Genomic DNA, 56,383 nt, shown 5'->3' with positions numbered 1-56,383 from the left:
AATATTGGTACTGTTATTCAAGCTTACCTATATCGTACAGAAAAAGATATTGAGGATTTAAATGCTTATAAACCTAATTTACGTCTTGTAAAAGGAGCTTATAAAGAACCTGAAGAAGTGGCGTTCCCGGACAAGAAAGATGTAGATGACAATTATAAAAAGATTATTAAAATGCACTTATTAAATGGAAATTATACTGCAATCGCTTCACATGACGAAGCGATTATTGAATATACAAAAAAACTTGCTGAAGAACATAATATTCCAAGGGATCAATTTGAATTCCAAATGTTATATGGTATTCGTAATGAGCGTCAACTTGAGCTAGTAAAAGAAGGTTACAAAATGCGTGTTTACGTACCTTATGGAAACGATTGGTATGGATATTTCATGCGCCGTCTAGCAGAGCGTCCAGCAAACGTTGCGTTCGTATTAAAAGGTATGGTTAAAAAATAACCAAGGAGAAAATACTCCTTGGTTATTTTAATTGCTGAAATGCATAATGTGCCATTTTCTTCGTATCAGGATATAGTTGCGCGCGAGTAGAAGATAATACGACGTTAATGACGCGTTTACCGTCTTTTTCATCCACTGTTACGACTGTATATTTTCCGAGTGCTGATAGACCGCTTTTACTTCCAATCGCATATGGATCGTCATATAGTTCTTCTCGTCCGTAGTTTGCGATGTTTGGAGAGCGTTCTGAAGTATGTAGAGTTGTACGTGTTGAATTCATATATTCTAAAACAACTGGATACTTTAATGCTTCTTTCGTAATAATAGCAATGTCATATGGCGATACTTTATTTCCAAGTGCATCAGCACCACTTGCGTTCTTGAAAGTCGCATGCTTTGTACCGAGTTCCTTCGCTCTAGCATTCATCATTTTCACAAATTCATTTTTTGATCCTGCAATATGTTCTGCGATGGATTCAGCTATTGGATCTGCACTAATAATAAGCATCAGTTTTAATGCCTCATCACGTTTTAACTTTTCCCCAGCACGAAGTTTAATTTTCTTACTTTGACTTTCTGTTTTAATTGCGTTTTCTGTAACTGTAATTTCCTCATCCTCTTTTACATTCTCTAGTAAAAGAAGGGTTGTCATCATTTTGGCTATACTAGCCGGATAAGAGCGTTCGTCTTCGCGTTTTCCATACAAAACTTCACCTGTGTCTGCATCGATTGTAACTCCATATTGCCCAGTAATATTAGGTTGATCAGCTCTTACAGCTTGTTGCCTTTGTGCATAAGAGAAGAAAATCATCCCTGTAAATAGTGTGGCAATCATTACAATCATAACTATTGTTCGTTTCATTATAATTCCCTCATTTGTTACAAATAAATTGGGCAGAAAAAGCAGCCATTAATCATTATGCCACGTTCTCTGCCCAAAAATATAGCGTTATTTTTCGCCCATATTATGCTTTTTATATTGTTGGTTATTACCTTGGCGTCCTTTTTCAACACCGTGGTTATGCGGACCTGCGTTTCCAGTTACACTAGCTGCACTAATTCCAGCCTTTGAAGGGTTCTTCTTAAGTTTTGCCATATATATTCCTCCAGTTTCGTCAGATTATAAAAAGGGAAAGTGTATTTTAGTGAAGAAAATACATATATAGCATGGGCAAATAAAAGAAAAATATTTATTTCAGAAAATTTTATCAATAAATATATTGCGAAAATTTAAACAGTATCATATATTTATTAGTAGAGGCTCACTCATTGATTGCGACTTATGTCGAAAAATTGAATGAGCATTCATTCAAGAATAGGGGGAGAATTGGATGTTCCAAATTAAAAAGGCTGCTGTTCTAGGTTCAGGCGTAATGGGTTCGGGAATTGCGGCACACTTAGCTAATATTGGTATTCCGACATTATTGCTTGATATTGTACCACCTGCGCTTACGAAAGAAGAAGAAGCGAAGGGACTTACATTAGAACATAAAAGTGTGAGAAATCGTTTTAGTAATACGGCTGTGCAAAAACTATTAAAGCAAAAACCAGCTCCTCTGACAGTGAAAGGAAATTTAGCACTGATTGAAGCAGGTAACTTAGAAGATGACCTTGAGCGTCTAGCTGATGTAGATTGGATTATTGAAGTAGTAGTTGAAAACTTAGATATTAAAAAGAAACTATTTGAAAAAGTAGATGCGGTTCGTAAACCGGGTTCTATCGTAAGCTCGAATACGTCAGGTATTTCAGTTGAAAAAATGGCAGAAGGTCGTTCAGACGACTTCCAGAAACACTTCTTAGGCACACACTTTTTTAACCCACCACGATATTTAAAACTTCTAGAGGTAATACCGACGAAAGAAACAGATCCACAAGTATTAAGCTTCATGAAACTATTTGGCGAAGACGTTCTTGGAAAAGGCGTTGTTATCGCAAAAGATACACCAAACTTTATTGGAAACCGCATCGGTACGTACGGCTTACTTGTTACTCTTCAAGAGATGGTAAAACGCGGCTATAGCATTGGGGAAGTTGATTCTGTAACAGGCCCACTTATTGGTCGTCCGAAGAGCGCAACGTTCCGCACATTAGATGTTGTCGGTTTAGATACATTCGTACACGTTGCAAATAACGTATATGAAAATGTGCAAGAAGAAGAGCGTGATGTATTTAAAGTACCAGCTTTCATGCATGACATGCTGGAGAAAAAATGGCTTGGAAGTAAAACGGGTCAAGGCTTCTTCTTAAAACAAGGAAAAGAAATTTTAGAATTAAATCCTGAAACGATGGAATACGAAGCGCGTAAAAAATTAAAAGCTGCATCCGTAGAGTTAAGTAAACAAGAAAAAGGATTAGCGAATAAATTGAAAGCGCTTGTATACGCAAAAGACCGTGCAGGAGAGTTATTATGGAACATCATTACACCAACTCTTTTATACTCTGCAAAACTTCATAAAGAAATTGCTGACGATATCGTTGCAATTGACCAAGCGATGAAGTGGGGCTTTGGATGGGAGCAAGGGCCATTTGAAGTGTGGGATGCAATCGGCGTTGAAAAATCTGTTCAAAAGATGGAAGAAAACGGCGTAGTTGTTCCTACTTGGGTGAAAGAAATGTTAGAGAAAGGTTTCACTACTTTCTATAAACATGATAACGGCGATAGCTACTATTACGATAATGGCGAATATAAGCTAATCGAGCGTAATAAAAAAGCAATTTCTCTTAAGCAATTAAAAGCGAAAAATGGTGTATTAAAGAAAAATAGCGGAGCGAGCTTAATTGATTTAGGCGACGGCATCCTTTGCTTAGAGTTCCATTCGAAGAGCAATGCAATCGGTATGGATATTACGCAAATGATTAACTACGCTGTTGATGAAGTAGAAAAGAATTATAAAGGTCTTGTTATCGGTAACCAATCGAAGAACTTCTGCGTTGGTGCGAACCTAGCAATGATCTTAATGGAAGCACAAGACGACAACTACTTTGAAATTGAGTGGGTTGTGAAAAACTTCCAAGATGCAATGACGAAAATTAAGTACTCTTCTAAGCCAGTTGTAGCAGCACCATATGGTATGACGCTTGGCGGAGGTACAGAAGTTTGCTTACCAGCAGCGAGCATTCAAGCTTCTAGTGAAACGTATATGGGCTTAGTAGAAGTTGGTGTTGGCTTAATCCCTGGCGGAGGCGGTAATAAAGAGCTATACATTAAACACTTAAACAAAATGGCAAACGGTGTAGAGTTTGATCTGCAAAAAGTTGCAAATAAAGTGTTCGAAACAGTCGCAATGGCGAAAGTTTCAACTTCAGGACAAGAAGCAGTTTCTCATAACTTCTTAGGTGATAAAGATGGTATTAGTGTGAATGGTGATCACTTACTATACGATGCGAAACAGAAAGCACTTGCTTTATATGAAGCTGGTTATAAAGCGCCGATCCGCAAAAAGATACCAGTTGTTGGGGAAACAGGATATGCAACTCTTGCACTTGGTGCGGAAGCAATGCATTTATCTGGTTACATTTCAGAGTACGATCTTCACATTGCGAAGAAACTTGCATATGTCATTGCGGGCGGAAAAGTACCGTACGGAACAGAAGTTGATGAGCAATATTTATTAGATGTAGAACGTGAAGCATTTATTAGCTTAGTAAGTGAGATGAAATCACAAGCAAGAATGCAGCACATGCTTGTAAAAGGAAAGCCATTACGTAACTAATAACGAGGGGAGATATCGTTCATGAGAGAAGCTGTCATTGTTGCGGGAGCAAGAACACCAATTGGAAAAGCAAAGAGGGGTTCATTAAAAACAGTTCGTCCTGACGATCTAGGGGCGTTAGTAGTAAAGGAAACGTTAAAGCGTGCGAATTATGAAGGACCAATCGATGATTTAATTTTCGGTTGTGCGATGCCAGAAGCAGAGCAAGGTTTAAATATGGCTCGTAATATCGGTGGATTAGCAGGACTTTCTTACGATGTTCCAGCTATTACGATTAACCGTTACTGTTCTTCAGGTTTACAAAGTATCGCTTACGGAGCAGAGCGTATTATGCTTGGTCACTCTGAAGCTGTATTATCAGGCGGAGCAGAATCAATGAGTTTAGTTCCAATGATGGGACACGTTGTTCGTCCGAATAGTCGCCTTGTAGAAGCGGCTCCAGAATATTATATGGGTATGGGACATACAGCAGAGCAAGTTGCTGTGAAATATGGAATTTCTCGTGAAGAGCAAGATGCATTTGCAGTAAGAAGTCATCAACGTGCTGCAAAAGCATTAGCTGCAGGAAACTTTGCTAATGAAACAGTACCTGTAGATGTGACGTTACGCTCGGTTGGATCAAACAATAAACTGCAAGAAGAAACAATCACTTTCGCACAAGACGAAGGTGTAAGAGCAGAGACGACGCTAGACATTTTAGGGAAATTACGTCCAGCATTTAACGTTCGCGGTTCTGTAACAGCTGGTAACTCTTCACAAATGAGTGACGGTGCAGCATCTGTACTATTAATGGATCGCGAAAAAGCAGTGAGCGATGGCATGAAGCCACTTGCGAAATTCCGTTCATTTGCAGTAGCTGGCGTACCACCAGAAGTAATGGGAATCGGCCCAATCGCTGCAATTCCAAAAGCGCTAAAACTAGCTGGCTTAGAGCTATCTGATATTGGCTTATTTGAACTAAATGAAGCATTCGCTTCTCAATCAATTCAAGTTATTCGTGAACTTGGTTTAGATGAAGAAAAAGTAAACGTAAACGGTGGTGCAATCGCACTTGGACATCCACTTGGCTGTACAGGGGCAAAACTAACACTATCTCTTATTCACGAAATGAAACGCCGCAACGAACAATTCGGTATCGTAACAATGTGTATCGGCGGCGGAATGGGAGCAGCGGGAGTATTTGAATTACTATAAAAAGTGGAAGCGGCTCGTTCAGAATGTGAGGGGGATGGAGCTTCAGACGTAGAGGCGTTCTCTGCCTCGCAGGAAGAAGCGAAGCCACCGAACATTCTAGCCGCTGGAACTGGATTATAAAAAAGTGCAGGTGGCTCGTTTAGAACAGGAGGGCGTTGGAAGCCCTGACGAAGAGGCGCTTTTTGCCTCAAAGGAAGGGGGGAAACGACCGACTGTTTTAGCCACTGGAACTGGATTATAAAAAAAGTGGAAGCGGTTCGCTCAGAACGAGACGACGCTAAAGCAAAGAATGGAAGCAACAAAGGTTTATAAAAAAAGGGAGAGCCAGCTTCTTTCAAAAAGAGAGAAGCGGCTCATGAAAATATGAAGGAGGAAATTTTCATGGAAAAAACAGTAGGAAATGCGGTTAAAGGCGGTAGCTTTTTAGTAGATGAGATTACGATTGATCAAGTGTTTACGCCAGAAGATTTTTCATCTGAGCATAAAATGATTGCAAAAACGACAGAGGACTTTATCGTAAATGAAGTTCTTCCAGAGCTTGAATATTTAGAGCAACATGAATTTGATCGTTCAGTTCGTCTTTTAAAAGAAGCTGGGGAACTTGGTTTATTAGGCGCTGACGTACCAGAAGAGTACGGCGGAATTGGTCTTGATAAAGTAAGCTCAGCGTTAATCGCAGAGAAATTCTCTCGCGCTGGTGGCTTTGCAATTACTCACGGTGCTCACGTAGGTATCGGATCTTTACCAATCGTATTATTCGGTAACGAAGAGCAAAAGAAAAAGTATTTACCATTACTTGCAACTGGTGAAAAATTAGCTGCATACGCATTAACAGAGCCAGGTTCAGGATCTGACGCATTAGGTGCAAAAACAACTGCACGTTTAAATGCAGAAGGTACACATTACGTATTAAATGGTGAAAAACAGTGGATTACAAACTCTGCATTCGCTGACGTATTCGTTGTATATGCAAAAATCGATGGAGAGCACTTCTCAGCATTTATCGTAGAGAAAGACTACGCTGGCGTATCTACAAGCCCAGAAGAAAAGAAAATGGGTATTAAATGTTCTTCAACTCGTACGTTAATTTTAGAAGATGCGTTAGTACCGAAAGAAAACTTACTTGGTGAAATCGGTAAAGGTCATATTATCGCATTCAACATTTTAAATATCGGTCGTTATAAATTAGGTGTTGGTACAGTTGGATCTGCGAAACGTGCAGTAGAAATTTCAGCACAATATGCAAACCAACGTCAACAGTTCAAACAACCAATCGCTCGCTTCCCATTAATTCAAGAGAAACTTGCGAATATGGCAGCAAAAACATATGCAGCTGAAAGCTCTGTATATCGTACAGTAGGTTTATTCGAAAGCCGCATGAGCACATTATCTGAAGAAGAAGTAAAAGACGGTAAAGCAGTAGCAGCTTCTATCGCTGAATATGCAATCGAGTGCTCTTTAAACAAAGTATTCGGTTCTGAAGTATTAGACTATACAGTAGATGAAGGTGTTCAAATTCACGGTGGTTACGGATTTATGGCAGAGTACGAGATTGAAAGAATGTACCGTGATTCTCGTATTAACCGTATTTTCGAAGGAACGAACGAAATTAACCGCCTAATCGTACCAGGTACGTTCTTACGTAAAGCGATGAAAGGTGAATTACCACTTCTTCAAAAAGCACAAAAATTACAAGAAGAGTTAATGATGATGATGCCAGAAGAAGTAGGCGATGAGCCATTAGCACTTCAAAAGTATTTAGTAACTAATGCAAAGAAAATCGGCTTAATGGTAGCTGGATTAGCGGCTCAAAAATACGGTAAAGCATTAGATAAAGAGCAAGAAATTCTTGTGAATATCGCTGACATCGTAAGCAATCTATACGCAATGGAATCAGCTGTTCTTCGTACAGAAAAAGCGATCAAAACAACTGGTCTTGAAAAGAATAAACAAAAAGTGTTATACACTGAAGTATTCTGCCAAGAAGCATTTAACGAAATCGAAGCAGATGCGAAAGAAACACTTATCGCAGTTGAAAACGGCGACATGCTGCGCATGATGTTATCATCATTACGTAAATTAACTCGCCACACACCACTTAACGTAATTCCGAAGAAACGTGAAATCGCTGCGAAAATTTTAGAAGATGAGCGTTACACAGTTTAATATCTTTAAAGAACAGTAGTCGTTTATACGGCTACTGTTCTTTTTTTGAAAAAAATTTTTTTTAGTGACATAAAACTAATACCATTAGTATAATGAAACTAATGGTATTAGTTTTTGTGAAAAGGGAGATGGGACTATGAGGATGATACATGAAAAAACGGTATATCAATTGTCATTTTTGCCAAGAGTGTTTCCTGTGAATTGTTACTTTGTGGAGGAAGAAGCTGGTTTAACTTTAATTGATGCGGCTTTGCCATATAGCGCAAAAGGTATTTTACAGGCGGCTGAGAAAATAGGAAAACCAATTACTAAGATTGTATTAACACATGCGCATGATGATCACATCGGTGCATTAGACGCATTAAAAGAAGTACTTCCTCATGTTCCAGTCTATATTTCTAAGCGGGACGGAAAGCTGTTAGAAGGAGATACGACGTTACAAAAGGATGAACCGAATATACCGATAAAAGGCGGTGTACCTAAAAAGATAAAAACGGTACCTGATATTTTATTAGAAGATGACGACCGAGTTGGATCGCTTCTTGCGATTATGACACCGGGACATACGCCAGGCTCCATGTCGTTTCTTGATGTAAGAAATAAAGCTCTTATTGTCGGAGATGCATTCCAAACAAGAGGAGGTATGGCTGTTTCAGGACAAATGAAATTTTGGTTTCCGTTTCCGGCGATGGCAACGTGGAGCAAAGAAATATCATTACAAAGTGCAGAGAAGTTAAGAGAATATGAGCCTTCCTTGCTTGCGGCAGGACATGGAAAAATGATAAACGATCCAGTGGCTTTCATAGAGCTTGCTATTAAAGAAGCGAAGCGGAATATAGAAAGTAGAAAAGAGGGTTAATTGATGTCACCGAGAATCGGACTTACATTACAAAAAATTGTAGAAACAGCAGCAGAAATTGCAGATGCAAATGGAGTACAAGAAGTAACGTTAGCTTCATTAGCGCAAACGTTAGGGGTACGTTCGCCCTCACTATATAATCATGTAAAAGGGTTACAAGATGTACGGAAAAATCTTGGCATTTACGGAATCAAAAAGCTGCATAACAGACTGGAAGAAGCTGCCGAGGATAAACGGATGGATGAAGCAATTCATGCTTTAGGAGAAGCGTATGTAGCATTTGTCCGAAAACATCCTGGACTATATGAAGCAACTTTTTTACGAGATGAAGAAGTAAGAAAAGCAGGTGACGGAATTGTAAAGCTTTGTCTTCAGGTTTTACAACAGTATGGCTTAGAAGGAGAGAATGCACTTCATGCGACACGCGGATTCAGAAGTATTTGTCATGGATTTGCTTCGATTGAACAACAGGGCGGATTTGGTTTGCCGTTAGATTTAGATATAAGTTTACATGTATTGTTGGAAACGTTTATTAAAGGGTTACGTGAATAAGAAGCGAGGCAAACAAAAACCTTAGAAGTGATTCTAAGGTTTTTTAGTGCATATAATTCGAAAAGAGCGGTAGGCTTTTTCTCATTACATGATATTATTTTACAGGTTTGAAAAATGTGTATATGACTACGGAAAGGCAAACGAAAATAAAAGCAATAGGATCTTGATATGGACTAGGCTCAGAGCCCTTCTGGATTTCTGTAAGGAAGTCATGTGTTTTCATGTTCATTGCTCCTTTAACTAATAAGTTTTATATGATGCGAGGGTTATAGTGGATAGGAAGTATTTTTTAAAATTTCATATAATAATTATTGCATAGCAATTCTATTCCTAAAACTATAAAATATAAAGTTTTCATAATATGTAAAATTGCATATTATTCTTTTTGAAAAAATTGTTATATTATCTATATATTTGTATTAAAGGATTTTTGTTAAGGTAATGAAAACAAATGGAGGAATAGTATGAGAAAAACAGTATTAGACGCGTATAATGTAGAAAGAGAAGTAGATAACATAACATATAAAAATCTAGTTGTAACGATTGCAAGCATTCTAGGGTTCTCACTCTTAGGGGGATTATTCCTTGCTTTAGCCCTTGGAATTTTTGGAGAAGAGGTATTACGTGCTAATTTAGAGGGATATTATTTACTTCTATTTGATGCAGCTGTTGTTACTATTGTTTTATTTGCTTATAAACCAGTGCTTCATTTTATTAAGAACATATGGGATGTATCTGTTTTAAAAAATGGGAAAACCTACTTGTATTTATTAATAGGTTTTATCATCATTGCATTAACTCAGTATGTAATGTTAGAGTTGTTTAGCTTTGAAAGTGCAGGGCAGCAGCGAGATCAATTAGGGAGCTTAGGACTTCAAAATAGTCTACAAAGTATTATATATGTGTTAAGTGTTGCTATAATTACACCAATTAAAGAAGAAATTTTATATAGAGGTATTTTGTATCGATTTTTTGAAAAGAAATATAGTTTTCTAGTTGGTATCATTATTTCTTCCTTCATCTTTGGGATTCTTCATGGTGGTTTTCCGGTTACGGCAATGATTATGGGGATTGTATTTGCTATGTTATACAAAAAGACGCAATCTATTATACCTAGTATTATTTTACACATTATATGGAACTTACTTGTGAGTATAAGTATGATTGTATCTCTATAAAAATAAATACATAACCAGTATAAAAGATGAATGACTTAGCTATTCATCTTTTATTTTTTTTATATGTGGGAAAAGTTGATGAATACAATCCAAAAAGAACCAAATACTAATGATGAATGAACAAAGAAAGGCGGGTATGTTATATGCAAAACTTAACAGAGCTTGAAGTAGAAAACTTACGTCATTTAATTGGTGGACACGCAACAATTATTAACAAGTTGGAGCAGTATGCACAGACGTGTACAGATCCACAACTGAAACAAATGCTACAAAAGGATGCACAAGATGCACGAAATACGAAACAGCAATTAATGACTTTCCTAGGATAGGAGGAAGTAAAAGATGAATGAAAAAGATATGGTAAATGATTATTTAGCAGGATTGAATGCAAGTTTAACAAGTTATGCAAATTATATTGCTCAGTCTGATAATGAACAGTTACATCAAACGTTAATCCAAATTCGTAATCAAGATGAGGCGCGCCAACGTAATATGTATGAGTACGCAAAGCAAAAGAGTTATTACAAACCGGCAGCACCTGCTAATCCGATGATCGTGCAGCAATTAAAAAGTCAGTTAAGTGCAGAATAATAGGATGAAAAAACGGGCGAAAATAGATTCGCTCGTTTTATTTTTTTGTATGTCAATAAATACATAATAAATATTTTTCCAGTTGTAACAAATATGACGAAAGTGGAATATAACAATTCACAAAAAGGACAAACGCTTTGTTCAATATTTCACAAAGTATCCATGGTTTCTATCGTGAGAACCTCTATAATTAGGAGTGTAAAGAACAAAAGAAATAGATTATATGATCACTTAGGAGAGATTGCTATGAAAAGACATACAAGAAAAATTGCAATTATCGGTACTGGATTAGTTGGATCAAGTTGTGCGTATTCCATTGTAAATCAAGGAATTTGCGAAGAGCTATTATTAATTGATATAAATCATGAACGTGCAGTTGGGGAAGCAATGGATTTATCACATTGCATTAACTTTACAAATACAAGAACAAAAGTATATGCAGGAAGCTATGAAGACTGCAAAGATATGGACATTGTCATTATTACAGCAGGGCCAGCACCAAAACCTGGACAAAGTCGCTTAGATACTTTAGGAGCGAGTGCGAAGATTATGGAAAGTGTTGTTGGTGGTGTAATGGCAAGTGGATTTGATGGTATTTTCTTACTTGCATCGAACCCAGTTGATATTATTACATATGAAGTGTGGAAATTATCTGGATTACCTAGAAATCGCGTAATCGGTACTGGTACATCACTAGATTCTTCTCGCTTAAGAACAATTTTATCTGAAATGCTACATGTAGATCCTCGTAGTATTCATGGGTATTCATTAGGAGAACATGGTGATTCTCAAATGGTTGCTTGGTCTCATGTAACTGTTGGTGGAAAGCCAATTCTGCAAATTTTAGAAGAACAAAAAGAACGATTTGGTGAAATAGATTTAGATGAAATTGTTGAGAAGACTGCAAAAGCTGGCTGGGAAATTTATAAACGTAAAGGAACTACTTATTACGGGATTGGAAATTCTCTAGCATATATTGCGAGTTCAATCTTTAATGATGATCACCGTGTCATTGCTGTATCAGCCATTTTAGATGGTGAGTACGGTGAATATGATATTTGTACAGGAGTACCAGCTATTATTACTAGAGACGGTATAAGAGAAGTTGTAGAACTCAATTTAACAGAGGATGAAGAATCTCGATTCGCAAAATCAAACGATATTTTACGTGATTATATGAAAACAATTGGTTACTAACTTATAGGAGAAGGTGAAACAAATGAAGGAATATATAATGTCTCGTGTATTTAAAGCATCTGCTGGAATCGCACAAGGTATTTTCGTATCCCTCGGAATTGGTTTACTGATCGAAAATATAGGAAGAATTGTTGATATACCATTACTTATTACAATCGGAGTTGTTGCAAAATCACTAATGGCACCGGCAATTGGTGCTGGAATTGCTTTTATGCTCGGTGCAAACGGTCTTGTAATCTTCTCGGCGATGGTAGCCGGAGCGATTGGTGCCGGATCCATTTCGATTACTGAAGCTGGTCTAATTATTAAAACAGGTGAGCCAATCGGTGCATTATTAACAGCAACTTTAGCTGTATATATTGGTAAACGTTTAAGCGGAAAAACTGCGTTAGATATGATGCTCGTTCCATTTGCGGCCATATTAGGTTCTGGTTTAGTAGGCATTTGGTTATCTCATAATATTACTCCTGTTTTAAATGCAGTTGGAGCGTTTATTAAAGATAGCTCAGCTGGTAGCCCATTCATCGCTTCTATCGTCATTGCAGTAGTTTGGGGACTATTACTTATCTCTCCAGCTTCATCAGCTGCGTTAGCAATTGCACTTAGCTTAGACGGTGTTGCAGGTGGTGCTGCTCTTGCTGGATGCGTTGCTCAGTTTATCGGATTCTCTGTCATCTCAGCAAAAGAAAACAATTTAGGTGGCATATTAGCTCAAGCACTTTGTACTCCGAAAGTACAGTTACCAAATATCACTAAAAATCCAATGATTCTCGTCCCAACTGTCGTCGCCAGTGCTATAGTCGGTCCAGTATCAGCATTAATTTTCCAACTGGAAGCAGGAAAGGAAATTGCAGGTCTTGGATTAAGTTCTCTTATCGCACCAATTAATTTAATTTCCAGCCAAGGATGGGAAGTTCTCCCAGCGATGGTAATTACTTATATCGTCATTCCAGTAGCTGTTTCTTATATACTTTACATTGCTCTTAAAAAAGCAGGTCGTATTCATTCTGGTGATATGACTGTACCGCAATCTTAAATTGAAAATCTCCTTAATAATAGATAAAAGCAGACTGAGCCACAGTCTGCTTTTTTATGTTACATTTTATGATTTTGTTTTACTGGAACTTTTATTGGTTCTTTTGCTAATAAGAGCTGAACTCCGAAGTATAGTATGCTTGCAAGTGTCATTCCAGAAACGGCATCTAAAAAGGCATGCTGCTTCGTAAATAGCGTTGATAAAATAATAAGTGTACCGAAGAAAGTAAGGATGTAATATTCAAAAGCATGTTGTTCTCTACGCTTAAAGGCAGCTAACATAATTACAAATGTAGTAAGAACGTGAATGCTAGGGAAACAGTTTACTGGCTGGTCGATACTATAAATATAGCGAACTAGTTCAGAAAATACATCTGTTCCAACGACAGTCGGACGTGGTACAGTTGTTTGCCAAAAATAATAAATAGAAAAACAAGCAAGCTTTCCAAAAATAACACTACTTAAAGTAACATAATATTGCTTTCGGTCAGCAAAACAGTAATAAATAAGTGCGCCGTATAAGTATGGAAACCAAAGTAAATAAGGAATAATAAATGCTTTTACAAATGGAATCCAATCATCTACTACAGTTGTAACGTCTACTGCGTGAACAGTCGATTTATTTAATACGTCGTAAAGGGGACTTACGAGCACGAGTAGAAGTATATAACTTAACGGAAGAAAAGATGAAAGTTTAAATTTCTTCATGTTGATCTCCTATGTTTAGTAATGTAAGTAAATTCAATTGATTATAATATAGAAACGTGAATTGGGCTATCGATTTTACTTACATTTTCTTGAATTAACCTTACGTTTTTGTCACTTGACTAAAAAGAAGGGTGAGGGTGCTAAATGAAGCGTTTATCATATTTTTTAGTTTTTATATTGTTATGCCTAGTAGGTGCTGGGTGTGCAAAGAATAACGAAGGAGAAAAATTAGAATATAACGGAAGAGCACTCGTAATTGGAGTTGTTGGAGAAAAGCCGAAAGATACGTTTAGGAATATAAAGTTTGAGGAAATGAAGTTAGAGGAACTGGAAAAGAAATCTAAGGAAGTAGATGGTTTTCTAATAATGAAAGATCACTTTCAAGAAGCCTCAACAGAGCAATATAAAAATGTATTTTCATCACTAAAGAAACCAGTGTTTTTTATCGGTTTACAAGATAAATCATATTCGATTTTTATTACAAAAGGGATAGAGTATAACAGTGCCCGAAAAGATGTAAATGCTATGTATACGCAAGGGTTTGCGAATATCGGAAGTGGTGAAGGACAACAATGGGCAGTTGGTTTATCGAATGGTGGAAATACAGAAGAAAGTATTCATAATATGTATATCGTCGTATTTCAAACAATTGCAGATTATTTAAATAGATAATGAAGGAGCCTGCAAAAGAGGCTTCTTATTTTTTTATCAAACGTTTGTTTAAGCTGTATGTTCGGTAGGAAGAAACCGATGTAACTCAAGGGTTAACAAAGAAAAATAGAGAATTAATCAAACGTTTGTTTAAACTGTATGTTCGGTAGAAAGAAACTCCTGTAGTTCAAAGGTTAAGAAAGAAAATGGAGAATTAATCAAACGCTTGTTTAAGATATATGTTTGGTGCAGAATCTAAAAAATTTATATATTTATTTTTTTCTTAACAAATGGCGGAAAAATAAGAAAAATTCGCAGGATTATTAAAAATTATCACGAAATAAGTAAAAGTTTAGCGAATAATGGTTTGAAATAATAAAACGTTTTCTATATGATAAAGGTAAAGGTTAGTAAAAAAGTAGGTGAATTTATGACAGTAACATTTTATTCATATCCAAAGTGTGGCACATGTCAAAAGGCAAAGAAATGGTTTGAGGCAAACGATGTAGCATATGAGATGATTCATATTGTTGAAAATCCACCATCAAAAGAAGATTTACGTAATTTACATGAAAAAAGTGAATTACCATTAAAAAAATTCTTTAATACAAGTGGAATGCGTTACCGTGAACTTGGTCTAAAAGATAAGTTGAAAGATGCAAGCGAAGACGAAATGTATGAGCTTTTAGCATCTGATGGCATGTTGATTAAACGTCCAATTGTAACAGATGGAACGAATGTAACACTTGGTTTTAACGAAGAGCAGTTTGAAAGTGTGTGGAAAAAGTACCAATAAGGTATTTTTACATAATTAATACATTCACTGGAGGTACAGTCATGAGCATTCCAAATAATTTACGTTACTCTGAAGAACACGAATGGGTAAAAACTGAAGGTAATGAAGTTGTTATCGGTATCACTCACTTTGCACAAGGTGAGCTAGGCGATATCGTATTCGTTGAACTTCCTGAAGTAGGTGCAACAATCGAAGCTAACGAGCCATTCGGAAGCGTAGAATCTGTTAAAACAGTTTCTGAGTTATACGCACCTGTAAGCGGTAAAGTTGTAGCAGTAAACGAAGAATTAAGTGACCAACCAGAACTTGTTAACGAATCTCCATACGAGGGTGCATGGATGGTTAAAGTTGAACTTTCTGATGCAAGCCAAGTTGAGAAGTTATTAACTGCAGAAAAATATGCAGAAATGACAAACCAAGACTAATTATAGTCGACTAAAGGACAGCCTTTGTGCTGTCCTTTTTTATTTTTTGTGAAATAATGAAATTCAAGTTATATGTAAATAAATAAGCTATTATGAGAAAAACTGTTTTGTGGTAAGGTTTCATAAGTCTTCACAATCTAAACGAGCCGCTTGCGCTTTTCATTGTCCAGCTCCACCTCCTAGCCCTTCATGTCTAAGAACCTTCCGCACGAGAAGACAAAAAGCGTCTTCTGTGCGAAAGAACCTTAGCCAACAGGGCTAAACAGTCGGTTCCGCTTTTCTTTATGATCCAGCTCGAGCGGCTAGATTGTTCGGTGGCTTCGCTTCTTCCTACAAGGCCAAAAGCGCCTTTACGTCAGAAGCTCCATCCCCCCTCACAATCTAAACGAGCCGCTTGCGCTTTTCTTTTGCAAAAATAAACAGGAAACAACATGAAAATAACGAATATACTATATACTAAGTTCAAGGTTGTATAGTATATGGTGATCGGGTGATGACATATGATTTATGTAGAAAAAGTCATTATTGTAGAAGGTACATCAGATAGAAGAAAGATTGAATCTATTATTCGTGAACCGGTGGAAATTGTTTGTACAAATGGTACAATTGGTTTGTCGAAAATGGATGAGCTCGTTGATCAGTTTTTTGATAAGGAAGTGTATGTGCTAGTGGATGCTGATGATGCTGGAGAAAAGTTAAGGAAACAATTTCGAAAAGAATTCCCGCAAGCCGAGCATATCTATATTGATCGCTCGTACCGAGAAGTGGCAACTGCGCCATCTACACACTTAGCAAATGTATTATGGGGAGCCGACATTGACGTTTATACAGAATATTTACGGTAAGGAATGATAGAAGTGATTGATTGGACAGGAGCCGAAGCTACAGCCCTAATAGAGAACGAAGAAAAAACAGTATTATATGTATATACTCCAATGTGTGGAACATGCCAATTAGCAAAAAAGATGTTAACAGTGGTTGAGATGACAATTGAAGATTTGAAAATTGGGATGTTAGATTTAAATTATGCTCCGCATTTAGCAAAAGAGTATGGGATTGAAAGTGTACCTTGTTTACTTGTTTTTGAAAATGGGACACTGATGAAGAAGATATACGCATTTCATTCGGTTGAATATTTATATACGGAATTAAAGTAGGCGGCAAAAATTTTGCCGCCTCGACATATTTCTTGGGAAATATGTCGAGATGCAGGATGGATACAGTATTTGTCGAGCGAAAATAACAGGATTGCTCTTTAGTTAGAGGGAATGGTATGTAATAGAAAGTGATATGAAGGATGTGATTTAGGGTGAGATTATATTCTTTGCTTCAATCATTTGTAAATTACGCTAATGGTCAATATCATTTAGAACCGCTTTTAAGACAAGAAGAAAAAACTGTTAATTTTCGCTTTGGAGATGAAAGTTGTTCGTTACAAATTTCAAGAGATTATATAGAGTTGGTACATGAGGAAAGAGGAACGGAACAAATCATTTGCTTAGATGAAAAGGATATAGAACAATTGGTGAATGGAAATGTACGATTGCAAATGCTAATGAATGATGGACGTGTACAATATTCGGGAACGTACCGAACAATGTTATTAGTGGAATCGATGTTTCATATATGTAAACCGATGTCAGTAGGTGCTTAAAATTCTGAAGTTTCATTTTTTGCGAAAATTTCTGTTGACATGGTGAGTGTATATTGATACAATTCAAGTCATAAAATATAGACAATTTCATAAATTTCAAATCAGACGAAAATTGAATCTGATTTCTCTTATCAAGAGAGGTGGAGGGACTGTGCCCTGTGAAGCCCGGCAACCGTCAACTTATGTTGAAATGGTGCCAATTCCTGCAAAGCAAATGCTTTGAGAGATGAGAGAGAGGGATAATGTTGTTATATACGCATAAAAACCTTTCTGCTTCTCTAAAGCAGAAAGGTTTTTTTATTGTTTGAATGTGGAGGACATTCAAATAATAAAAGTAATGATAACAGTGGACTACACGCATTAAAAATAAAAAATTGCGGAGTCGACCTAAAATCTTTATGAAATCTAGCTCCAGCGGCTAGAACAGTCGGTCGTTTCATCCCTTCCTATGAGGCAAAAAGCGCCTCTACGTCAGGGATTCAAACGCCCTCTTGTTCTAAACGAGCCGCTTGCGCTTTTTATTTAAAAAAGGGGTGATACACCATGATTCTATTAGAGAATGTAAAGAAAATATATAAAGCAAAAAGCGGTGATGTCACTGCTGTAGATAATGCCAATTTAAAAATAGATAAAGGTGAAATATTTGGTGTTATCGGATATAGTGGCGCTGGAAAAAGTTCTTTAATTAGATTGTTCAATCAGTTGGAGAAACCAACTTCTGGCCAAATTACAATTGCAAATCGTGTCATTTCAGCAATTACAGGAAGCGAACTTCGTAAGGCAAGGCAAGAAATTGGAATGATTTTTCAGCACTTCAACTTACTTTGGTCACGAACAGTACGTGAAAATATAGAGTTTCCACTTGAAATTGCAGGTGTTGATAAAGCGAAGAGAAGAAAACGTGTTGATGAATTAATTCATCTTGTTGGATTAGAAGGAAGAGGAGACGCGTACCCATCTCAGCTGAGCGGGGGACAAAAGCAACGCGTCGGGATTGCAAGAGCATTAGCTAATAATCCACAAGTGCTTTTATGTGACGAAGCAACGTCAGCTCTTGATCCGGAAACGACAGATCAAATTTTGGATCTACTATTAGACATTAATAAGCGCCTTGGTTTAACAATTGTACTCATTACACATGAGATGCACGTAATTCGAAAGATTTGTAATCGTGTTGCGGTAATGGAGAAAGGAAAGATTGTAGAAACAGGTCCAGTACTTGATGTATTCCGTAATCCGAAGCAAGATATTACGAAACGATTTGTACAGCAGTTAACAGATTCTGAAGATACAAATGAAACGATTGAAAATTTAATTGAAAAATATCCAGATGGAAAAGTAATTCGTTTGCAGTTTATCGGTGAGGCTGTAGAAAGACCAGTGCTTCAACGATTGATGCAACGTAGTGATATAGAAGTTAGCATTTTGCAAGGAAATATCGCACAAACGAATAACGGTTCTTACGGTAGTTTAGTTGTTCATTTAAATGGTGAAGAAACAGCGATTCAGCAAGCAATAGAAGGAATTCATCAAGATCAAGTAGAGCTGGAGGTGATTGCACATGGATAAGTTACTTGCAAATGTTGATTGGAATCAAATGTTAGAAGCAACTGGTGAAACGTTATATATGACGGCAATCGCAGCTCTTGCGACATTTGTTTTAGGACTCATTTTAGGATTGTTACTCTTCATGACAGCAAAAGATAATTTATGGGAAAACAAATCAATTAATACGGTGATTGGAGCATTCGTAAATATATTCCGTTCTATACCATTCATCATTTTAATTATTTTATTAATCCCATTCACAAAGATTCTTCTTGGAACAATTCTTGGAGCAAGTGCAGCTTTGCCGGCTTTAATTATTGGAGCAGCACCATTCTACGCGAGAATGGTTGAAATCGCACTTCGCGAAATTGATAAAGGTGTAATTGAAGCTTCAAAAGCAATGGGAGCAAAAACAAGCACAATTATTTTGAAAGTGTTAATTCCAGAATCGTTACCAGCATTAGTATCTGGTATTACGGTTACGACAATTGCTTTAGTAGGCTATACAGCAATGGCAGGAGTTGTTGGTGCTGGTGGCCTTGGAACACTTGCTTACTTAGAAGGATTCCAAAGAGGGAATAACGATGTAACAATCGTTGCGACAATTTGTGTATTACTAGTTGTATTTTTAATTCAGTGGATTGGTGATAGTTTAACGACTCGAATAGATAAACGATAATAAAAAACGGGAGGATGCTTCAAATGAAAAAATTGTTACTTACGGCACTTATTTCAACTTCAATTTTTGGGTTAGCTGCTTGTGGCGGGAAAGATAAAGATGAAAAGAAACTTGTTGTGGGTGCTTCTAACGTACCGCACGCTGTTATTTTAGAAAAGGCAAAACCGTTACTTGAGAAAAAAGGAATTGAGTTAGAAATTAAAAAATTCCAAGACTACGTATTACCAAATAAATCGTTAGCGGATAAGGATTTAGATGCAAACTACTTCCAGCACATTCCGTATTTAGAAAAAGAAATTAAAGATAAAAAATATGACTTTGAAGTAGCAGGAAAAATTCATTTAGAACCAATTGGTGTGTACTCTCAAAAGTATAAGAGCTTAAAAGAGCTTCCGGACGGAGCGACAATTATTATGAGTAATTCAGTTGCTGACCATGGACGTGGTTTAGCAATTTTACAAAAAGAAGGTATTTTAAAAATTAAAGACGGAATAGATCCAGTTAAAGCAACTCCAAAAGATATTGCAGATAATCCGAAAAATCTAAAATTCAAAACGGATATCGAGCCTGGTTTATTGCCACAAGTGTATAACAATAAAGAAGGCGACGCTGTTTTAATTAACTCTAACTATGCAATTGATGCAAAGTTAAATCCGGAAAAAGATGCAATTGCAATTGAAGGAAATGATTCACCATACGCAAACATAGTAGCTGTTCGTAAAGGCGATAAAGATAAGAAAGAGATTAAAGCTCTTGTAGAAGTATTGCATTCTAAAGAAATTGAAGACTTCATTAATAAAGAATATAAAGGGGCAGTTGTTCCTGTAAAAGAATAATTGCTGAAAAGGGCTGGTGTATGCCGGCTCTTTTTATAACTACATAACCATTGGGGAGAAGGGGAAATCATATGAAAAAGGTTCTACTGTCAGTTGTTACAGCGTTGTCTGTATTTACATTAGCTGCTTGCGGAGGAAAAGAGGAGAATAAGCTTGTTGTGGGAGCTTCTAACGTGCCACACGCTGTTATTTTAGAAAAGGCACAGCCGATATTAGAGAAAAAGGGTATTAAATTAGAAATTAAAAAATTCCAAGATTATGTGTTGCCGAATAAGGCTTTAGCGGATAAAGAAATTGATGCGAACTACTTCCAGCACATTCCTTACTTAGATAAAGAAATTCAAGAAAAGGGATATAAAATTGTAAACGCAGGAAAAATCCATTTAGAACCTATGGGCATTTATTCTAAGAAATATAAAAGCTTAAAAGACTTACCAGATGGCGGAACAGTGATTATGAGTAATAACGTAGCGGAGCGAGGCCGTATGTTAGCATTGTTACAAAAAGGTGGCGTTATTAAATTAAAAGACGGAGTAGATGTTGTTAAAGCAACAGTAAAAGATGTTGTAGAAAACCCGAAAAACTTAAAATTTAAAACAGATGTTGAACCTGGACTTTCACCGAAATTGTATGAAAATAATGAGGGAGATGCTTTATTTATTAATTCAAACTATGCAATTGATGCAAAATTAAATCCAACAAAGGATGCAATTGCGATTGAAGGATCAGACTCTCCGTATGCAAACATCATTGCAGTTCGTAAAGGTGATGAGAAGAAAAAAGAAATTAAAGAGCTAGTAGAAGTGCTACATTCAAAAGAAATTCAAGATTTTATTAATAAAGAATATAAAGGTGCTGTACTTCCGATAAGTGAATAAATATAAGGAAAGGGCTGGAAAATTACCAGTCCTTTTTTCTTTATATAAATAAGAAGAAAGGTGTATCATAGAAAGATGTGAAGGAAATACTTATATACATTTGTGAAAAAACGGTTACTTTTTTTCGGCGTTTGCGATATCATTTTATTTGATATAAAATTAGAATGAGAATAAAATGAGAATATGAACGTTTTAGGAATTTTTAAAATGTATATATAGGATTAATGGAGGTATTGAGATGGCTGGTTCTACATTAACGGTTAAAGACTTACACGTATCAATTGATGGCAAAGAAATTTTAAAGGGTGTAAACCTTGAAGTAAAAGGTGGAGAAATCCACGCAATTATGGGACCTAACGGAACAGGTAAATCAACTTTATCTTCTGCAATTATGGGTCACCCAAAGTATGAAGTAACAGAAGGTAGCATCATCATCGACGGTGAAGATGTATTAGAAATGGAAGTAGACGAGCGCGCACAAGCGGGTCTATTCCTAGCAATGCAATATCCAAGTGAAATTAGCGGAGTAACAAACGCTGACTTCTTACGTTCTGCAATTAATGCACGTCGTGAAGAAGGCGATGAAATTTCTCTTATGAAATTTATCCGTACATTAGATAAAAACATGGAATTCCTAGAAATGGATCCAGAAATGGCACAACGTTACTTAAACGAAGGTTTCTCTGGTGGAGAGAAAAAACGTAACGAAATTCTTCAATTAATGATGATTGAGCCAAAAATCGCAATCTTAGATGAAATTGACTCAGGTCTTGATATCGATGCATTAAAAGTTGTATCTAAAGGTATTAACGAAATGCGCGGCGAAGAGTTCGGTTGCCTAATGATTACGCATTACCAACGTTTATTAAACTACATCACTCCAGACTTCGTTCACGTTATGATGAACGGTCGTATCGTTAAATCTGGTGGCCCTGAGCTTGCACAACGTCTAGAAGCTGAAGGTTACGACTGGATTAAAAAAGAATTAGGTATTGAAGACGAAACAACAGAGCAAGAAGCGTAAGAGAGGAGCATAAACATGACAATCGGTACATTACCTTTCGATCAAGAAACAATCCGTCAACGCGCAAGCGAAGTAAACGAAGCAGCTTGGTTGACTGAGTTCCGCTTACAAGCTCTTGCACAAGCAACTGAACTTCCAATGCCAACGCCTGATAAAACGAAAATTGACAAATGGGACTTTATCGGAAAAGGCGACGCTGCTAAGCAAGAGCCTGTAAGTTCTTTAACTGAACTTCCAGAAGCAGTGAAAAACTTAATCGATGAAAATAACAGCGTATTAGTACAACGCACTGGTACAACTGCGTTCGTTTCTTTAGCAGACGAAGCAAAAGAAAAAGGTGTTATTTTCACAGACATCGTAACAGCTGCAACTGAGCATGCTGAACTAGTACAAAAGTACTTAATGAAAGACGGCGTGAAAGTAGACGAGCATCGTCTAACTGCACTTCATGCTGCATTAATCAACGGCGGTGCATTCGTATATGTTCCGAAAAACGTTGTTCTTGAAACTCCACTTCAAGCTGTATTCTTAGTAGACGGCGAAGAAGCTAACGTATATAACCACGTATTATTCGTAGCTGATGCGAACAGTACTGCAACTTATGTAGAAAACTATGTTGCAAATGAAAATGCTAAAGGTATTGCAAATATCGTGGCAGAAGTAATCGTGGAACAAGGCGCACAAGTGAAATTCGGTGCGGTTGATCTATTAGCAAAAGACGTAACAACTTACGTTAACCGCCGCGGCGTTGTAGGACGCGACGGCCGTATTGATTGGGCTCTAGGCCTTATGAATGACGGAAACACAATTTCAGAGAATGTTACCAACTTAATGGGCGACGGTTCATATGCTGATACGAAAACAGTAACAATTGGCCGTGGTAACCAAACACAAAACTTTACAACTAAAGTTGTTCACTTCGGTAAACACTCTGAAGGTTGGATTTTAAAACACGGTGTACAAAAAGATAGTGCAACATCTATCTTTAACGGAATTGGTAAGATTGAACACGGTGCATCTAAATCAAATGCACAACAATCTTCTCGCGTTCTTATGTTAGATGAAAAAGCACGCGGTGATGCAAACCCAATTCTTTTAATCGACGAAGATGATGTAATGGCAGGTCACGCAGCTTCAGTAGGTCGCGTAGATCCAGTCCAACTATACTACTTGATGAGCCGTGGTATTCCAAAACGCGAAGCAGAACGTTTAGTCATCCATGGATTCTTAGCACCTGTAGTTAATGAGCTTCCAATTGAAGGAGTAAAGGCACAGCTTGTTGAGGTAATTGAAAGGAAAGTTCGCTAATGAATATTCATGAAATACGCAAACAGTTTCCAATTCTTGATCAAAAAGTGAACGGCAAACAACTTGTTTATTTCGATAGTGCAGCAACTTCTCAAAAACCAATTCAAGTCATTGAAACGTTAGAACGTTACTATAAAGAATATAATTCTAACGTGCATCGCGGTGTTCATACGCTCGGTACGAAAGCTACCGACGCGTATGAAGGTGCACGTGAGAAAGTTCGCAAGTTTATTAACGCGAAATCAATGGAAGAGATTATTTTCACACGCGGAACGACAACTGCATTAAATACAGTAGCAGCTAGCTATGGTCTTGAAAATGTAAAAGAGGGCGATGAAATCGTTATTTCTTACATGGAGCACCATAGTAATATCATTCCGTGGCAACAAGTTGCGAAGAAAACTGGTGCAACTTTAAAATATCTTCCGCTTCAACCAGACGGTACAATTTCTTTAGAAGATGTTCGTCAAACAGTTACACCGAATACAAAAATCGTTTCTATTATGCAAGTATCAAACGTACTTGGAACGATTAACCCTGTAAAAGAAATCGGAGCAATCGCACACGAAAATGGCGCAATTATGGTCGTTGATGGTGCACAAAGTACACCTCACATGAAAGTGGATGTACAAGATTTAAACTGTGATTTCTACGCATTATCTGCTCATAAGATGTGCGGACCTACAGGTATCGGCGTATTATATGGTAAAAAAGAATTGCTGAACAATATGGAGCCAATTGAATTTGGCGGTGAAATGATTGATTTCGTAGATTTACAAGAATCTACGTGGAAAGAGCTTCCGTGGAAGTTTGAAGCAGGTACACCGATTATCGGTAATGCAATCGGACTTGGTGCAGCAATTGATTTCCTAGAAGAAATCGGTCTTGATAATATTGAAAAGCATGAGCATGAATTAGCGCAATACGCTTTAGAAAGACTATCAGAAGTAGATGGCGTTACAATTTATGGTCCAAAGCATCGCGCTGGTCTTGTTACATTTAATATTGAAGACGTACATCCTCACGATGTAGCGACTGTATTAGATGTAGAAGGCATTGCAGTTCGCGCAGGACATCACTGTGCACAACCGCTTATGAAGTGGTTAAAAGCTTCTTCAACAGCACGTGCGAGCTTCTATTTATATAATACAAAAGAAGAAATTGATACATTTGTTGAATCGCTAATCAAGACAAAGGAGTATTTCACAAATGTCATTTAATAATTTAGATACGTTATATCGTCAAGTTATTATGGATCATTACAAAAATCCTCGTAACCATGGCGTGTTAGAAGATAGTGTTACCGTTAACTTGAACAATCCAACTTGCGGCGATCGTATTCAACTTACGATGAAAGTAGAAGAAGGTATTGTGCAAGAGGCGAAGTTTGAAGGTGAAGGATGTTCAATCTCAATGTCTTCAGCTTCAATGATGACACAAGCAGTAAAAGGTAAGAAAATTGAAGAAGCACTTCAGCTTTCGAAAATTTTCTCTGACATGATGCTAGGAAAAGAGTACGATGACAGCATCGATTTAGGAGATATTGAAGCATTACAAGGCGTATGCAAGTTCCCTGCACGTATTAAATGTGCAACATTAGCGTGGAAAGCGTTAGAAAAGGGCTTAAACGAAGATAAGTAATGTTAAAGGTTCCTAAAAACGAGGTTATCTAAGGAGGGACACACCAACATGGCGAAGCAACTGCCAGATATCGGCGATTATAAATATGGTTTCAAAGACAAAGACGTTTCGATTTTCCGTGCTGGACGCGGTTTAACAAAAGAGATCGTTGAAGAAATTTCACGTATGAAAGAAGAACCACAGTGGATGTTAGACTTCCGTTTAAAATCACTGGATAAGTTCTACGAAATGCCAATGCCACAATGGGGCGGCGACTTAAACGACTTAGATTTCGATGAAATTACGTACTACGTAAAACCATCTGAGAAATCTGAGAAGTCTTGGGATGAAGTACCTGATGAAATTAAAGCAACATTTGATAAATTAGGTATTCCAGAAGCTGAGCAAAAATATTTAGCTGGTGTATCTGCACAGTACGAATCTGAAGTTGTATACCACAACATGAAAGAAGACCTAGAAGCTCTAGGAATCGTCTTCAAAGATACAGATAGCGCATTAAAAGAGAACGAAGATATTTTCCGTGAGCATTTCGGAAAAGTAATCCCACCAACAGACAACAAATTCTCTGCATTAAACTCTGCAGTTTGGTCTGGTGGATCATTCATCTACGTTCCAAAAGGTGTTAAAGTTGATACACCACTTCAAGCGTATTTCCGTATTAACTCTGAAAATATGGGACAATTCGAGCGTACGCTTATCATCGTAGACGAAGGCGCACACGTACACTACGTAGAAGGTTGTACAGCACCTGTTTACACGACTAACTCACTTCACAGTGCGGTAGTAGAAATCATCATTAAGAAAGATGCATATTGCCGTTATACAACAATCCAAAACTGGGCGAACAACGTATACAACCTAGTTACAAAACGTGCGGTTTGTGAAGAAAACGCAACGATGGAATGGATTGACGGTAACATCGGATCTAAATTAACGATGAAATACCCAGCAGTTATCTTAAAAGGCGAAGGCGCTCGTGGTTTAACATTATCTATCGCGATTGCTGGTAAAGGCCAACACCAAGATGCTGGTGCGAAAATGATTCACTTAGCACCAAACACGTCTTCAACAATCGTTTCTAAATCGATTGCGAAGCATGGTGGTAAAGTAACTTACCGTGGTATCGTACACTTCGGACCAAAAGCGAAAAACTCTCGCTCTAACATCGAGTGTGACACGTTAATCATGGATAACCAATCTACATCTGATACAATTCCTTACAACGAAATCAAAAACGATTACGTTTCACTTGAGCACGAAGCGAAAGTATCGAAAGTATCAGAAGAACAATTATTCTACCTAATGAGCCGCGGTATTTCTGAGCAAGAAGCTACAGAAATGATCGTAATGGGCTTCATCGAGCCATTCACTCGCGAACTTCCAATGGAATACGCAGTTGAAATGAACCGCCTAATCAAGTTTGAGATGGAAGGTTCTATCGGTTAAATAGAAATGCGGAGCCGACTGTTCAGACCCGTTGGCTAAGGTTCTTTCGCACAGAAGATGCTTTTTATCTTCTCGTGCGGAAGGTTCTTAGACATGAGGGTCTAGGAGGCGAAGCTGGACATATTTAAAGTGGAAGCGGCTCGTTCAGAATGTGAGGGGGATGGAGGAGCTTCTGACGTAGAGGCGCTTTTTGCCTCATAGGAAGAAGTGAAGCCACCGAACATTCTAGCCGCTGGAACTGGATAATATATGTATGAAGAAAGCGTCCTGCTGTGCAGGGCGCTTTTTTGTTTTGCGGATTTGTCTTGGCTTGGGAGAGGATACCCGGGTGGGTGTTCAGCTAAATATATCAACGATTTTTCAAATATATCGATCATAAACGGGAATATATCAACGATTATTTCAATATATCAACGTTTCGACAAGGAATATCGATCTGTCGACAAGATAAGACAAAAGAAAATCCTCACATACCCCAAATATTTTATAAGAACAGAGAACGACTAGGTTTAAGACAAAGATACTGACAAATCCACTTGAACAACCACCCACTGAATTCTCTATTAAACTTTTTGACAAATCCACCCCTCCCTCCACTATCTGGAATTCTTTCCTGCATTAGCAAAAGTTTCTCATATAAAAAGGACAATCTTTTGCTTTTTCTCACAATGCGAGTACAATGTAAAATAGCAAGAAAAGACGAAAAGTATTTACAGGATTATTGTGTGCGCATAGCGTAAATGGCAGTAAGGAACTGAGAGGAGGTTTTTTCTCTGAATACAAATAAAGAAACAATCATCCACCTTTATCATACAAACGATATACATAGTCATTTTGAAAATTGGCCGCAAATTTCTCGGTTTGTTCTAGGGGAGAAAAAGCGAAGACAGGAAGCGGGAGAGACGGTTTTGACGATTGATATCGGCGATCATGTGGATCGTTTTCATAGTATTTCGGAAGCGACAAATGGGCTTGGGAATACGAAGCTTTTAAATGAGGCGTTATATGATTATGTAACGATCGGAAATAATGAAGGCATTACGTTAGCGAAAGAGCATTTAAATCGGCTCTATGATGATGCTGGATTTGAAGTACTTGTCGCAAATTTATTTGAAAAAGAAGGTGTACGTCCATCATGGGCAAAGCCTTATAAATTACATACAACGACAGATGGGATTACGATTGCTTTTATCGGGTTAACTGTTGCGTATCCAGAGTTTTATCAAATGCTCGATTGGCATATTGAAGATCCGCTTATCCATTTAGAGTCTATTTTAGAAGAAGTGAGAGATGAAGCTCATATAACAGTTGTCCTTTCTCACCTTGGAAAAAGTATGGATGAGTATATGGCAGAGCATTATGATATAGATGTTATTTTAGGGGCACATACGCATCATTTATTTGAGCGTGGTGTTCTAATGAATAATACTTTACTTTGTTGCTGTGAAAAGTGGGGACGTTACGTTGGGCACGTGCAGCTTACTGTGGATAAAGAGACGAAGAAGCTGTTGAAAAAGGACGGTAGAGCGATTAAGACGGAACGGTTAGGTGCTTATAGCGAGCCGTTATCCACAATTCAAATACTGCAGGAAGAAAGTAAGCATATAATGGCAGAGCCTGTCGTTCATTTAAAAGAGTCATTACAGGTTGATTGGTTTCATGAGACGCCGTTTTCTTATATGTTAGCAAGTGCGCTGAAAACATGGTGCGGTGCAGAAATTGGCATGGTGAATGCTGGTGTACTTCTTGAAGGGTTAGAAGAGGGTGTCGTAACGCGCGGAGATATTCACAGAATTTGTCCACATCCAATTAATCCGTGTGCTTTGAAAGTTCCAGGAAAGATATTAAGAGAAGTTATTTTGAAAGCACGTAAGCCGAATATGGAGAATCTTGAGGTGAAAGGATTCGGATTTCGTGGGAAAGTGATGGGGAAAATGATTTACGCGGGTGTAGAAGTAATTCCAGATACGATTCCTGGGAATAAAATTTTACTCGAAGATGTATTAATTAACGGGGAATCGCTGGAATTAGATCGTATATATACAGTAGGAACAATTGATATGTTTACATTTGGCTACTTATACCCAGAGCTATCCACACTTTCTGACAAACAATATTATATGCCAGAACTACTTAGAGATGTGTTAACAGATATGTTAATAACTTATACTTCTTCCGTTAAACTATAGGCTAGTTAACTTGTAACACTCATTTTTCTCTTGTCATACAGATAAGAAAGAGAGGAGTGTGAACTATGGTTAATGTGGAGCCAATTATAATTGATAATTATACGTTTATTGCGGTTAGCGTGAAACTTCCAAAGACAAATTTGCTAGCTGTAATGAGCGATAAAGGATATATTATGTGTGGTGCATTAGATGTAGGTCTTTTAAATGAGAAGTTAGGTGATCGAGGAATTATTGCTGGCCGTGCGGTTGGTGTAAGAACGATTGAACAACTTCTTGAAGCGCCGCTAGAATCGGTAACGACTGGAGCTGAAGCATTAGGCATTCCAGCAGGAACGATTGGAAAAGAAGCATTATTAAAAATGAGATAAGCATATATCGTCCCTCCTTCTTGCATAGAAATGATATAAGAAGGAGGTTTTTTTATGAGTATATTTCGCTCGAAAAACTCGCGGTTTCGAAGGGGACCTATTGCCTTTCGGTATATACTGCTTATGTCGTTTATTCTTTTTATTATATTACTTACGCAAGGGTTGTGGATTGTGAATAATAATATTCAGCCGACCTTAATTAAATATGGGGAAGTAGAGACGCATAAAATGGCGACGGCAATTATGACGAAGGCAGTAAAGGATCGAATTAATGAAGGATTCGATGTAGATTCATTAATGAAAGTACAGAATGATAAAAACGGAAAAGTATCTACAATTAATTTAAATACAAAGCAAGTAAATGAAATCGTAACGTCAACGACCACGTACATAGAAAAATATTTGCAGCAAGTAGAACAAGGGAAGTTGAAGGAGCTAGGTATTTCTGAAAAAAACGGGGCGACTATGGCAGTTCCTTTTGGGCGTGTAACTGATAATGCGCTTCTTGGTAATATAGGACCAGATATTCCGATTCATTTCACGCCAATTGGGCATGTGAATACAGATATTAAACAAAAAATTGAGCCGCATGGGATTAATACTACAGCAATTCAAATTGTTATGGAAATGGAAGTAACATTGCAAGTAATTATTCCATTTCATACGAAAGAGATAACGGTGAAACAAAATGTTCCGATTGCGACGCGTATCGTTCAAGGGGAAGTGCCTACGTATTATGGAAGTGGAAGTGTTGCTGTACCTGATAAAAAGAAAACAGATAGTTAGTTGTAAATAAAGTGAAACCCGGATCAGCCAGGTTTTTAATGGATAAAAAATAACCGTAGCAATGCAGCTACGGTTATCGTTTTGTATTTGCTCGTTCTTTGCGTTCCCAAAGGCTTAAATGCATGTATGGATCGAAGGCCCATTCTGTATAGCCATTGTCTTTATATATGCCAAAATGTAAGTGGGGCGGAAATTTTCCGGCTGTACCAGGAGGTCCATAACCAGTGCTACCAACAAATCCGATTACTTTCCCTGGCTCAACAATTTGTCCAAGCTGTATTTCTTTTGAGAACCCGCCTAAATGAGCGTAATAATGGTAATTGTTATGAAGGTCGCGAATACCAATGCGCCATCCACCAAGGCGGTTCCAACCTTTCGTTTCAATAATGCCATAGCAAGTCGATCTTACTGGCACGCCATATCCGGCGAAAATATCTGTTCCTTCATGAATCCTTCTGCCGCCAAAACTTCTTCCAGCGCCGAAAGTACTACGGTAGCTATGGTCACTACGGATCGGAAGAGGAAAAGCATTTCCCTCTAAATTAATACGGCCATAATGTTTATAAATTTGGGCATATTCGCTAATTAAATCAACTGTTTTTGCACGTCTATAATATTCCCAGAGCATAATTTTAATACGGTCTTCTGACGTTCCTTGTTTCCTTAAAATAGTCGCTGCGGTATGCAGAAGATCACGGTCGCTATTTGCATTTGCAAATCCATCTTTGTCACCATCTAAACCTATTCCGCCAAATAGAGAAATTGTATGGGGGAGAGTATCGTTACTATTAATAGGTCCAGCCCATATTTCTGGTTTGAAATAAAGGGAAATGATGGCATCTGGTTTTTTCGGAATATCTTTTCTTACGCTCCGTATATTTCTTTCATATTGATCCATTGCAGCTAAGTAATACCATGGAATGCCTGAAGACTGCTCGGTTTCTTTATATAGTGCCATGCGCTTTTCGTATATGCTTTGCTGATTATCTTCACCGTAAGCGATGTTTTGGTGGAGAAGAAAACAAATAGAAAGCAAAAGAGAAATTTTTCGAAGCATGAAATAGACTCCTTTCACAACATCACTCTTTTTAGTGTGGGATATACGGAGTATTTCATTATAGGGAACGATTGGAAAAAATCTTAGAATCTTCATTTGAGCAAATCGCTTTCATACGTTAGAATAGATATGTTACATTGAAAGAAGCGAACACGGTAAACTATTTCATATTGTGCGGAGTTGATAACCATGACAAAACAAACAGAATATAAGCGCAAGCCCGAATGGTTGAAAATTAAGTTAAACACGAATGAAAACTATACAGGCTTAAAGAAAATGATGCGTTCTAAGAATCTTCATACCGTTTGTGAAGAGGCAAAATGTCCGAATATTCATGAATGCTGGGCTGTAAGAAAAACAGCAACATTTATGATTTTAGGTGCGGTTTGTACACGTGCTTGTCGTTTTTGTGCGGTTAAAACAGGCTTACCAACTGAGCTTGATTTACAAGAACCAGAACGCGTAGCAGATTCAGTAGTACAAATGGGCTTAAAGCACGTTGTTATAACAGCGGTTGCACGTGATGATTTAAAGGACGGGGGAGCAGCTGTTTTTGCTGAAACAGTACGCGCAGTACGTCGTAAAAACCCATTCACGTCTATCGAAGTATTACCATCTGATATGGGTGGAGTAGAAGAAAACTTAAAAATGTTAATGGATGCAAAACCAGATATTTTAAACCATAACATTGAAACAGTACGTCGATTATCTGACCGAGTTCGCGCTAGAGCAAAATATGAACGTTCATTAGAGTTTTTACGTCGAGCGAAAGAAATGCAGCCTGATATTCCAACTAAATCGAGCATTATGGTGGGCTTAGGTGAAACGAGAGAAGATTTAATTGAAGCAATGGATGACTTACGTGCAAACAATGTGGATATTTTAACTCTTGGGCAATACCTACAACCATCTAAGAAGCATTTACCAGTTCTTAAATATTACCCACCAGCAGAATTTGCAGAGCTTAAAGAAATTGCACTTAGCAAAGGATTTAGCCACTGTGAAGCTGGCCCACTTGTGCGTTCTTCTTACCATGCGGACGAGCAAGTACGTTCTGCAAAAGAAAAAACAGCAGAAGCTAAATAATGAAAAAAAGAGAGCTAATGATTAGCTCTCTTTTTGTTTGTACTCTAAAACGGTATTTGGACATGTTAATAAAATCTTTTTTAATTCTTCTGTGGATAATTCAATTGTAAATTCAGGAACACCAGGTGTAATTAAAATTTTATCGTACGTATAAATAGCGTTATCCACAATAATTGTTACATCGTGTGAATATCCGAAAGGAGCCACACATCCCGGCGTACAACCAGTTTTGTCTCGCAGTTCATCAGGAGAACAGAGAGATAAGCGTTCTCCTGATAGTTCTTTCATCTCTCCCCGGTTGAGCCTTGTGCCCTCTAACGTAAAAAATACGTAATAATCTCCAGACTTTGATTTTAAAAATAAGCTTTTACTTGGAGTGCCTTGTAAGCCAAGTCTCTCGCGTACGATCCGATCGGTCTCATAATCGAGTACTGGTTCGTGTTCGAATTTTTCATAAGAAACATTTGTTTTATGTAGTAAAGCAAGTACGTCTTCGTACATATGAAATGATACCCCTTTCTATTGTTAGAACAGTCTCTTCTCGTGGCGTCAACTGAATGTTTTGGAAAGGGATATTACTTGGACGATGCTTCCCATAAGCGTTTTATGATACATTGTTCGTCGATTGTAATTTCGTAAATATCAGGATTCGTTAGAGTTCTCCATTCATTAAAGCCAATCGTATGATCAAAATGCTTTAAAATGAGCGTAAGTAAATTGCCATGTGTAACAAGTAGTGTTGTCGTATGGTTTAATTGTAAAACGTCTTGAATAAGCGATAGGGCCCGGTCTGTTGCTTGTTTTGTTGACTCTCCGCCTGAAAAGGCAATATCTATATTTGTAAAAGTAGATTCTAGTTTTTGCATCCAATCATCCATTGGAATGTTGCTCAATATGCGTTCAGTTAATCGTTCATCTTCTTGGATAGATAAGTTAGCTTGGAGCGCATAGGGCCGAATGGAATCGATAGCTCGGACAAATGGGCTTGAAATAATATGATCGATTTGTAGATGATTTTCTAAGAGGAATATAGCAAGGGTGTTTGCTTGGTCTTTTCCATCGGTCGTTAATTCATCATCACGTTTTTGCCCAATTGCTGAACAATGTCGTATTACAATAATTTTCTTCATAATTCATCCCCATCTTTCAAGTTGACGCTATATACTTCGACAAATGTAGAAATAATTCCTTTTTATTGGAAACAGCATATTGATTTAAATATGTGGAAAAGTAATGTGGATAATGAACATTTGAGGTGCAATCATGAATAAAATGATATGTATTGTATTTAGTCTTTGTTTTTTTATACACTTGTCCACAACTTATGCAGAGTCGAATCAAAAACTAAATTATCCAAGCAATCGAAATAAGTCATTTGTGAGTGAGGATGTTTTTTATAAACAGTTAGATAAGAAAATCTATAAAGAATACAATAATGCAGCATATAGTGTTCGGAAAAAAATCTTATTTAAAGAAGTGGCTGATGAGGAATTTTCTTTCCTACAAAAAACAACCATGGGTTGTCGGAGTAGTGTGATGCTTCAAGATTTTTTTGTTCATCCTGATCGCCAAGTTTATTTTTTCGCTTCCTTTTCTCAAAATGAAGTAGAAGAGTTTCATAAGTACATCGTTATAGATGCAGAAACAAAGAGGGAGCTGCAAGAAGGAAAAAGCTATCACCATTGCGACAATCCATAAAAAATAACCCACCAATCGGTGGGTTATTTTTTACTCCGGCACACTCATTAATTTCGCTTTCATCTTGCGAATAAGAACGACAGCCCCAATTGTGAAGAGAAGGGTAATTCCTTCGGCAACAAAGATATTGATTGTTTTTGTTTGGTAAAGTGCCGCGAAAAAGTCTACAAATGCGTGGAATAGTATAGCGTATACTAGGAAGATATATTTCTTCTGTTTGACTGCGTATAAAACAAGCATTGTAAAGGCGATTTGAAGCACGAGTGCCATAATTCTTTCTAAGCTACCAAGGAAGTATAAGTAGGCAGGTTGCTGAATTAACATGTCCTGTAAAATGCTAAGCTCGGGTTTTTGTTCAATCAGTCGAGCGAAGCTACCATCGTTAATAGAATTAGCAAAGATTAATGCTTGTAATGCAGAAAAACCGCCAATTAAAATAGATTCAATTCCGCCGTGACCAATTCCATAAGCGAAGCCATCTTTATATTCTAGATATTTTTTTAGTAAGAAGAAGAAGGCAACGAAGCGTCCTAATTCTTCAAAAATACCAGCAGTCAATCCGCCATAAATTGCGAAGACAAACGGATTTTCTAAAAATGGAGCGATTGTTGGATTACCGCGCATAAATAGGTGGAATGGTGTTTCAAGAATTTGGGTGAATCCGATAAAGATAAGAACACCAACGCCGACCACTTTCCAATTCATATTATATTTTTTACGGAAATAAACGAGTACGATAATTGGGACCAGAATCGAGACAATGAGTTGAAAAATGATGCTGGCAATTACAGTATTTGAAACCATACTTTCACCGCTTTCTAATATATGTACATATCTATTATGCATGAAATAGGGGAGAGATGAAACTTTTAGAAAGAAAATGAATTTACTTATTGACTCTAACGTTGCGTCATACTTTATCGTATGTACTAAGGGGGAGATACAAATGACAATGAGAGTAAAAGAAGTAGCTGATTTAGTTGGAATTAGTGTGCGCACACTGCATCATTACGATGAAATTGGGTTGTTAACCCCAGACGAGACGACAGAGTCTGGATATCGTCTGTATTCCAATGAAAATTTAGAGACATTGCAGCAAATTTTGTTTTTTAAAGAGCTTGGCTTCCCTTTGAAGAAAATTAAAGAGATTATCATGAGTCCATCATTTGATCGCGAAGAGGCACTACAGCTTCATAAGAAGATGCTTCTTGAAAAGCGTGCCAGATTAGATAAGGTGATTGCGACGATTGATAAAACAATTCAGCATACAAAAGGAGAGATTGAAATGACGAATAAAGAGAAATTTGAAGGATTCGATTTCAGCCATAACCCATATGAAGAAGAAGCACGTAAAAAATGGGGAGACGCAGCTGTAGATAAAGCGAACGAATATGCAAAAGGTATGTCAAAAGAGAACCAAGAGGAGTTTAATGCTATTTATAGAAATTTAGCAACGCTTAGACACGATGCACCAGATTCTAAAGAGGCGCAGGCAGCTATTAAAGTATGGTACGATTACTTGCAAAACTTCGGTGAATATTCGTTAGATGCTTTTAAAGGACTCGGTCAAATGTACGTCGCTGATGAGCGTTTTACGAAAAATATCGATAAGTTTGGTGAGGGATTAGCGCAGTTTATGTGTGATGCGATGGAGGTTTATGCGGATCGTAATAAAAAATAAAAAGTAAAACAGGTGGAGATTTTCTCCACCTGTTTTACTTTTTAATCATATCATTCAAAGTCTGATCTCCCGTATTGTTCAAATGAGGATTTTTACTCATTTCTCGTTTTAACATATCGAGGCTTTGTGTATATTCTGTATCATTTAATGCGCCAGATTGAAGCCCTTGAATTTGAGAAATCAACTTTTGGTCTGTTGATACATATGCTTTATAATAGCGAGGAACGATGGACAAAGCAGCTCTATATACTTGATCCGCTACGAGTTTTGGATCCGTTGTGTTTGCACGGTATACAACGAACACTTCATCATCAGTAACGAGTGTAGCAGCGTTTGTAACGTCAGGAAGTTTGACTGTCATGCTTGTAATCATTTCAGCGACCTTCTCGCGATTAATGGCCCCTACTTGTTTGTTAGATACTTCATGCTTTTGTTTAGAAGAATAACCGACTCTTGTGAGTCTTGTATTTGTATTTTCCGTATGATACATGTCGTTTTTATTGGAAACAAGAACACGGCTTCCTTCTTCACGTTCCATTTCAGCTTTGTTCGCTGATTGGCAGCCTGCAAATAAGGAAAGAGTGAGAAGGGAAAGTAAAATTTGTTTTTTCACGATGTATCACCTCCTTCTCCATAGCATGTACTAATTTGCAATTTTTTGTATTTGAAATTGTTGGTTGTTATGCTTTGTGATACGATAAAAAGAAGAATGCTTAGAGAGGAAGTTAATGATGGAGCAAAAGCAAGAGATTCATGCTACGGTGAGCATTAATAATGTTCAGTACGAAGTAATTAAAAACTTTCGTGACGGTTTTAGTGAAGAAGCATTTAAAGAGCGCTATGCAGAAATTTTAAATAAATATGATTACATCGTTGGGGACTGGGGATATGAGCAACTTAGATTGCGCGGATTCTTTGATGATAGTAACCAACGTGCGACATATGATACGAAAATTAGTACGTTAACGGAGTATTTATACGAGTACTGTAACTTCGGTTGCGCACATTTTGTATTACGAAAAGTGAAGAAATAAAAAAATCCTCTTACAATTGTAAGAGGATTTTTTGCATATTTTTGCTTACAAACAAATCGAGATATGATCGCCTTCAGAAAGTATTGTATTTGGCTTCATTTGTTGTCCGTTTAATTGAATATCCCCATTTTTAATTTTATCCACAATGCGTGTACGGCTCCAGTCGGAAATATATGTGGATAAGGCTTTATCGATGCGGTGGGAACCGAAAACAATATCTAATACGATCGTGATTTCGGTTATGCCGCTTTCTTGATGTTGCGTAATGGAAATGATAGTAGTTGTTTCTGGCTGATCCTGCTGCGTCATATCGACTGTTTCAACGTGATCAGTAAATGCTTTATAAATACGAAGTTTTTGATTCCACGTATGGTCTTTCGGACATTTATAAATGGCAAAGCGGTATATGTTTTTTCCGTTGGCGTTATGCCTACGAATATTTGTGTCGGTAAATAGGGTAGTACGTCTGCAATTTTTACAATATTTTTCGATTGTGTTTTGCTCGTTTTCATATAAACTCCAAGAAAGTTGTACTTTCTGCATTTTCCTTCACCTCTTATAGTAGTGGTAAAGGAACGTAATACAGCTATTTGGATGTCTTGTAGTATGAAGGCATGAGAAAAAGACAAGAATAAAAGGAGGTCCCCAAAGAGGAACCTCCGTAAACATCATACTACAGATGCAATACGCTCCTTTGTAATGGGAATGGGCAGACTACTCCCTTGAAAAAGCACGGTGCTTTTTTGAGAGTAATGCTATCCAATTGCTGGTCCATTACAAAGTAGTTGTTGGCATACGTAGATAACGTCCTTTCTATCCAAATAGATTTATTCTTAATTATAACACAAAAGATTGAAAATTCTAAATACTAATGATGAAAAAACACCAGCTAAAATAGCTGGTGCATACGATAAATTATATAAGTTCAAATAAAAATGAGCGTAGTTCTTCTGCAATTTCTTCAGTCATAGAAAATGCATGCTCTAAGTAGCCTGGTTCGTTTAAATCGTCAGCACCGATGATTGCAAATTTATTGCGTTGCATATCAAGGACAATTGTTTTACCGTAATGACGATCGGAGTATAATAGCGCTAAATCGTGACGCTCATTTTCTCCCATAAAGCTAACGAAACGAGTTTTTGTAGCGACAGTATCGTCGTACAGAAAGAAACGTTCTTCCATACACATGGCTCCTTTATTAAATATCTAAGTTTAAGTGTGGTTTATGATCTAAATGGTGATGCGTTTTAATGAATCGTACTGTTCTTGTTTTGTAACGCATTACGATAGAGTATGTTTCAGCTAAATCTCCGCCAAGGAATTTAACACCGTCTAATAACTCACCAGCAGATACACCAGTTGCTGAGAAGATTGCATCATCCCCAGATACTAAGTCATCTAACATAAGAAGTTGACGAGGATCTTCTAATCCCATTTCACGACAACGAGCTTCTTCTTCTTCGTTCATTGGAACTAAGCGAGCTTGCATTTCACCTTCAAGGCACTTTAATGCTGCTGCAGAAATAACACCTTCTGGAGCTCCGCCAATACCTACGAATAAGTCGATACCCGTTCCAGGTAGTGCTGTTGCGATTGACGCACCAACATCACCGTCACCAAATAATTTTACGCGTGCACCTTTTGCACGAACACGGTCAATAATATCTTGATGACGTTCACGTTCTTGAACGATAACTGTTAGATCGCGAATCTTTTTATTGTTAGCTTCTGCTACAATTTCAATTGTTTTTTCAATTGGATCATCTAAGCTAATTTTACCAGCTGCTTTTGGACCAACCGCGATTTTTTCCATGTACATATCAGGAGCATGAAGAAGGTTCCCTTTGTCTGCGATTGCAATAACTGCCATTGCATTTGCAAGACCTTTTGCAACGATGTTTGTACCTTCTAATGGATCAACGGCGATGTCTACTTCTGGACCGTTACCTGTTCCTAGTTCTTCACCAATATACAACATCGGTGCTTCATCAAGTTCTCCTTCACCAATTACAACTGTACCTGCCATGTTTACTGAATCGAACATATCACGCATTGCTGTAGTTGCTGCATCATCTGCTTCATTTTTCTTTCCGCGGCCCATCCACTGTGCGGATGCTAAGGCAGCTGCTTCTGTTACACGGACAATTTCTAGTGCGAGTTCACGTTCCAAGATTCCATTCCTCCAATTTCAAAAATCATACAAATATAACTATAACAAATAACGGAGAAAAGGTGAATTCGAAAAATTGTCGATTTTTTCAGAAGAAAGCGTTACAATTAAAATGTAAATGCTTTAATTTCCAGGTAGGTGACATTCATGTATTTTGTAGACAGAAAGAAAATAGAACAAATGCTAGTATGTTTAGAACGAGCAACAAGTACATTTCAAGAGAAAAAGATATATGAAACCGAGTTTGAATTTTACGCATTAGAGCGCATAGCCCATCTTATTATTGATTGTGTATTAGATGTAGGAAATGCGATGATTGATGGATTTATTATGCGCGATCCAGGAAGCTATGAAGATATTATTGATATTTTAATGGACGAGCGAGTGATAAGTGAAGAAGATGGACAAGGGATGAAAGAAATTATCCTTCTTCGAAAAATGCTTACGCAAGATTATATTCAAATGAATCATGATGAATTATATAAGACGATTCAAAAACATATTGCAGTGGTAGAAAGGTACCCAGCAAATATTCGCAGTTATTTAGAAAAGGAATTAGGACCTGTATCTGCATTTGTACCAGAATAATTATGCTTATAAGATCCCCAGAGAATGCCTTTTGGGGATCTTATATTGTATGTGAGAAAGAAAAGGGAGAAGGGTGAAGTATGGGGGAAGCACGTACTACGAAAGACGAGATTGTACAATTGTTGAAAGTAAAGGGAGAGCACACGGTAGCGGAACTAGCTGACGTTTTAGAGATTACAGAAATGGCGATTCGAAGACATTTAAGTAATCTTGAGAAAGACGGACTCATTTATTCTAAGATGGTAAGGCAACATGTCGGAAGACCAACTTATTTGTATGGATTAAGCGAAAAGGGAGAAGATACATTCCCGAAAGAGTATAAGCAATTTGCGATTGATATGCTAGAAGATTTAGCTCGAATGGGCGATGAAAAAATACTTCGTTACGTTTTAAAAGAGAGAACGAAGCGAATGGAAGAACAGTTACAAAAGAGAGTGAGTAATCAAAAGAATTTAGCATATAAAGTGCAAGAGATAGCAGCTATGCAAGAGAAAAATGGTTATATGGTTCAAATAAAGAGAGATGGAGAGAAATCTTTCGTAATTGAAAAACAAAACTGTCCGTTAAAGGAAATTGCCGAGAGATTCCCGCAAGTGTGTGAAGATGAAAAAGAAATGTATAAGCGTCTATTTACGAACGCAGAAGTGAAAACGCTAGCAAATATGTGCGAGGGCGATTGTAGTTGTTCTTACCAAATAAAAGAGAAAAAATGAACGTTATGGGGCGCTTTAAGGTAAAGCGTTTTTTTCTTTTGGAAAAGCGGGTAATATAAGAGTGGTATGATAAGGTGAGAACGTTAGCATAGAAGGAGAGACATAATCGATGTATAAAGGTTACTTAATTGACTTAGACGGTACGATGTATCGCGGAGAAGAACAAATTGAAGAAGCAAGCGACTTCGTAAAAGCATTAGGAGAGCGCGGCATTCCATATTTATTCGTTACGAATAACTCAACTCGCAAACCGGAACAGGTAGCAGAAAAGCTTGTTCGTTTCGATATTCCAGCGAAAGCAGAGCAAGTATTCACAACGAGTATGGCGACTGCGAACTTCATTTATGAACGTAAACAAGACGCAACTGTATATATGATTGGTGAAGAAGGCTTACACGATGCACTTGTGGAAAAAGGATTTGAACTTGTGGATGAAAATCCTGATTTCGTTGTTGTGGGTTTAGATCGTGACATCACATATGAAAAATTAGCAAAAGCGTGTCTTGCTGTGCGTAATGGCGCGACGTTTATTTCTACAAATGGGGATATTGCCATCCCAACTGAGCGAGGATTATTACCAGGTAATGGTTCATTAACATCAGTTGTAGCAGTATCAACAGGTGTGGATCCAATCTTTATCGGAAAACCAGAATCAATCATTATGGAACAAGCTTTGAAAGTGCTTGGCATAGAAAAGAATGAAGCATTAATGGTTGGGGATAACTACGATACAGACATTTTAGCAGGAATAAATGCTGGTATGCATACGCTTCTTGTCCACACTGGAGTCACAACTGTGGAGAAGTTAACAGAATACGAAGTACAACCGACGCAAGTTGTGCATAACTTGACGGAGTGGATTGAGAAGATGTAATGAAGAAAGCTGTTCCAAACTTTGGAACAGCTTTTTTTCTGATATTTGTTGGCAGCCCGATTGGTGTGGGCTAACATTCAGTTGTGACTAGTGTTGATTTTTATCGGTAAGTCGATATATTTGAAAAATCGCCGATATAATTTTGTTAGAATGCACGATTCACAACGTCTTTCACTTCTTCAAGATATTGCTTACGCACACTGTCATCCACAGAAGGAACACTTGTATAGAATGTATGCTCAATTGTTTCAATGCCTGTAAATTCAAAAATACCAACATCCGCTGTTTTCTTCATTGCATCAAACATGCCACCTGCTGTGTATGCTTCTTTCGTATTTCCCATTGTAGATAATAACAATCCTTTTTTACCGCTTAATAACTTTTCAATACCGTTTTCACCGTAAGCATAAGCGAATCCGTGGCTAAATACACGGTCAACGTATCCTTTTAAAATAGCAGGAAGTCCCGCCCACCACACTGGATAAATGAATGTAATGCTATCAGCCCAAGAGATATGCTCTTGTTCTTCTTTAATATCTTCTGGTGTATTTCCTTGAGAAAATGAGATGAAATCGGAAGCGCCTAATACTGGATTAAAGTTTAATTCGTATAGATCGCGAACGCGTACTTCGTGACCTTTTCCTTCTAATTCACTTTTTACCGTTTCTAAAATCGCATGGTTGAAGCTTTCTGTATTCGGGTGTGCATAAACGATTACATGTTTCATTTTTCTTCCTCCTATTTGTGGATATGTGAATAGCTTTTATGTATTCGTGTAACTATTATGGTTACTTTTTTTGCGAGAGTCAATTTTTCTGACATGAGAAATATTAGTATGTGACAAAAAAATACAAAATAGTAGGAAATTTGTATTTTGAATAGAATATATAGATTGATAAATAGAGAGAGAAGGGGATATCGGGATGAATATTATTGAAATTGAAAGGTTAGAAAAATCGTTTGATATTGGGGATAGTAAAGTGAAAATACTAAAAGGTATTAATATTCAAATTCAAAAAGGAGATTTCGTTTGTATTATGGGGGCAAGTGGATCGGGTAAAACGACCTTACTTCAGTTGTTAGGTGGATTAGATATTCCATCGGTAGGTAGTATTCGAGTTGACGGTACAGAGATTTCAACATTAAAAGAAAAAGAGCTCGCTTTATTTAGAAGGCATAAAATCGGTTTTATTTTTCAGCAGTTTAATTTGATTCCGGTGTTTAGTGCGGAGGAGAATGTAGGATTACCTTTATTGTTAGATAATGTCTCGCAAAAGAAGGCAACCGTGACAGCGGCTCGTTTATTAGAGCTTGTTGGGTTAAAAGGAAAAGAAAAACATTTACCAGCACAGTTATCAGGCGGGCAACAGCAAAGGGTTGCGATAGCAAGAGCTTTTGCAAATGAACCGGCAATTATATTAGCGGATGAGCCAACAGGGGCATTAGATTCGGAAAATAGCAAAAACATAATTGCGGTACTTCGCAATGCGTGTGATGAGTTAGGGCAAACAGCTGTTATTGTAACGCACGACCCGTTCGTAGCGGCTCATGCGGATAAAGTTGTTTTCTTATTAGATGGTGAAGTGATTCATGAACATGCTGAAAGTAAAGGGTGGAAGTTTCGAAATATCCCACAACAAGTTACTCACATTCAAGAGATTATGAATCGCCACTTTAAAGTAGGGGGTAAAGGTGATGCGATGGGTAATTAAGTATGCAGTAAAATCGATGAAACAAAATTGGCTGCGAAATATGTTGATTGCTCTCGGTGCAGCTTTAGGTGTTATGTTAGCGACGATGTTATTGCTAGGAAATCAATCAGTAGAGAAGAGTGTGAAGGAACAAGTAGTAAGCCGATATGGAGATTATAATTTACAATTTGGCTATATAAAAAACGATATGTATTTAAATAATGAAAGTTTAAAGGGAATAGATGGCTTAGAAAATGCTGAGAAAATATCAAAAGCACTTATACCATATCCTTTTCCGCATTATAAAGAGTTATCGGGAAAGCCATCTTATTGGGGTGTTGAGCAAGATTCTCCAGAAATGCATTCTTATAAAATAGTAGAAGGGCGATATCCGAAAAAAGGTGCTGAAGTAGCGCTGACAAAAGGGTATACAGAACGTGAAAATATACGATTGGGAGATACGATTAAACTGCCATTCCCACAACATGGAGAAAAGACTGTGAAAGTCGTCGGCATTTTAAATCCGCCGTTAATGGCGGCAATGGGGCATGGGGCTTATTTTCCAATCCAGTGGCTTCAAAAAGAATTAAATCTACCAAATCAGTTTAATCTCGTTCAAGTGAAAACAGCCGATGTAAATGTGAAAAGGGCGATTGCTCTTGATGTAAATAAGAAGATAGAAAATATAAAGGTGGATCAACGTACTTATGTCGATAAGGCATTTGAACGACTAAATGTAATGAAGCCTTTAATTTTTAGTTTAGGTGGTATTGCCTTATTTGTAGTAGCCCTTTTAATAATGGGAAGTTTCTTCTTATCTGTCAGAAGTCGATTTAAGCAATGGGCATTATTACGTGCACTCGGTAGTAACCCAAATCAAATTATAGTAGTCGTTTTATTAGAGGCTTTATGCATCGGAGCGATCGGATCGTTAGCAGGGGTTATTCTTGGGGCAGGTACGCAAACAATTGCAGCATCATTCATTAACAAATGGGTGAATATTGAGGGGGCAGGGGAAGCATCATTCTCGATTTTAAGTGAGATTTTACTCATTACTTTTTTACTAGGGATTGTTATGTCTATCATAGGGGCTATTATACCAGCTTTCATGGTTAGAAAGATTCCACCAGTTCAAGCACTCCGCCCAGGTCTTCCTAGTAATGAGAAGAAAGAAAAAAGATGGAGTGCTTTTAGCCTTAGCATTTTAATTATTGGTACTGTTATTGGGCTAGCAGGTAGCGTATTAGAGGAGTATATCGGTTTTAATCCAAGTGCGATAGGAGCGCTTTTATTCGCGGTCGGTTTGTTATTTGCGATCCCGTTATTTATTTGCGTGATAGCACCAGTGATTGCAAAACCGATTCAAATGATATTACGAATTGAAACGACGATTAGTAGCCGGAATGTCATTCGTTATCGAAATAAGGCAGCTGTGTCGGTTGCTATACTAGCATTTGGTTTTATGTTAGCACTTGTTGGAACGATGTATGTAAACTCTATGTATGAAGGTATGAAAAAAGGATTACAAAAACATTTACCAGCGGACTTAGTAGTAAGAATTCCAGTAGAGTCGCAAGGAATAGGAACATTACCGTTTAGTTGGATGGAGAAGGTTAAAAAAATTGATGGTGTAGAGACGAGTGTTGGGAATGCTACTGACTTTACAGCAAAGCTTGTGAATTATGACTTTAAAAAAGCGAATCAAGAATGGTATGAATTTATGAAAAAAAACAATTTGAACTCTGATTCAATGGAAGTTGTAGGTAATGATATTGTAGCGTATCAGAAAGTAACAAAGGCGAAAGTGATTGCAGGACAAACTTTAAATAAGCCATTAGAAGATGGTGAGGGAGTCATTACGAAGGAAGTGGCTAAAAATTTAGGGCTTCAGTTGCAAGATACGTTTGAAGTACAAGGAAAGGGAAAAGAAAAACAAACGATTAAAGTCGTTTCAATTATTGAGCAAGGATTAAGGTTAAGAGGGTTAGATGTTTTTGTAAATGAACAATGGGCTCGCGATAAGTTTCACGTACAAGGATATGAAGCGATTCAAATTATGACAAATTCTAATCAGTCATTTGAAGCAATTAAGAAGCAAGTAAAAGAAATTACAAAGAATAAAGAGAATATAGAAGTTATAAACAGTTATGATTTATTGAAAGAACAAGAGCAGTTATTATCGCAAATGATGATGTTAATTAGCTTGTTAGTTGTAATTGTTTTCATTATTTCTGGTATAGGATTAATGAATGCGATAGTAGCAAGTTTACATGAAAGACGTGCTGAAATTAGTATGATTCGTGCGGTAGGAGCTATCCCAAAGCAAATGAGAAGGATCGTTTTATTAGAGGGAACTTTACTTGGAGCGATAGCTGGTTGCATTGGCATTTTTGGTGGGATTTTGTTTAGTTATATAGTGTTATCAAGCTTAGAGTTAACGGTTATTATTATTCCGTATAATCAAGTGGTCATACTGGCTTTAGCTAGCGTGATGCTTGGAGCGGGGGCAGCATTGATTGCGTCATTACAATTAAGAAAGTTCAAATTAAGTGATACTTTAAAAGAGTTATCAGCATAAAAGACTGTTACACACCACTCATACAAAGTACAAAGAAAACAAATAAAATGATAACAATACCAATGCCAAAGTTAAATACGAGAGTACTATCCATATATGTAGCCTCCTTGTTTGAAAGTAAAAAGCACTCTAGTTAAGAGTGCTTTTTTATTTTGAATCTACTTTATAACTTTTAGAAAGTGATTCATGCGTGTCATGATTTACATTATTTTATGTATTTATACTTTGAAATGAGTAAGTCCTTGTTGGATATAGAAAAAAAGACACTCGTTGGAGTGTCTTTTAAGATGACAAAATGTGCCAATTGCTTGAGGTTGATAAGACGCTAATTTCCGTTTTAACGCCTTTTCTCTAATCAAGAAGTGTAGCAACAGCGATTCAAATAAATTGTACCATCTGTTTAACCGCGGTGCGTATGCAATTGTGCATATGATGATCATGAGGTAGGTAATGAACTGTGAATAATTTGAAGTGATTTATTTACGATTTCTTCTGCGGCATATATGCCGATTGCGTCTGTTTTTAAAATATGGGGTTGTAAGTTATCATGCATTGCCCCTAACTCACCATGAAGTGGTGCGAAGGCATGGTTCGCCTTTTCAAGCATGCATAAATCAAGTAAAGAATCCCCAGCTGTAATAATCGTATCTATTTGCAAAATTTCTTTTATATATTGCACGGCGTCCCATTTATTAATTGGTTTTGGTACAAAGTATAGCTTTCTACCTTGAAGTGAATGATTCCAGCCTTGTTTGTCTAACCAGGAAGTGAAGGATGATAATTCATCATAAGGAATGTTCTCCCGTTTAATAATGCAATAATGGAATAGATCATCAGCTGTTTTTTGCGATATAACCCAATCCTTATGAGCTATTTGTCCAAATTCCTTTAGTATGTCGTTTCTCTCTATACATTCAACCGATAGTCTTTCTTTTACTTTCCTGTTCCAAGTACCATCTTGTTTCCCGTTATGAAGGATATTGCCGCCGTTACTTGTAATGGCGTATTCGGGAATGATTTCGTTTTGGAATAAAGCAATACGCTGAAACTGCTTAATAGTTCTTGTTGTAACTGGGATGAAATGTGAGTGCAGTTGTAATTTTTTTAGTAGTAAAATGGTTTTATGTGATATGAAAGAAATTTCTTTCCCATCTATAGTTTCAATGAGTTGAATTGATTCATCTTCTATAGGGGCACGAAACGATTTCCGGGAATAAATAAGCGTCTGATCAAGATCACTGGCGAAAATCATCTTGTTTCCTTCCTAAGAGGCTTAATGAGCCCGCAACATGAATAAGCCATATTCTCATAGATTTCAATTGGGGCATTCTTTTCTTTAGCGAGAAGTAAAATATGCTTTAAATCGGGATTGTTTTGCTTACGTATTAAAATTTTCCACGGTATTCTCCGGAGTAATACACGAGTTGTTTCACCGACTCCTGGTTTAATTAAGTTAATATCGTCAATTTCAAAGTGATTTTGGATAGACTGTATATCTTTTAATCCTTGCCAAGAGGGATCAGTGTAAGTTGAAGTAATATAACGTAATTGATTATCTATATGAGAATGAACAGAAGGGAATAACTCTGTTACCTCATCAACGAAGAAATTTGATAAGTCTTCTTGTTCTAGCTCTTTATAATATTTAACACCATGAAAATCATTTGGACCGATATAGGTGTCATTTAGTACAGTGCGACTAATTAGTCCAGAGACTGTTGTATTTAAGCAAGCGCTAGGAATAAGAAAATCTTCACGTGTACCGTAAATTGAAGTACAGTAACCGGGATCAGCAAGCACAGCCATACAATGAGAAATGTGTGTATTATTTCGTTCGTTAAATGTGTGTACTGCATATTCTAATTCTTTTTTTATTGCACCTTTTCCAGTCCACCCATCAATGAATTGAATTGTTTCTTTAGGGTGATGTTCCAAAATATAATGGAGTGCATTTTCATCAATACCGCGTCCGCGAACAATAGAAATACAATAGTGAGGTACATCAAGGTTGTATTGATAGCGTATGTAGCGTTTGATAAGAATGCCAATAGGTGTACCAGCACGAGCTAATGAAACGAGGACAAGGTTAGTTCCTTTAGTTTGTATAATCTGTTCGGCGACAACTCCAACAGCGATGGCTAGTTTGTGTTTATATTGTTGCAGGGAAGAAAAGAATAAATCCATATACGCTTTAGATGGTTTATATTCCATTGGTAACATTTCGGAATAATGTGTGCCAGCTTGAATTGCTTGTTCTCTAGTTTCCGTGGAACTTTCTTTCATTAAATCACTAATATCTTTTAATAGAAAAATAGCATCATTTGGATTGTAACTACTAATATGAGAATTTACTTTTACCATAATTATCAACCTTCCTTTTCTATGCTATTTGAAAATGAGACGATATGAATAAAAGGAATAACTGTTTGTAACTGCTGTAGAAGAGGAAACAGGGCTTCTTCTCCTAAATCACGCTCAATAAAAACAAATACTTCATCGTAATCATGAGGTGAAATATTATAAAAGTAATTTGTAATAGTAGAATTTTCAGGACTTGGATATGAGAAATGATTATGAATGGCGTAGTTTACATCATTTGAAACAGGATGGATAGGGCTTCTTGTTGTAGATTGGTATAAAATATTTTCACCCATTTCAGCAGCAATTTTCATTGGGATATACATAAATTCACCCGTTCCGAGACAGAGTGTTCGTTTTCCCATTCTTTCTCTTTTTAAAGTTTTTCCTGCTTCTTGAGTGAAAGAATGAATGTGCTTTTGTTCATATGCTGAAATGCCAAATCGCCCAGTATATTTTATATAATTTGATGTATAGGGTGATTTTGGACAGGTAAGGGTATGCTTTTTGAAATCAGGTTTTGTTTCTTTAATTTGAATATCTGTTTTTGCAATATTTAATGGTTGACCAGTTGTATGAATACTGCCTTCTAATAAAGAAATAACATGAATCTTAATTTGAAGTTCTTCTTCTAATTGTTTAAATTGTTTTCTATTAGTATGAGAACGCCAGTCTAATAAAGAAGCAATTATATATTCTTCTCGTGGGAATTTATTTTGAATAGATCTAATAATATTTAATGCTGTTTTTCCTGTTGTCATCTCATCATCTACGAGAACAATCGGGTTGTTGTTTTGAAAAAAGCTTTCATCTACATAACAACGGTGCGATGTTGCATGAGAATGTTCTTCCTCAAATGTAATGACAGATTCTAGGTGGGGTATCGATTCCCTAGTTGTATGCACATACTTTGCATTTTGAAAGCATTGAAACATAGAATGACCAAGTGCTGTCGCTGTTTCAGCGAATCCGATGAACACAACTTCTTCTTGCAGAGGATATTGATAACGAAATACTTCCTCTGGGATTTCATCAATTTCTAATGAAATGAGATTTAAAATTTCTTTTTGAAATGGATGAGAAATATTATGTAGTATTTCCAAATATCTTGCAGCGAGAGCAACTCCACTTGATAGAGAGACTGCAGGTTTAATAGGAAGATGCTTTCCAAGGATTGTACTCACAAATAAAAAACTACGTTTCTTATTTATTCTCGCAGCCATTTGAAAAAGATTGTCTAGCGCTAAATTATATGGATTATCACGTACTTCTACATGGACTTGTATATTATTTAAAACGTTATACGTGTTGCTTTGCGTTTGTAATAAGGAGATCGGTGAATTGTTTGTTTTCATGTAGCACCCCGTAAATATTAGATTTTAAAATGGTTTTGCGAGCCCAGCCATAATGAGGTTTTACTTCATTCATTTTGTTAGAAAAACTGCTTTTTAGCACTCCATTATACGTATCTGCATTTTGTAAAATTGATCTCGCATCTAAATAATCTTCCATTGTGACAATGTGCATTGCCTGTACAACTTTAATATGAGATGGGTGAATAACTGTCTTTCCGATTAAGCCATTTGCATGGTCAAGTGATACCTCTTGAATAAGCCCTTCTTCATGATCATTAGAAAAATATTCCCATACACATCCTGAAATAATATATTCATTTGTTGCCCTTGAGAAAACGTTAATAATGTCTGAAATACAATCACGGACAACGGTAATATGATAGATAGGTGTGTATTTATTGCGCCGAATACTGAATAGACTTGAAAAATCAGTAGCACCAATACGTACATTTAAGATGTAATCGTGATAAGAATCTAGTAAATCCTTTATTTGTAATAATGATTCTGCCCGTGTTTCCTTATACATAATTTCGGGGGATTCTAAAATCGGCATGCCATATAGCGATAATGAGTATAACTCGTTTATATATGCAAGCTGATCGATATAAGTCTTTCCGTTAATCGGTGTGAATTTTGGAAAGACAAAACCACATAAACAATGAACAGCACTACCTAATTCAGTAACAATTGTCTTCAGTTGACTTGGCTGTCGAACTCTAATAAAAAGAAGCGGGATGTCTGCTTGATTTAGTATGTTGGCACTGACTAAGTTAGCGATTTGCTGTATTTGAACGACGATGTTTTGCTCTGCAAGTTTTACTTCCTCATCGCTGATAGCGTCCTCTAGACAAAGAATAATTGAGGTAGCATCCACATGTTTCTTTCTAATTATATCTTCCGCAATCGTTTCTTTCGTGCCAGGAGTATATAGTGTGGCGCCTAGTGCGTAAGCTAGTTGTTCTTTCCCTATATTTTTTGAAAAACTAAGAGGTTCTTTATAGAAAAAATTTTGCCGTTCTTCCGAGGAGAGATAAGAAAAGTAATTCAAATTGTCACCACCTTATTTGTAATGATTCTGTTTAATCGTAACATAATAAGAAAAATCTTCCATAAAAATGAAGCGATAAATTTAAAAAATATATTGAGAAAGATGAATTATAAGATGAATATCGAATATTGTTAATAGAAATATAATAGGGGGAAAGAGAAAGTGGATATACATAAGTTAACGATAGAAGAAGCAAAGAAGATAAATACGTGGACGTACGAGGAACCTTATAGTTTATATAGTTTTTCAGGCGAGAAAGAAGTAATAGAAGAGCTATTAGATGGAACGTATTATGGCTGTTGTGACGATCAAGGAGACCTCATCGGTTATTTTTGTTTTGGAGCAAATGCACAAGTGCCAGGTGGAAGAGATGCTAATTTATATGGTGGAGAAGATGTGATTGATATCGGACTTGGCATGAAGCCGGCGTTAACTGGGAAGGGAATAGGGAAAGAATTCTTCCAAGCTGGAATAGCGTTTGCCACGAAAGAGTTTAATGCAAAAATGTTTCGATTAAGCGTAGCAACATTTAATACAAGAGCGATTACGTTATATAAAAATATCGGATTTAAACAAGGGATTATTTTTTTGAGCCGCGGAAGAGAATTTATGCTTATGGAATACGAAAGGCCGTCAGCATGAAACTGACGGCCTAGAAAACATTATTATTCTGAGTGCTCAGCTCGGTGCGCTAAACGGCTTGAAGCAGCGGCAGCGATTCCGCCAACGATATCATCAAGGAATGTATGCACCTTTCCAGTTGATTTATCATTTAAGTATTCTAAAATACCAGGTTTTAATTTATCAATATATCCAAAGTTCGTGAAACCGATAGAGCCGTACACGTTCACGATAGAAAGTGCGATAACTTCATCAATTCCGTATAAGCCTTCATCACGTTTTACAATATCTTGTAACGGTTCACTTAGCATTCCCTTTTCAGCAAGGACATCAAGCTCGATACCAGTAATCAGTGCGTTTTGTACTTCACGTTTTGATAGTACACGTTCTACATTGTAACGGCATTCTGACATCTCTAAATTTGGATGATATTTTTTTTGAAGAAAATGAACAAGTTCAGCAATATCGTCAATTGTTACACCACGTTCTTGTAATAGTTGTAATGCTCTTTCTTGTAGTTGATTTGATTCTTTCATGTTTATCACCTTTTTTTCTTTTTAGTATTTGTATACGTTTCGTTGCTTTATCATGTGCATAGGAATGAAAGGCGAGCACAAGCTCATATATATAAAGAAAAACCATAGGTGGCGACTGCGATGATTCAGCATATTTATGAGCATTATCACATGCATGTTAAAGAATTAATCCCCCTTGGCCCCTATAAAAGCTTTTGGATTCGCAACAAAATTTATGTACTTGTTCCAATTGGAGAAATGGAGGAAGAAGTACTTGTAGAGATGAAAAAGCTCAGTGACTATATGAACCAGCAAGGGGATATAACTGTAGCGACTTTCGTTCCAACTATACACGGCTACTATGTAAGTGAGATAGAAGAACAAAATTACTGCTTATTAAAAGGTATGCGAGCGTTAGAACGACATGCTACGTCATTAGGAAGTGAACTTTCTATATTCCATAAACGAGGTGCATTCTTTCCAGAAGAAATCGAGCAATTAAGCCGCATTGGTGAATGGAAAGCGTTATGGGAAAAGAGACTCGATCAGTTAGAAAAGTTTTGGCAATCACAAGTGATGAACCACCCTACAGACGTATTCGATCAATTGTTTATTGAATCCTTCCCGTATTACTTAGGAGTTGCAGAAAATGCCATTCAATATGTTGTTGATACAGAAATGGATGATACGCCGCAACTAACGGATGCAGCGACAATTTGCCAAGAACGATTCACACCTTTATTATGGCATCAAACGAAGCGTCTCAAACTCCCTTTTGATTGGGTGTATGATCACCCAACTCGAGATATAGCAGAATGGATTCGCTATATGATGATTGAAAAAAAGAAAGACTGGGATCAAACAATCGTTCAATTTGTTACAGATTATGAACGGAATTACTCGCTGTCCTCATTTGGTTGGCGTTTATTATTTGCAAGGCTCCTGTTCCCGCTTCACTATTTTGAAACGGTCGAACGATATTATCAAACTGGAAACGAAGAACAAAAAAGCATATATAGAGATCGCTTAGAAGCCATTTTACACGATGTAAACCGCTCAGAGCAATTTATGAAGCACTTTTATGGCTCACTTCGTTTACCAGTAGATAAGCTCGGGATTAGAAAATTAGATTGGTTATCTTAAAAATATAAAAAAGAGACCGAGTGAGGTCTCTTTTTTATATACCACAATTTTATGTAATACATTATGCCCCTACCTGTTGATCTGTACATATATTTAAAACGAATTGATGCCTTTCGAGCTTTTCATTTACTTTACCCAATAATTCTTGCTGGATTTCTTTAAATAAAAATTGATAGCTTGTATTCCATGTTGGTATAACGGATGAAAGGCCTAATAAATACTCTTTTTTCTTTTCTAGTTCTTGAATTGTTACAAAAGTGTTCCCCATTTTTGGCATCTGTCGTCCCCCTATGTTTTTTTACTGTATATGTGTGAACGATTCACTATATAGTATTAATTATCGCATTTTTTGAGAAGGATTTCCAATTTTGTTTTATGATGTTAACGGATAAATGTGATTTGAATAAAAAAGGAGACCAAATTTGGTCTCCTTTTAGAAGGCGATTCTGAACGAGCCGCTTCTGCTTTTAGATTAATATCTAGCTCCAGCGGCTAGAACAGTCGGCCATTTCGCGCCTTCCTGTGAGGCAAAAAGCGCCTCTTCGTCAGGAGCTCCAATGACCTCCTGTTCTGAACGAGCCGCTTCCGCTTTTAATTAAAATACTTGTTCTACTTCGATAACGCCTGGTACTTCTTCAAGTAACGCGCGCTCGATACCAGCTTTTAGTGTGATTGTAGAACTTGGGCAGCTTCCGCATGCACCCATAAGGCGTAGTTTTACGATACCTTCTTCAATGTCTACTAATTCAACGTCTCCGCCATCGCGAAGTAAGAATGGACGTAATTTATCTAATACTTCTAATACTTGTTCTTGCATATGTGGGTTTTCCATTTTTATCGACTCCTTTCATCAGTTTTATTATAATCAAGATAGAGGGGAAAATCTATTTTTTCTCTTCTTGTTTTATTGTCGAAATATTGTATCGTGTTTTTTCAGTATAGGGGTATGGAATAAGTTTGTAAAATGATGTGCTTATGTAATAAGACATCTGAATATACTGTTGGGACAAGAAGTGGGGGAGAAGAAATGGTTAATGTTCAAGTGTATGGGACGAAAGTAATTTGTGCGAGCTGCGTCGGAATGCCATCTTCAACAGAAACGTTTGAATGGTTACAAGCGGCAATTGGTCGTAAATATGAAGGACAAGAAAATAAATTTAATTTCGAGTATATTGATTTCCAAGAAGAACAAGAAGATGCGGATAAAAAAGCATTCGCTGAGCGCGTAGTGGAAGAAGATTTATTTTATCCGGTCGTTCTTGTAAATGGAGAAATTGTTGGAGAAGGAAATCCTCGTTTGAAGGATGTTTATGAAGAAATCGAGAAATATTTATAAAACAAGAAGTCTTTGCGAATTTGCAAAGGCTTTTTTATTGGAGGGATAGATATGAAAAATGGAGTGAAGCATGCGTTACCAACAGAAGTACAACAGTTAATGGAGCGGTACACAGTAGAATTAAAAGAAATTTTTTTGGATGAAAAAATAGTCGGGGTATATATTTACGGATCCATCGCACTAGGTGCATTTCATAAGGAAACGAGCGATGTTGATTTTGTTACAGTGATAAATGATTCCGTGAATGAAGCTGAAAAACAGCAGCTTGTGGAACTACATAAGAAACTTAGTGACAATACGCTAGGTAAAAGAATGGACGGTATGTATATTCCGCTTGCTGACTTAGGGAAATACAATGATGAAATGAACGAGTACGTGTATTGTGCAGATGGTAAAGCCAATGTTGGTCATTGGGACATTAATGCGGTCACATGGTGGACGTTGAAAAATCAAGGCATTACAGTTACAGGAAAAGAAGCAGAAGATCTTCCGCTGCAAATACAATGGAATGATGTAGTAAATACGATGAAATACAACGTAGAACAGTACTGGAGTGAAAAGGCGAAGAAGCCATATTTATTTTTTATAGAAGAGTGGGTAGAATCAGCTGTCGTTACGATGGGACGTATTTTATATACACTAGATCATAAAACAATCGTTTCAAAAGATAGAGGATTACAATACTTGTCAGAACGTTCAGCGGAAGAATGGGAGCTCTTATTAAAAGAAGTAGCGAGAATACGGCACAATCCAAAAGAAAAGAGAATGCTCTCAAGGTGGAGAAGGGCAGATATGACGAAGAGGTACTTACTGCATTTAATTGAGACGTGTAGAGAGAAATGGTAGGGAAGAAAATGGACAATACAGTGGGGTGTATTGTCTTTTTTATATTTTATTTGGTATATAATGGTTAAAAAGGTTTAATTATACTGGGGAGATAGGATGAATATAGAATTAGTTACATATGAAGAAAAGAATGAACAAATGAGTATGCGCCAAGTAATTAGCATTCTAGTAATTATTTTTGGGGTCATGCATGGAATTGGTTTTTTGAACCTTTTATATGATTCTTCCTTATACCCATGGTATGTAGATCATCTTATTCCATCTTTCACGTTTTGTATGATTATCGTAATGTATGCACCGGCAAGAAATTGCTGCTTACATTTAATAAAATCATTACAATTCAATAATTTTAAACATTATGTAACGATAGTAATGACAACGATTGTAATGCTTATGTATCTTGCGGTATTAAATTTAGTTTTACCACATGGGCTTGGTGTGGATGAATCTAATATAGTAATAGAACCTACTACAAGTGAAATCATTTTATACGTAGTTGTGCTCACAATTTTTGCGCCTATTTGGGAGGAAATTGTATTTCGAGGTATGTTTTTTATGAAATTATCTCAGCGCTTCTCTACACTTACTAGTGCCGTTATAAGTGCTTTCATATTTAGTTTTGGCCATCCCCTTACAGTAGGTAGTATTTTATATATTTTGGGTATGGGTATATGTTTAGCATACACATATAAGAAAACGAAGAATTTACTCGCTCCAATTGGGATTCATTTATTAAATAATTCGTTTTATTTATTATTGAATTTTCAACCATAAAAAGGCGCCTTTTTGAAAAGGGCGTCTTTCGTATTTTGTAGTAAGTAGAAAGGGCTTTATACGCATTGTGTAGAGGCAAGGTAATACAAAATATAAATAGTTTCATGTGAAACATTTTTATTATCAAATATACAAAATGATTAACTTAGTGTATTAAACGTATCATTCATAAGTATTCTAATATATTTAAAAGTAAAATGAAATAAGAAACGGATAATTGTCGGAATATATTCGATTTCCGTTCATTTTTATGAAATATGTGTACTTTTTGTTAGATTCCTTCATTTTGTCCATATACAATAAATGTATATAGAAATAAGAAAAGGATGATGTACGTGAAGGACACTGTTTTACAAGAAACGATTTCTCCACAAGAATTACATAAAGTTGTTCAAAAGAATACAGCTTATTATGATTTTAAGTGGGGTAAAGTAGAAAACCCTGCGCAAGGGAATACATGGAATTGGGTAGCCTTTTTCTTCCCAACCTTTTGGTTAGCTTATCGCAAAATGTATAAGTTATTTATTATATTTGCGTTATTGGCTATACCTAGTATAGTTATAACCCCTTTTATAGATATTCCAGAGGGGATTTATGTAACATTTAGTTTAGCTCTTCAATTAGGAATGATGATATTTACTGGATGGCAAGGAAACCGTTTATATTATAAGCATGGTGTTCGTGTTTTTCGTAAGGGAGAAGATGCGTCTGATCATGAGAAGGCGTATTTCTTACAATCAAAGGGTGGCGTGAGTATTGCTGGTATGATTGGTTTACAAGTTATAGTCGGGATTGTGTTTGGCGGAGCTATGCTCGGACTTTCTCTTTTACCAACTGAGCCGAATATTAAAAACGTTGTTCGTTCAACTGGTGAAGGGGTTACTTTAGAGATTATGAATGATAATCCAACTTGGAAGTTTGTGAAGAAAGAAAAAGATTATGATGTAGTAGAGTTTACTGGTTATGATTATACAGAGAAGAAAAACGTGAAAATTAAATTTGCTGTTTATTTCGATGAAGATTATTTCGAGTGGCAAGAGGTATATGAAAATAATAAGAAGTTAAGTGAAGAAGAAGTAGAAGAATATCAAATTTACATTGAAGAAAATAATTGGGGTTTCTAGAGGGAACTCGTTCATTTTGAAAAGAAGAATCTTGTGAAGGTTCTTCTTTTGTTTATTAGGGGGAGAGAAATGATTTCAGTATTAATAGAAGCTCTAATAGGATCGATTAGTTTAAGTACGGGTTTACACACGAAAAAGATTGATGCTAACATACTTTACTTGCAGCAGTATGAATGGTTTCGAATCATATATGAAGACGAAAAGTATCGAAAGTT

Annotated in this window: 64 protein-coding genes and 1 riboswitch (2 of these 65 only partly in view); of the genes, 45 read left to right on the top strand and 19 right to left on the bottom strand. The window is 36.9% G+C overall.

Going from position 1 to position 56,383, the window contains the following annotated elements; translation table 11 throughout:
• Positions 1-456, top strand: the final stretch of a protein-coding gene (locus ACTL4X_RS25320) for a proline dehydrogenase family protein (protein ID WP_000436783.1). The gene continues 462 nt to the left of window position 1, outside the view; 456 of the gene's 918 nt are visible here — the last part of the coding sequence; its start codon lies off the left edge, out of view; its stop codon occupies positions 454-456.
• 22 nt (positions 457-478) lie between these two features.
• Here ACTL4X_RS25320 and ACTL4X_RS25315 read toward each other — a convergent pair whose 3' ends face one another.
• Entirely contained in the window at positions 479-1,318 is an 840-nt protein-coding gene (locus ACTL4X_RS25315) for a D-alanyl-D-alanine carboxypeptidase family protein (RefSeq protein WP_000831462.1), read from the bottom strand.
• Positions 1,319-1,405: 87 nt separating this feature from the next.
• The gene (locus ACTL4X_RS25310) at positions 1,406-1,552 is read right to left on the bottom strand and encodes a YuzL family protein (protein WP_001096344.1); all 147 of its coding nucleotides are present in this window, start codon (positions 1,550-1,552) and stop codon (positions 1,406-1,408) included.
• Between the two features lie 235 nt (positions 1,553-1,787).
• Between ACTL4X_RS25310 and ACTL4X_RS25305 the strand changes: the two genes are divergently transcribed.
• From ACTL4X_RS25305 to ACTL4X_RS25260, 10 genes are all read left to right on the top strand, one after another.
• Positions 1,788-4,169, top strand: a complete 2,382-nt coding sequence (locus ACTL4X_RS25305) for a 3-hydroxyacyl-CoA dehydrogenase/enoyl-CoA hydratase family protein (protein ID WP_000486378.1) — start codon at positions 1,788-1,790, stop codon at positions 4,167-4,169.
• Between the two features lie 21 nt (positions 4,170-4,190).
• Positions 4,191-5,363 carry an acetyl-CoA C-acetyltransferase gene (locus ACTL4X_RS25300; RefSeq protein WP_441394966.1) on the top strand — a complete coding sequence of 391 codons (1,173 nt, stop codon included), beginning with the start codon at positions 4,191-4,193 and terminating at the stop codon, positions 5,361-5,363.
• A gap of 381 nt (positions 5,364-5,744) precedes the next feature.
• Positions 5,745-7,529, top strand: a complete 1,785-nt coding sequence (locus ACTL4X_RS25295) for an acyl-CoA dehydrogenase family protein (RefSeq protein ID WP_000416291.1) — start codon at positions 5,745-5,747, stop codon at positions 7,527-7,529.
• A gap of 136 nt (positions 7,530-7,665) precedes the next feature.
• Positions 7,666-8,388 (top strand): MBL fold metallo-hydrolase, encoded by a 723-nt coding sequence (locus ACTL4X_RS25290; protein ID WP_234574274.1) that lies wholly within the window; start codon positions 7,666-7,668, stop codon positions 8,386-8,388.
• A gap of 3 nt (positions 8,389-8,391) precedes the next feature.
• Positions 8,392-8,940 (top strand): TetR/AcrR family transcriptional regulator, encoded by a 549-nt coding sequence (locus tag ACTL4X_RS25285; protein ID WP_000074925.1) that lies wholly within the window; start codon positions 8,392-8,394, stop codon positions 8,938-8,940.
• A gap of 464 nt (positions 8,941-9,404) precedes the next feature.
• Complete coding sequence (locus ACTL4X_RS25280; protein WP_063246383.1) at positions 9,405-10,118, top strand: CPBP family intramembrane glutamic endopeptidase; 714 nt, start codon at positions 9,405-9,407, stop codon at positions 10,116-10,118.
• 143 nt (positions 10,119-10,261) lie between these two features.
• Positions 10,262-10,447: a hypothetical protein gene (locus ACTL4X_RS25275; RefSeq protein ID WP_001180555.1), complete on the top strand. Its 186-nt coding sequence runs from the start codon at positions 10,262-10,264 to the stop codon at positions 10,445-10,447.
• A gap of 13 nt (positions 10,448-10,460) precedes the next feature.
• A complete protein-coding gene (locus ACTL4X_RS25270) occupies positions 10,461-10,709 on the top strand; it encodes a spore coat protein (protein WP_001002981.1) in 249 nt (82 codons plus the stop codon).
• 246 nt (positions 10,710-10,955) lie between these two features.
• On the top strand, positions 10,956-11,906 hold the full coding sequence (locus ACTL4X_RS25265; protein WP_000820648.1) for an L-lactate dehydrogenase: 951 nt from the start codon (positions 10,956-10,958) through the stop codon (positions 11,904-11,906).
• A 22-nt stretch (positions 11,907-11,928) separates the two neighbouring features.
• Entirely contained in the window at positions 11,929-12,942 is a 1,014-nt protein-coding gene (locus tag ACTL4X_RS25260; protein ID WP_000666172.1) for a PTS transporter subunit IIC, read from the top strand.
• 59 nt (positions 12,943-13,001) lie between these two features.
• Here the strand turns inward: ACTL4X_RS25260 and ACTL4X_RS25255 are convergent, their stop codons facing one another.
• Positions 13,002-13,649, bottom strand: a complete 648-nt coding sequence (locus tag ACTL4X_RS25255; protein WP_000713769.1) for a phosphatase PAP2 family protein — start codon at positions 13,647-13,649, stop codon at positions 13,002-13,004.
• Positions 13,650-13,793: 144 nt separating this feature from the next.
• On the opposite strand from ACTL4X_RS25255, the gene ACTL4X_RS25250 reads away from it, so the two are divergent.
• The 18 genes from ACTL4X_RS25250 (at position 13,794) to yunB (ending at position 29,878) form a co-directional block, all read left to right on the top strand.
• Entirely contained in the window at positions 13,794-14,321 is a 528-nt protein-coding gene (locus ACTL4X_RS25250) for a hypothetical protein (protein ID WP_017674515.1), read from the top strand.
• Between the two features lie 409 nt (positions 14,322-14,730).
• Positions 14,731-15,096 carry an arsenate reductase family protein gene (locus tag ACTL4X_RS25245; protein ID WP_000218968.1) on the top strand — a complete coding sequence of 122 codons (366 nt, stop codon included), beginning with the start codon at positions 14,731-14,733 and terminating at the stop codon, positions 15,094-15,096.
• Between the two features lie 41 nt (positions 15,097-15,137).
• On the top strand, positions 15,138-15,521 hold the full coding sequence (gcvH, locus tag ACTL4X_RS25240) for a glycine cleavage system protein GcvH (protein ID WP_000026897.1): 384 nt from the start codon (positions 15,138-15,140) through the stop codon (positions 15,519-15,521).
• A gap of 500 nt (positions 15,522-16,021) precedes the next feature.
• Positions 16,022-16,366, top strand: coding sequence for a toprim domain-containing protein (locus ACTL4X_RS25235; RefSeq protein ID WP_000640870.1), 345 nt, complete (start codon positions 16,022-16,024; stop codon positions 16,364-16,366).
• 3 nt (positions 16,367-16,369) lie between these two features.
• Positions 16,370-16,678, top strand: coding sequence for a thioredoxin family protein (locus tag ACTL4X_RS25230; protein ID WP_002008881.1), 309 nt, complete (start codon positions 16,370-16,372; stop codon positions 16,676-16,678).
• 152 nt (positions 16,679-16,830) lie between these two features.
• Positions 16,831-17,175, top strand: coding sequence for a hypothetical protein (locus ACTL4X_RS25225; protein ID WP_001242139.1), 345 nt, complete (start codon positions 16,831-16,833; stop codon positions 17,173-17,175).
• Positions 17,176-17,300: 125 nt separating this feature from the next.
• Positions 17,301-17,408, top strand: a riboswitch (SAM riboswitch).
• 310 nt (positions 17,409-17,718) lie between these two features.
• Positions 17,719-18,744, top strand: a complete 1,026-nt coding sequence (locus ACTL4X_RS25220; RefSeq protein WP_078386052.1) for a methionine ABC transporter ATP-binding protein — start codon at positions 17,719-17,721, stop codon at positions 18,742-18,744.
• On the top strand, positions 18,737-19,402 hold the full coding sequence (locus ACTL4X_RS25215; protein WP_000359401.1) for a methionine ABC transporter permease: 666 nt from the start codon (positions 18,737-18,739) through the stop codon (positions 19,400-19,402). Before ACTL4X_RS25220 ends, ACTL4X_RS25215 begins: the two co-directional genes overlap by 8 nt.
• 23 nt (positions 19,403-19,425) lie before the next feature.
• Positions 19,426-20,238, top strand: a complete 813-nt coding sequence (gene metQ, locus ACTL4X_RS25210) for a methionine ABC transporter substrate-binding lipoprotein MetQ (RefSeq protein ID WP_000735099.1) — start codon at positions 19,426-19,428, stop codon at positions 20,236-20,238.
• A gap of 71 nt (positions 20,239-20,309) precedes the next feature.
• Positions 20,310-21,116, top strand: coding sequence for a methionine ABC transporter substrate-binding lipoprotein MetQ (metQ, locus tag ACTL4X_RS25205; protein ID WP_151640307.1), 807 nt, complete (start codon positions 20,310-20,312; stop codon positions 21,114-21,116).
• A gap of 238 nt (positions 21,117-21,354) precedes the next feature.
• Positions 21,355-22,140, top strand: coding sequence for a Fe-S cluster assembly ATPase SufC (sufC, locus tag ACTL4X_RS25200; protein ID WP_000929160.1), 786 nt, complete (start codon positions 21,355-21,357; stop codon positions 22,138-22,140).
• A gap of 15 nt (positions 22,141-22,155) precedes the next feature.
• Entirely contained in the window at positions 22,156-23,448 is a 1,293-nt protein-coding gene (gene sufD, locus ACTL4X_RS25195; protein ID WP_000152167.1) for a Fe-S cluster assembly protein SufD, read from the top strand.
• On the top strand, positions 23,448-24,668 hold the full coding sequence (gene sufS / locus ACTL4X_RS25190; protein WP_001020767.1) for a cysteine desulfurase SufS: 1,221 nt from the start codon (positions 23,448-23,450) through the stop codon (positions 24,666-24,668). The genes sufD and sufS overlap by 1 nt, the downstream gene beginning before the upstream one ends.
• Positions 24,658-25,089, top strand: coding sequence for a Fe-S cluster assembly sulfur transfer protein SufU (gene sufU / locus ACTL4X_RS25185; protein ID WP_000009523.1), 432 nt, complete (start codon positions 24,658-24,660; stop codon positions 25,087-25,089). The genes sufS and sufU overlap by 11 nt, the downstream gene beginning before the upstream one ends.
• A 48-nt stretch (positions 25,090-25,137) precedes the next feature.
• Complete coding sequence (gene sufB / locus ACTL4X_RS25180; RefSeq protein ID WP_001118827.1) at positions 25,138-26,535, top strand: Fe-S cluster assembly protein SufB; 1,398 nt, start codon at positions 25,138-25,140, stop codon at positions 26,533-26,535.
• Positions 26,536-27,308: 773 nt separating this feature from the next.
• Positions 27,309-28,724 (top strand): bifunctional metallophosphatase/5'-nucleotidase, encoded by a 1,416-nt coding sequence (locus ACTL4X_RS25175; RefSeq protein WP_318826087.1) that lies wholly within the window; start codon positions 27,309-27,311, stop codon positions 28,722-28,724.
• 65 nt (positions 28,725-28,789) lie between these two features.
• Positions 28,790-29,092, top strand: a complete 303-nt coding sequence (locus ACTL4X_RS25170; protein WP_000248466.1) for a YunC family protein — start codon at positions 28,790-28,792, stop codon at positions 29,090-29,092.
• Between the two features lie 54 nt (positions 29,093-29,146).
• On the top strand, positions 29,147-29,878 hold the full coding sequence (gene yunB, locus ACTL4X_RS25165; RefSeq protein WP_000021800.1) for a sporulation protein YunB: 732 nt from the start codon (positions 29,147-29,149) through the stop codon (positions 29,876-29,878).
• 73 nt (positions 29,879-29,951) lie between these two features.
• On the opposite strand, the gene ACTL4X_RS25160 is transcribed toward yunB, so the two are convergent.
• Positions 29,952-30,935, bottom strand: coding sequence for a M23 family metallopeptidase (locus ACTL4X_RS25160; RefSeq protein ID WP_000944663.1), 984 nt, complete (start codon positions 30,933-30,935; stop codon positions 29,952-29,954).
• 189 nt (positions 30,936-31,124) lie between these two features.
• On the opposite strand from ACTL4X_RS25160, the gene lipA reads away from it, so the two are divergent.
• Positions 31,125-32,021: a lipoyl synthase gene (lipA, locus tag ACTL4X_RS25155; RefSeq protein WP_000166372.1), complete on the top strand. Its 897-nt coding sequence runs from the start codon at positions 31,125-31,127 to the stop codon at positions 32,019-32,021.
• 21 nt (positions 32,022-32,042) lie between these two features.
• Here the strand turns inward: lipA and ACTL4X_RS25150 are convergent, their stop codons facing one another.
• Both ACTL4X_RS25150 and ACTL4X_RS25145 read right to left on the bottom strand, forming a co-directional pair.
• Positions 32,043-32,522, bottom strand: a complete 480-nt coding sequence (locus ACTL4X_RS25150; RefSeq protein WP_000272746.1) for a YbaK/EbsC family protein — start codon at positions 32,520-32,522, stop codon at positions 32,043-32,045.
• A gap of 74 nt (positions 32,523-32,596) precedes the next feature.
• Positions 32,597-33,151 (bottom strand): histidine phosphatase family protein, encoded by a 555-nt coding sequence (locus ACTL4X_RS25145; RefSeq protein WP_441394965.1) that lies wholly within the window; start codon positions 33,149-33,151, stop codon positions 32,597-32,599.
• Positions 33,152-33,284: 133 nt separating this feature from the next.
• On the opposite strand from ACTL4X_RS25145, the gene ACTL4X_RS25140 reads away from it, so the two are divergent.
• Entirely contained in the window at positions 33,285-33,719 is a 435-nt protein-coding gene (locus ACTL4X_RS25140) for a hypothetical protein (protein ID WP_001038433.1), read from the top strand.
• 30 nt (positions 33,720-33,749) lie between these two features.
• Here ACTL4X_RS25140 and ACTL4X_RS25135 read toward each other — a convergent pair whose 3' ends face one another.
• Positions 33,750-34,565 (bottom strand): YhfC family intramembrane metalloprotease, encoded by an 816-nt coding sequence (locus ACTL4X_RS25135; RefSeq protein WP_002164635.1) that lies wholly within the window; start codon positions 34,563-34,565, stop codon positions 33,750-33,752.
• Between the two features lie 100 nt (positions 34,566-34,665).
• Here ACTL4X_RS25135 and ACTL4X_RS25130 point away from each other — a divergent pair, with 100 nt between their 5' ends.
• Positions 34,666-35,400 (top strand): MerR family transcriptional regulator, encoded by a 735-nt coding sequence (locus tag ACTL4X_RS25130; RefSeq protein ID WP_000178781.1) that lies wholly within the window; start codon positions 34,666-34,668, stop codon positions 35,398-35,400.
• A 34-nt stretch (positions 35,401-35,434) separates the two neighbouring features.
• Here ACTL4X_RS25130 and ACTL4X_RS25125 read toward each other — a convergent pair whose 3' ends face one another.
• Positions 35,435-36,013, bottom strand: coding sequence for a YhcN/YlaJ family sporulation lipoprotein (locus tag ACTL4X_RS25125; protein WP_000744132.1), 579 nt, complete (start codon positions 36,011-36,013; stop codon positions 35,435-35,437).
• Between the two features lie 118 nt (positions 36,014-36,131).
• Here ACTL4X_RS25125 and ACTL4X_RS25120 point away from each other — a divergent pair, with 118 nt between their 5' ends.
• Positions 36,132-36,434 (top strand): YutD family protein, encoded by a 303-nt coding sequence (locus tag ACTL4X_RS25120; protein ID WP_000435943.1) that lies wholly within the window; start codon positions 36,132-36,134, stop codon positions 36,432-36,434.
• Positions 36,435-36,479: 45 nt separating this feature from the next.
• On the opposite strand, the gene ACTL4X_RS25115 is transcribed toward ACTL4X_RS25120, so the two are convergent.
• The 3 genes from ACTL4X_RS25115 to glpX all read right to left on the bottom strand — a co-directional run bounded on the left by ACTL4X_RS25115 (position 36,480) and on the right by glpX (position 38,604).
• Entirely contained in the window at positions 36,480-36,977 is a 498-nt protein-coding gene (locus ACTL4X_RS25115) for a cytoplasmic protein (protein ID WP_151640303.1), read from the bottom strand.
• A gap of 372 nt (positions 36,978-37,349) precedes the next feature.
• Entirely contained in the window at positions 37,350-37,616 is a 267-nt protein-coding gene (locus ACTL4X_RS25110) for a DUF3055 domain-containing protein (protein ID WP_000392606.1), read from the bottom strand.
• Positions 37,617-37,632: 16 nt separating this feature from the next.
• A complete protein-coding gene (gene glpX, locus ACTL4X_RS25105) occupies positions 37,633-38,604 on the bottom strand; it encodes a class II fructose-bisphosphatase (protein ID WP_000439090.1) in 972 nt (323 codons plus the stop codon).
• A gap of 147 nt (positions 38,605-38,751) precedes the next feature.
• Here glpX and ACTL4X_RS25100 point away from each other — a divergent pair, with 147 nt between their 5' ends.
• From ACTL4X_RS25100 to ACTL4X_RS25090, 3 genes are all read left to right on the top strand, one after another.
• Positions 38,752-39,192, top strand: coding sequence for a DUF86 domain-containing protein (locus tag ACTL4X_RS25100; protein ID WP_025686790.1), 441 nt, complete (start codon positions 38,752-38,754; stop codon positions 39,190-39,192).
• A gap of 80 nt (positions 39,193-39,272) precedes the next feature.
• Positions 39,273-39,905, top strand: a complete 633-nt coding sequence (locus ACTL4X_RS25095; protein ID WP_000503345.1) for a helix-turn-helix transcriptional regulator — start codon at positions 39,273-39,275, stop codon at positions 39,903-39,905.
• 109 nt (positions 39,906-40,014) lie between these two features.
• Complete coding sequence (locus ACTL4X_RS25090) at positions 40,015-40,779, top strand: TIGR01457 family HAD-type hydrolase (RefSeq protein ID WP_000276467.1); 765 nt, start codon at positions 40,015-40,017, stop codon at positions 40,777-40,779.
• A 145-nt stretch (positions 40,780-40,924) separates the two neighbouring features.
• On the opposite strand, the gene ACTL4X_RS25085 is transcribed toward ACTL4X_RS25090, so the two are convergent.
• Complete coding sequence (locus ACTL4X_RS25085) at positions 40,925-41,506, bottom strand: NAD(P)H-dependent oxidoreductase (RefSeq protein WP_000683439.1); 582 nt, start codon at positions 41,504-41,506, stop codon at positions 40,925-40,927.
• 196 nt (positions 41,507-41,702) lie between these two features.
• Between ACTL4X_RS25085 and ACTL4X_RS25080 the strand changes: the two genes are divergently transcribed.
• Complete coding sequence (locus tag ACTL4X_RS25080) at positions 41,703-42,491, top strand: ABC transporter ATP-binding protein (protein ID WP_144560822.1); 789 nt, start codon at positions 41,703-41,705, stop codon at positions 42,489-42,491.
• Complete coding sequence (locus ACTL4X_RS25075) at positions 42,475-45,048, top strand: FtsX-like permease family protein (protein ID WP_134266036.1); 2,574 nt, start codon at positions 42,475-42,477, stop codon at positions 45,046-45,048. The genes ACTL4X_RS25080 and ACTL4X_RS25075 overlap by 17 nt, the downstream gene beginning before the upstream one ends.
• Positions 45,049-45,484: 436 nt before the next feature.
• Here ACTL4X_RS25075 and ACTL4X_RS25070 read toward each other — a convergent pair whose 3' ends face one another.
• Genes ACTL4X_RS25070 through ACTL4X_RS25055 form a run of 4 tightly spaced genes read right to left on the bottom strand, consistent with a single transcriptional unit; the run spans position 45,485 to position 49,809 of the window.
• Entirely contained in the window at positions 45,485-46,300 is an 816-nt protein-coding gene (locus ACTL4X_RS25070) for an HAD family hydrolase (RefSeq protein ID WP_000575372.1), read from the bottom strand.
• Complete coding sequence (locus ACTL4X_RS25065; protein WP_144560823.1) at positions 46,297-47,409, bottom strand: cysteine protease StiP family protein; 1,113 nt, start codon at positions 47,407-47,409, stop codon at positions 46,297-46,299. Before ACTL4X_RS25065 ends, ACTL4X_RS25070 begins: the two co-directional genes overlap by 4 nt.
• Positions 47,410-47,414: 5 nt before the next feature.
• Positions 47,415-48,761, bottom strand: a complete 1,347-nt coding sequence (locus ACTL4X_RS25060; protein ID WP_144560824.1) for a phosphoribosyltransferase family protein — start codon at positions 48,759-48,761, stop codon at positions 47,415-47,417.
• A complete protein-coding gene (locus ACTL4X_RS25055; RefSeq protein ID WP_025686784.1) occupies positions 48,706-49,809 on the bottom strand; it encodes an HpcH/HpaI aldolase/citrate lyase family protein in 1,104 nt (367 codons plus the stop codon). Before ACTL4X_RS25055 ends, ACTL4X_RS25060 begins: the two co-directional genes overlap by 56 nt.
• A 162-nt stretch (positions 49,810-49,971) precedes the next feature.
• Here ACTL4X_RS25055 and ACTL4X_RS25050 point away from each other — a divergent pair, with 162 nt between their 5' ends.
• Positions 49,972-50,451 (top strand): GNAT family N-acetyltransferase, encoded by a 480-nt coding sequence (locus ACTL4X_RS25050; RefSeq protein WP_017656991.1) that lies wholly within the window; start codon positions 49,972-49,974, stop codon positions 50,449-50,451.
• 23 nt (positions 50,452-50,474) lie between these two features.
• Here ACTL4X_RS25050 and ACTL4X_RS25045 read toward each other — a convergent pair whose 3' ends face one another.
• On the bottom strand, positions 50,475-50,966 hold the full coding sequence (locus ACTL4X_RS25045) for a phosphatidylglycerophosphatase A family protein (RefSeq protein WP_000665103.1): 492 nt from the start codon (positions 50,964-50,966) through the stop codon (positions 50,475-50,477).
• Between the two features lie 120 nt (positions 50,967-51,086).
• Here ACTL4X_RS25045 and yutH point away from each other — a divergent pair, with 120 nt between their 5' ends.
• Positions 51,087-52,088: a spore coat putative kinase YutH gene (yutH, locus tag ACTL4X_RS25040; RefSeq protein WP_000614215.1), complete on the top strand. Its 1,002-nt coding sequence runs from the start codon at positions 51,087-51,089 to the stop codon at positions 52,086-52,088.
• 61 nt (positions 52,089-52,149) lie between these two features.
• Here the strand turns inward: yutH and ACTL4X_RS25035 are convergent, their stop codons facing one another.
• A complete protein-coding gene (locus tag ACTL4X_RS25035; RefSeq protein ID WP_001125507.1) occupies positions 52,150-52,365 on the bottom strand; it encodes a hypothetical protein in 216 nt (71 codons plus the stop codon).
• 318 nt (positions 52,366-52,683) lie between these two features.
• The gene (locus ACTL4X_RS25030; RefSeq protein WP_000431159.1) at positions 52,684-52,920 is read right to left on the bottom strand and encodes a NifU family protein; all 237 of its coding nucleotides are present in this window, start codon (positions 52,918-52,920) and stop codon (positions 52,684-52,686) included.
• Between the two features lie 195 nt (positions 52,921-53,115).
• On the opposite strand from ACTL4X_RS25030, the gene ACTL4X_RS25025 reads away from it, so the two are divergent.
• From ACTL4X_RS25025 to ACTL4X_RS25005, 5 genes are all read left to right on the top strand, one after another.
• Complete coding sequence (locus tag ACTL4X_RS25025; RefSeq protein ID WP_000248588.1) at positions 53,116-53,424, top strand: YuzD family protein; 309 nt, start codon at positions 53,116-53,118, stop codon at positions 53,422-53,424.
• 51 nt (positions 53,425-53,475) lie between these two features.
• Positions 53,476-54,270, top strand: coding sequence for a nucleotidyltransferase domain-containing protein (locus ACTL4X_RS25020; protein WP_000788485.1), 795 nt, complete (start codon positions 53,476-53,478; stop codon positions 54,268-54,270).
• A gap of 96 nt (positions 54,271-54,366) precedes the next feature.
• Positions 54,367-55,044: a CPBP family intramembrane glutamic endopeptidase gene (locus ACTL4X_RS25015; protein ID WP_001019585.1), complete on the top strand. Its 678-nt coding sequence runs from the start codon at positions 54,367-54,369 to the stop codon at positions 55,042-55,044.
• A gap of 326 nt (positions 55,045-55,370) precedes the next feature.
• Positions 55,371-56,168, top strand: a complete 798-nt coding sequence (locus ACTL4X_RS25010; RefSeq protein WP_002198285.1) for a DUF2628 domain-containing protein — start codon at positions 55,371-55,373, stop codon at positions 56,166-56,168.
• Positions 56,169-56,237: 69 nt separating this feature from the next.
• A protein-coding gene (locus ACTL4X_RS25005) for a hypothetical protein (protein ID WP_000626487.1) crosses the window boundary here: on the top strand, positions 56,238-56,383 show its 5' portion. It continues 136 nt past the right edge of the window; only the first 146 of its 282 coding nucleotides appear in the window; it begins with the start codon at positions 56,238-56,240; its stop codon lies off the right edge, out of view.

This window comes from Bacillus sp. RE35, assembly GCF_052146655.1.
Taxonomy (GTDB): Bacteria; Bacillota; Bacilli; order Bacillales; family Bacillaceae_G; genus Bacillus_A; species Bacillus_A cereus.
The sequence above is the reverse complement of the archived record's forward strand: the minus strand, read 5'-3'. Positions and strand labels throughout refer to the sequence as shown.

What these genes read in the sequence shown, in the direction of transcription:
- ACTL4X_RS25215 (WP_000359401.1), top strand. Translation starts at nt 18,737, where the DNA reads ATGGATAAGTTACTTGCAAATGTTGATTGGAATCAAATGTTAGAAGCA.
- ACTL4X_RS25260 (WP_000666172.1), top strand. Translation starts at nt 11,929, where the DNA reads ATGAAGGAATATATAATGTCTCGTGTATTTAAAGCATCTGCTGGAATC.
- ACTL4X_RS25095 (WP_000503345.1), top strand. Translation starts at nt 39,273, where the DNA reads ATGGGGGAAGCACGTACTACGAAAGACGAGATTGTACAATTGTTGAAA.
- ACTL4X_RS25030 (WP_000431159.1), bottom strand. Translation starts at nt 52,920, where the DNA reads ATGGAAAACCCACATATGCAAGAACAAGTATTAGAAGTATTAGATAAA.
- ACTL4X_RS25230 (WP_002008881.1), top strand. Translation starts at nt 16,370, where the DNA reads ATGATAGAAGTGATTGATTGGACAGGAGCCGAAGCTACAGCCCTAATA.
- yutH (WP_000614215.1), top strand. Translation starts at nt 51,087, where the DNA reads ATGATTCAGCATATTTATGAGCATTATCACATGCATGTTAAAGAATTA.
- ACTL4X_RS25285 (WP_000074925.1), top strand. Translation starts at nt 8,392, where the DNA reads ATGTCACCGAGAATCGGACTTACATTACAAAAAATTGTAGAAACAGCA.
- ACTL4X_RS25090 (WP_000276467.1), top strand. Translation starts at nt 40,015, where the DNA reads ATGTATAAAGGTTACTTAATTGACTTAGACGGTACGATGTATCGCGGA.
- ACTL4X_RS25020 (WP_000788485.1), top strand. Translation starts at nt 53,476, where the DNA reads ATGAAAAATGGAGTGAAGCATGCGTTACCAACAGAAGTACAACAGTTA.
- ACTL4X_RS25120 (WP_000435943.1), top strand. Translation starts at nt 36,132, where the DNA reads ATGGAGCAAAAGCAAGAGATTCATGCTACGGTGAGCATTAATAATGTT.
- ACTL4X_RS25075 (WP_134266036.1), top strand. Translation starts at nt 42,475, where the DNA reads ATGCGATGGGTAATTAAGTATGCAGTAAAATCGATGAAACAAAATTGG.
- ACTL4X_RS25145 (WP_441394965.1), bottom strand. Translation starts at nt 33,151, where the DNA reads ATGAAGAAAATTATTGTAATACGACATTGTTCAGCAATTGGGCAAAAA.
- ACTL4X_RS25265 (WP_000820648.1), top strand. Translation starts at nt 10,956, where the DNA reads ATGAAAAGACATACAAGAAAAATTGCAATTATCGGTACTGGATTAGTT.
- lipA (WP_000166372.1), top strand. Translation starts at nt 31,125, where the DNA reads ATGACAAAACAAACAGAATATAAGCGCAAGCCCGAATGGTTGAAAATT.
- sufD (WP_000152167.1), top strand. Translation starts at nt 22,156, where the DNA reads ATGACAATCGGTACATTACCTTTCGATCAAGAAACAATCCGTCAACGC.
- ACTL4X_RS25080 (WP_144560822.1), top strand. Translation starts at nt 41,703, where the DNA reads ATGAATATTATTGAAATTGAAAGGTTAGAAAAATCGTTTGATATTGGG.
- ACTL4X_RS25235 (WP_000640870.1), top strand. Translation starts at nt 16,022, where the DNA reads ATGATTTATGTAGAAAAAGTCATTATTGTAGAAGGTACATCAGATAGA.
- ACTL4X_RS25280 (WP_063246383.1), top strand. Translation starts at nt 9,405, where the DNA reads ATGAGAAAAACAGTATTAGACGCGTATAATGTAGAAAGAGAAGTAGAT.
- ACTL4X_RS25085 (WP_000683439.1), bottom strand. Translation starts at nt 41,506, where the DNA reads ATGAAACATGTAATCGTTTATGCACACCCGAATACAGAAAGCTTCAAC.
- ACTL4X_RS25245 (WP_000218968.1), top strand. Translation starts at nt 14,731, where the DNA reads ATGACAGTAACATTTTATTCATATCCAAAGTGTGGCACATGTCAAAAG.
- sufU (WP_000009523.1), top strand. Translation starts at nt 24,658, where the DNA reads ATGTCATTTAATAATTTAGATACGTTATATCGTCAAGTTATTATGGAT.
- ACTL4X_RS25315 (WP_000831462.1), bottom strand. Translation starts at nt 1,318, where the DNA reads ATGAAACGAACAATAGTTATGATTGTAATGATTGCCACACTATTTACA.
- metQ (WP_000735099.1), top strand. Translation starts at nt 19,426, where the DNA reads ATGAAAAAATTGTTACTTACGGCACTTATTTCAACTTCAATTTTTGGG.
- ACTL4X_RS25295 (WP_000416291.1), top strand. Translation starts at nt 5,745, where the DNA reads ATGGAAAAAACAGTAGGAAATGCGGTTAAAGGCGGTAGCTTTTTAGTA.
- ACTL4X_RS25140 (WP_001038433.1), top strand. Translation starts at nt 33,285, where the DNA reads ATGAATAAAATGATATGTATTGTATTTAGTCTTTGTTTTTTTATACAC.
- gcvH (WP_000026897.1), top strand. Translation starts at nt 15,138, where the DNA reads ATGAGCATTCCAAATAATTTACGTTACTCTGAAGAACACGAATGGGTA.
- ACTL4X_RS25310 (WP_001096344.1), bottom strand. Translation starts at nt 1,552, where the DNA reads ATGGCAAAACTTAAGAAGAACCCTTCAAAGGCTGGAATTAGTGCAGCT.
- ACTL4X_RS25045 (WP_000665103.1), bottom strand. Translation starts at nt 50,966, where the DNA reads ATGAAAGAATCAAATCAACTACAAGAAAGAGCATTACAACTATTACAA.
- ACTL4X_RS25160 (WP_000944663.1), bottom strand. Translation starts at nt 30,935, where the DNA reads ATGCTTCGAAAAATTTCTCTTTTGCTTTCTATTTGTTTTCTTCTCCAC.
- ACTL4X_RS25135 (WP_002164635.1), bottom strand. Translation starts at nt 34,565, where the DNA reads ATGCATAATAGATATGTACATATATTAGAAAGCGGTGAAAGTATGGTT.
- ACTL4X_RS25015 (WP_001019585.1), top strand. Translation starts at nt 54,367, where the DNA reads ATGAATATAGAATTAGTTACATATGAAGAAAAGAATGAACAAATGAGT.
- ACTL4X_RS25100 (WP_025686790.1), top strand. Translation starts at nt 38,752, where the DNA reads ATGTATTTTGTAGACAGAAAGAAAATAGAACAAATGCTAGTATGTTTA.
- ACTL4X_RS25290 (WP_234574274.1), top strand. Translation starts at nt 7,666, where the DNA reads ATGAGGATGATACATGAAAAAACGGTATATCAATTGTCATTTTTGCCA.
- ACTL4X_RS25035 (WP_001125507.1), bottom strand. Translation starts at nt 52,365, where the DNA reads ATGCCAAAAATGGGGAACACTTTTGTAACAATTCAAGAACTAGAAAAG.
- sufB (WP_001118827.1), top strand. Translation starts at nt 25,138, where the DNA reads ATGGCGAAGCAACTGCCAGATATCGGCGATTATAAATATGGTTTCAAA.
- ACTL4X_RS25305 (WP_000486378.1), top strand. Translation starts at nt 1,788, where the DNA reads ATGTTCCAAATTAAAAAGGCTGCTGTTCTAGGTTCAGGCGTAATGGGT.
- ACTL4X_RS25065 (WP_144560823.1), bottom strand. Translation starts at nt 47,409, where the DNA reads ATGGTAAAAGTAAATTCTCATATTAGTAGTTACAATCCAAATGATGCT.
- ACTL4X_RS25255 (WP_000713769.1), bottom strand. Translation starts at nt 13,649, where the DNA reads ATGAAGAAATTTAAACTTTCATCTTTTCTTCCGTTAAGTTATATACTT.
- ACTL4X_RS25025 (WP_000248588.1), top strand. Translation starts at nt 53,116, where the DNA reads ATGGTTAATGTTCAAGTGTATGGGACGAAAGTAATTTGTGCGAGCTGC.
- yunB (WP_000021800.1), top strand. Translation starts at nt 29,147, where the DNA reads ATGAGTATATTTCGCTCGAAAAACTCGCGGTTTCGAAGGGGACCTATT.
- ACTL4X_RS25220 (WP_078386052.1), top strand. Translation starts at nt 17,719, where the DNA reads ATGATTCTATTAGAGAATGTAAAGAAAATATATAAAGCAAAAAGCGGT.
- ACTL4X_RS25170 (WP_000248466.1), top strand. Translation starts at nt 28,790, where the DNA reads ATGGTTAATGTGGAGCCAATTATAATTGATAATTATACGTTTATTGCG.
- ACTL4X_RS25070 (WP_000575372.1), bottom strand. Translation starts at nt 46,300, where the DNA reads ATGATTTTCGCCAGTGATCTTGATCAGACGCTTATTTATTCCCGGAAA.
- ACTL4X_RS25110 (WP_000392606.1), bottom strand. Translation starts at nt 37,616, where the DNA reads ATGGAAGAACGTTTCTTTCTGTACGACGATACTGTCGCTACAAAAACT.
- ACTL4X_RS25300 (WP_441394966.1), top strand. Translation starts at nt 4,191, where the DNA reads ATGAGAGAAGCTGTCATTGTTGCGGGAGCAAGAACACCAATTGGAAAA.
- ACTL4X_RS25130 (WP_000178781.1), top strand. Translation starts at nt 34,666, where the DNA reads ATGACAATGAGAGTAAAAGAAGTAGCTGATTTAGTTGGAATTAGTGTG.
- ACTL4X_RS25010 (WP_002198285.1), top strand. Translation starts at nt 55,371, where the DNA reads ATGATGTACGTGAAGGACACTGTTTTACAAGAAACGATTTCTCCACAA.
- ACTL4X_RS25115 (WP_151640303.1), bottom strand. Translation starts at nt 36,977, where the DNA reads ATGCAGAAAGTACAACTTTCTTGGAGTTTATATGAAAACGAGCAAAAC.
- ACTL4X_RS25250 (WP_017674515.1), top strand. Translation starts at nt 13,794, where the DNA reads ATGAAGCGTTTATCATATTTTTTAGTTTTTATATTGTTATGCCTAGTA.
- sufS (WP_001020767.1), top strand. Translation starts at nt 23,448, where the DNA reads ATGAATATTCATGAAATACGCAAACAGTTTCCAATTCTTGATCAAAAA.
- metQ (WP_151640307.1), top strand. Translation starts at nt 20,310, where the DNA reads ATGAAAAAGGTTCTACTGTCAGTTGTTACAGCGTTGTCTGTATTTACA.
- ACTL4X_RS25275 (WP_001180555.1), top strand. Translation starts at nt 10,262, where the DNA reads ATGCAAAACTTAACAGAGCTTGAAGTAGAAAACTTACGTCATTTAATT.
- sufC (WP_000929160.1), top strand. Translation starts at nt 21,355, where the DNA reads ATGGCTGGTTCTACATTAACGGTTAAAGACTTACACGTATCAATTGAT.
- ACTL4X_RS25270 (WP_001002981.1), top strand. Translation starts at nt 10,461, where the DNA reads ATGAATGAAAAAGATATGGTAAATGATTATTTAGCAGGATTGAATGCA.
- ACTL4X_RS25060 (WP_144560824.1), bottom strand. Translation starts at nt 48,761, where the DNA reads ATGAAAACAAACAATTCACCGATCTCCTTATTACAAACGCAAAGCAAC.
- ACTL4X_RS25150 (WP_000272746.1), bottom strand. Translation starts at nt 32,522, where the DNA reads ATGTACGAAGACGTACTTGCTTTACTACATAAAACAAATGTTTCTTAT.